General features: G+C 45.8%; 55 protein-coding genes, 1 rRNA gene and 1 riboswitch (1 of these 57 running past the window's edge). Of the genes, 10 read left to right on the top strand and 46 right to left on the bottom strand.

The window, feature by feature from the left end; genetic code table 11:
- Positions 1 to 77, bottom strand: a 16S ribosomal RNA gene (locus AB4Y93_RS25165); the annotation flags it as partial.
- Between the two features lie 381 nt (positions 78 to 458).
- Positions 459 to 1,331, bottom strand: a complete 873-nt coding sequence (locus AB4Y93_RS25170; protein ID WP_441896115.1) for a nucleotidyltransferase-like protein — start codon at positions 1,329 to 1,331, stop codon at positions 459 to 461.
- A 162-nt stretch (positions 1,332 to 1,493) separates the two neighbouring features.
- Between AB4Y93_RS25170 and AB4Y93_RS25175 the strand changes: the two genes are divergently transcribed.
- Positions 1,494 to 1,835: a DUF2614 family zinc ribbon-containing protein gene (locus AB4Y93_RS25175; RefSeq protein ID WP_167282658.1), complete on the top strand. Its 342-nt coding sequence runs from the start codon at positions 1,494 to 1,496 to the stop codon at positions 1,833 to 1,835.
- Between the two features lie 84 nt (positions 1,836 to 1,919).
- Here the strand turns inward: AB4Y93_RS25175 and AB4Y93_RS25180 are convergent, their stop codons facing one another.
- The 26 genes from AB4Y93_RS25180 to AB4Y93_RS25305 all read right to left on the bottom strand — a co-directional run bounded on the left by AB4Y93_RS25180 (position 1,920) and on the right by AB4Y93_RS25305 (position 28,174).
- Positions 1,920 to 3,629 carry a glycosyl hydrolase family 18 protein gene (locus AB4Y93_RS25180; protein WP_441896315.1) on the bottom strand — a complete coding sequence of 570 codons (1,710 nt, stop codon included), beginning with the start codon at positions 3,627 to 3,629 and terminating at the stop codon, positions 1,920 to 1,922.
- Between the two features lie 106 nt (positions 3,630 to 3,735).
- A complete protein-coding gene (gene perR, locus AB4Y93_RS25185) occupies positions 3,736 to 4,173 on the bottom strand; it encodes a peroxide-responsive transcriptional repressor PerR (RefSeq protein WP_441896116.1) in 438 nt (145 codons plus the stop codon).
- A 75-nt stretch (positions 4,174 to 4,248) separates the two neighbouring features.
- Positions 4,249 to 6,069, bottom strand: a complete 1,821-nt coding sequence (locus AB4Y93_RS25190) for a DUF6677 family protein (RefSeq protein ID WP_441896118.1) — start codon at positions 6,067 to 6,069, stop codon at positions 4,249 to 4,251.
- Entirely contained in the window at positions 6,051 to 6,749 is a 699-nt protein-coding gene (locus tag AB4Y93_RS25195) for an MgtC/SapB family protein (RefSeq protein ID WP_341805937.1), read from the bottom strand. The genes AB4Y93_RS25190 and AB4Y93_RS25195 overlap by 19 nt, the downstream gene beginning before the upstream one ends.
- A 137-nt stretch (positions 6,750 to 6,886) precedes the next feature.
- Entirely contained in the window at positions 6,887 to 8,329 is a 1,443-nt protein-coding gene (gene gatB, locus AB4Y93_RS25200; RefSeq protein ID WP_441896120.1) for an Asp-tRNA(Asn)/Glu-tRNA(Gln) amidotransferase subunit GatB, read from the bottom strand.
- A 14-nt stretch (positions 8,330 to 8,343) separates the two neighbouring features.
- The gene (gene gatA, locus AB4Y93_RS25205) at positions 8,344 to 9,804 is read right to left on the bottom strand and encodes an Asp-tRNA(Asn)/Glu-tRNA(Gln) amidotransferase subunit GatA (protein WP_167282624.1); all 1,461 of its coding nucleotides are present in this window, start codon (positions 9,802 to 9,804) and stop codon (positions 8,344 to 8,346) included.
- A gap of 31 nt (positions 9,805 to 9,835) precedes the next feature.
- The gene (gene gatC, locus AB4Y93_RS25210) at positions 9,836 to 10,123 is read right to left on the bottom strand and encodes an Asp-tRNA(Asn)/Glu-tRNA(Gln) amidotransferase subunit GatC (RefSeq protein WP_441896122.1); all 288 of its coding nucleotides are present in this window, start codon (positions 10,121 to 10,123) and stop codon (positions 9,836 to 9,838) included.
- Positions 10,124 to 10,265: 142 nt separating this feature from the next.
- Positions 10,266 to 10,646, bottom strand: coding sequence for an ATPase (locus AB4Y93_RS25215; RefSeq protein WP_441896124.1), 381 nt, complete (start codon positions 10,644 to 10,646; stop codon positions 10,266 to 10,268).
- A gap of 117 nt (positions 10,647 to 10,763) precedes the next feature.
- Entirely contained in the window at positions 10,764 to 12,227 is a 1,464-nt protein-coding gene (locus AB4Y93_RS25220; protein ID WP_441896125.1) for a PH domain-containing protein, read from the bottom strand.
- The gene (locus AB4Y93_RS25225; protein WP_441896127.1) at positions 12,220 to 12,699 is read right to left on the bottom strand and encodes a PH domain-containing protein; all 480 of its coding nucleotides are present in this window, start codon (positions 12,697 to 12,699) and stop codon (positions 12,220 to 12,222) included. Before AB4Y93_RS25225 ends, AB4Y93_RS25220 begins: the two co-directional genes overlap by 8 nt.
- Before the next feature lie 30 nt (positions 12,700 to 12,729).
- On the bottom strand, positions 12,730 to 13,953 hold the full coding sequence (locus AB4Y93_RS25230; protein WP_441896129.1) for a M24 family metallopeptidase: 1,224 nt from the start codon (positions 13,951 to 13,953) through the stop codon (positions 12,730 to 12,732).
- Positions 13,954 to 14,123: 170 nt separating this feature from the next.
- Positions 14,124 to 14,609 carry a hypothetical protein gene (locus AB4Y93_RS25235; protein WP_441896131.1) on the bottom strand — a complete coding sequence of 162 codons (486 nt, stop codon included), beginning with the start codon at positions 14,607 to 14,609 and terminating at the stop codon, positions 14,124 to 14,126.
- Positions 14,610 to 14,634: 25 nt separating this feature from the next.
- A complete protein-coding gene (locus AB4Y93_RS25240) occupies positions 14,635 to 15,060 on the bottom strand; it encodes a hypothetical protein (protein WP_441896133.1) in 426 nt (141 codons plus the stop codon).
- Entirely contained in the window at positions 15,057 to 15,203 is a 147-nt protein-coding gene (locus tag AB4Y93_RS25245; RefSeq protein WP_441896135.1) for a hypothetical protein, read from the bottom strand. The genes AB4Y93_RS25240 and AB4Y93_RS25245 overlap by 4 nt, the downstream gene beginning before the upstream one ends.
- Positions 15,204 to 15,215: 12 nt before the next feature.
- On the bottom strand, positions 15,216 to 15,377 hold the full coding sequence (locus AB4Y93_RS25250) for a hypothetical protein (RefSeq protein ID WP_167282607.1): 162 nt from the start codon (positions 15,375 to 15,377) through the stop codon (positions 15,216 to 15,218).
- Positions 15,378 to 15,427: 50 nt separating this feature from the next.
- Positions 15,428 to 16,300, bottom strand: coding sequence for a hypothetical protein (locus AB4Y93_RS25255; RefSeq protein WP_441896137.1), 873 nt, complete (start codon positions 16,298 to 16,300; stop codon positions 15,428 to 15,430).
- A 305-nt stretch (positions 16,301 to 16,605) separates the two neighbouring features.
- On the bottom strand, positions 16,606 to 17,541 hold the full coding sequence (locus AB4Y93_RS25260) for a type II secretion system F family protein (RefSeq protein ID WP_441896139.1): 936 nt from the start codon (positions 17,539 to 17,541) through the stop codon (positions 16,606 to 16,608).
- Positions 17,534 to 18,901, bottom strand: a complete 1,368-nt coding sequence (locus AB4Y93_RS25265; protein ID WP_441896140.1) for an ATPase, T2SS/T4P/T4SS family — start codon at positions 18,899 to 18,901, stop codon at positions 17,534 to 17,536. Before AB4Y93_RS25265 ends, AB4Y93_RS25260 begins: the two co-directional genes overlap by 8 nt.
- Positions 18,898 to 19,746: a hypothetical protein gene (locus AB4Y93_RS25270; protein WP_441896142.1), complete on the bottom strand. Its 849-nt coding sequence runs from the start codon at positions 19,744 to 19,746 to the stop codon at positions 18,898 to 18,900. The genes AB4Y93_RS25265 and AB4Y93_RS25270 overlap by 4 nt, the downstream gene beginning before the upstream one ends.
- Positions 19,743 to 20,459, bottom strand: coding sequence for a flagellar biosynthesis protein FlgA (locus AB4Y93_RS25275; protein WP_441896144.1), 717 nt, complete (start codon positions 20,457 to 20,459; stop codon positions 19,743 to 19,745). Before AB4Y93_RS25275 ends, AB4Y93_RS25270 begins: the two co-directional genes overlap by 4 nt.
- 256 nt (positions 20,460 to 20,715) lie before the next feature.
- Positions 20,716 to 21,066, bottom strand: coding sequence for a type II toxin-antitoxin system PemK/MazF family toxin (locus AB4Y93_RS25280; RefSeq protein ID WP_015842701.1), 351 nt, complete (start codon positions 21,064 to 21,066; stop codon positions 20,716 to 20,718).
- 3 nt (positions 21,067 to 21,069) lie between these two features.
- The gene (locus tag AB4Y93_RS25285; RefSeq protein WP_041613299.1) at positions 21,070 to 21,351 is read right to left on the bottom strand and encodes a CopG family ribbon-helix-helix protein; all 282 of its coding nucleotides are present in this window, start codon (positions 21,349 to 21,351) and stop codon (positions 21,070 to 21,072) included.
- 214 nt (positions 21,352 to 21,565) lie between these two features.
- Positions 21,566 to 22,750, bottom strand: coding sequence for an alanine racemase (alr, locus tag AB4Y93_RS25290; protein WP_441896147.1), 1,185 nt, complete (start codon positions 22,748 to 22,750; stop codon positions 21,566 to 21,568).
- 164 nt (positions 22,751 to 22,914) lie between these two features.
- Positions 22,915 to 24,150 (bottom strand): LolA family protein, encoded by a 1,236-nt coding sequence (locus tag AB4Y93_RS25295; RefSeq protein ID WP_441896148.1) that lies wholly within the window; start codon positions 24,148 to 24,150, stop codon positions 22,915 to 22,917.
- Positions 24,151 to 24,315: 165 nt separating this feature from the next.
- On the bottom strand, positions 24,316 to 26,760 hold the full coding sequence (locus tag AB4Y93_RS25300) for an asparaginase domain-containing protein (RefSeq protein ID WP_441896150.1): 2,445 nt from the start codon (positions 26,758 to 26,760) through the stop codon (positions 24,316 to 24,318).
- Positions 26,761 to 26,794: 34 nt separating this feature from the next.
- Positions 26,795 to 28,174 (bottom strand): asparaginase, encoded by a 1,380-nt coding sequence (locus AB4Y93_RS25305; protein ID WP_441896152.1) that lies wholly within the window; start codon positions 28,172 to 28,174, stop codon positions 26,795 to 26,797.
- Positions 28,175 to 28,537: 363 nt separating this feature from the next.
- On the opposite strand from AB4Y93_RS25305, the gene AB4Y93_RS25310 reads away from it, so the two are divergent.
- The gene (locus tag AB4Y93_RS25310; protein ID WP_441896154.1) at positions 28,538 to 29,257 is read left to right on the top strand and encodes a YqaA family protein; all 720 of its coding nucleotides are present in this window, start codon (positions 28,538 to 28,540) and stop codon (positions 29,255 to 29,257) included.
- Here AB4Y93_RS25310 and AB4Y93_RS25315 read toward each other — a convergent pair.
- Complete coding sequence (locus tag AB4Y93_RS25315; protein WP_441896156.1) at positions 29,248 to 29,958, bottom strand: hypothetical protein; 711 nt, start codon at positions 29,956 to 29,958, stop codon at positions 29,248 to 29,250. The genes AB4Y93_RS25310 and AB4Y93_RS25315 overlap by 10 nt on opposite strands.
- A 54-nt stretch (positions 29,959 to 30,012) precedes the next feature.
- On the bottom strand, positions 30,013 to 31,434 hold the full coding sequence (pyk, locus tag AB4Y93_RS25320) for a pyruvate kinase (RefSeq protein ID WP_441896157.1): 1,422 nt from the start codon (positions 31,432 to 31,434) through the stop codon (positions 30,013 to 30,015).
- A gap of 137 nt (positions 31,435 to 31,571) precedes the next feature.
- Here pyk and AB4Y93_RS25325 point away from each other — a divergent pair, with 137 nt between their 5' ends.
- Positions 31,572 to 32,351 (top strand): helix-turn-helix domain-containing protein, encoded by a 780-nt coding sequence (locus AB4Y93_RS25325; RefSeq protein WP_441896159.1) that lies wholly within the window; start codon positions 31,572 to 31,574, stop codon positions 32,349 to 32,351.
- Between the two features lie 185 nt (positions 32,352 to 32,536).
- The gene (locus tag AB4Y93_RS25330) at positions 32,537 to 33,199 is read left to right on the top strand and encodes a hypothetical protein (RefSeq protein WP_441896161.1); all 663 of its coding nucleotides are present in this window, start codon (positions 32,537 to 32,539) and stop codon (positions 33,197 to 33,199) included.
- A gap of 56 nt (positions 33,200 to 33,255) precedes the next feature.
- Here AB4Y93_RS25330 and AB4Y93_RS25335 read toward each other — a convergent pair whose 3' ends face one another.
- The 3 genes from AB4Y93_RS25335 to AB4Y93_RS25345 all read right to left on the bottom strand — a co-directional run bounded on the left by AB4Y93_RS25335 (position 33,256) and on the right by AB4Y93_RS25345 (position 37,498).
- Positions 33,256 to 35,739, bottom strand: a complete 2,484-nt coding sequence (locus tag AB4Y93_RS25335; RefSeq protein WP_441896163.1) for an EAL domain-containing protein — start codon at positions 35,737 to 35,739, stop codon at positions 33,256 to 33,258.
- Between the two features lie 226 nt (positions 35,740 to 35,965).
- Positions 35,966 to 36,424 carry a hypothetical protein gene (locus AB4Y93_RS25340; protein WP_441896165.1) on the bottom strand — a complete coding sequence of 153 codons (459 nt, stop codon included), beginning with the start codon at positions 36,422 to 36,424 and terminating at the stop codon, positions 35,966 to 35,968.
- 96 nt (positions 36,425 to 36,520) lie between these two features.
- Positions 36,521 to 37,498: a CobW family GTP-binding protein gene (locus tag AB4Y93_RS25345; RefSeq protein ID WP_441896167.1), complete on the bottom strand. Its 978-nt coding sequence runs from the start codon at positions 37,496 to 37,498 to the stop codon at positions 36,521 to 36,523.
- Between the two features lie 164 nt (positions 37,499 to 37,662).
- Here AB4Y93_RS25345 and AB4Y93_RS25350 point away from each other — a divergent pair, with 164 nt between their 5' ends.
- Positions 37,663 to 38,652 (top strand): diaminopimelate dehydrogenase, encoded by a 990-nt coding sequence (locus AB4Y93_RS25350; RefSeq protein WP_441896169.1) that lies wholly within the window; start codon positions 37,663 to 37,665, stop codon positions 38,650 to 38,652.
- A gap of 87 nt (positions 38,653 to 38,739) precedes the next feature.
- On the opposite strand, the gene yjcZ is transcribed toward AB4Y93_RS25350, so the two are convergent.
- Together yjcZ and AB4Y93_RS25360 are read right to left on the bottom strand one after the other, a co-directional pair.
- Positions 38,740 to 38,874, bottom strand: a complete 135-nt coding sequence (yjcZ, locus tag AB4Y93_RS25355) for a sporulation protein YjcZ (protein ID WP_167282572.1) — start codon at positions 38,872 to 38,874, stop codon at positions 38,740 to 38,742.
- A 150-nt stretch (positions 38,875 to 39,024) separates the two neighbouring features.
- The gene (locus AB4Y93_RS25360; protein ID WP_441896171.1) at positions 39,025 to 39,504 is read right to left on the bottom strand and encodes a GAF domain-containing protein; all 480 of its coding nucleotides are present in this window, start codon (positions 39,502 to 39,504) and stop codon (positions 39,025 to 39,027) included.
- Between the two features lie 103 nt (positions 39,505 to 39,607).
- Here AB4Y93_RS25360 and AB4Y93_RS25365 point away from each other — a divergent pair, with 103 nt between their 5' ends.
- Positions 39,608 to 40,093, top strand: coding sequence for a CAP domain-containing protein (locus AB4Y93_RS25365; protein WP_441896173.1), 486 nt, complete (start codon positions 39,608 to 39,610; stop codon positions 40,091 to 40,093).
- A 144-nt stretch (positions 40,094 to 40,237) separates the two neighbouring features.
- Positions 40,238 to 41,503, top strand: a complete 1,266-nt coding sequence (locus AB4Y93_RS25370) for an alkaline phosphatase (RefSeq protein WP_441896174.1) — start codon at positions 40,238 to 40,240, stop codon at positions 41,501 to 41,503.
- Positions 41,504 to 41,586: 83 nt separating this feature from the next.
- Here the strand turns inward: AB4Y93_RS25370 and AB4Y93_RS25375 are convergent, their stop codons facing one another.
- The 9 genes from AB4Y93_RS25375 to AB4Y93_RS25415 form a co-directional block, all read right to left on the bottom strand.
- Positions 41,587 to 42,309 (bottom strand): amino acid ABC transporter ATP-binding protein, encoded by a 723-nt coding sequence (locus tag AB4Y93_RS25375; protein ID WP_441896176.1) that lies wholly within the window; start codon positions 42,307 to 42,309, stop codon positions 41,587 to 41,589.
- Complete coding sequence (locus AB4Y93_RS25380; protein WP_441896178.1) at positions 42,302 to 42,973, bottom strand: amino acid ABC transporter permease; 672 nt, start codon at positions 42,971 to 42,973, stop codon at positions 42,302 to 42,304. Before AB4Y93_RS25380 ends, AB4Y93_RS25375 begins: the two co-directional genes overlap by 8 nt.
- 72 nt (positions 42,974 to 43,045) lie before the next feature.
- Positions 43,046 to 43,912 carry an ABC transporter substrate-binding protein gene (locus AB4Y93_RS25385; protein WP_441896180.1) on the bottom strand — a complete coding sequence of 289 codons (867 nt, stop codon included), beginning with the start codon at positions 43,910 to 43,912 and terminating at the stop codon, positions 43,046 to 43,048.
- Between the two features lie 157 nt (positions 43,913 to 44,069).
- The gene (locus tag AB4Y93_RS25390; RefSeq protein WP_441896182.1) at positions 44,070 to 45,341 is read right to left on the bottom strand and encodes a nucleobase:cation symporter-2 family protein; all 1,272 of its coding nucleotides are present in this window, start codon (positions 45,339 to 45,341) and stop codon (positions 44,070 to 44,072) included.
- Positions 45,342 to 45,343: 2 nt separating this feature from the next.
- Positions 45,344 to 45,946, bottom strand: coding sequence for a xanthine phosphoribosyltransferase (locus AB4Y93_RS25395; RefSeq protein WP_441896184.1), 603 nt, complete (start codon positions 45,944 to 45,946; stop codon positions 45,344 to 45,346).
- A 156-nt stretch (positions 45,947 to 46,102) separates the two neighbouring features.
- Positions 46,103 to 46,206, bottom strand: a riboswitch (purine riboswitch).
- A gap of 209 nt (positions 46,207 to 46,415) precedes the next feature.
- Positions 46,416 to 48,044: a chaperonin GroEL gene (gene groL / locus AB4Y93_RS25400; RefSeq protein ID WP_441896186.1), complete on the bottom strand. Its 1,629-nt coding sequence runs from the start codon at positions 48,042 to 48,044 to the stop codon at positions 46,416 to 46,418.
- 67 nt (positions 48,045 to 48,111) lie between these two features.
- Positions 48,112 to 48,393, bottom strand: coding sequence for a co-chaperone GroES (gene groES / locus AB4Y93_RS25405; RefSeq protein ID WP_441896188.1), 282 nt, complete (start codon positions 48,391 to 48,393; stop codon positions 48,112 to 48,114).
- Positions 48,394 to 48,612: 219 nt separating this feature from the next.
- Positions 48,613 to 49,203, bottom strand: coding sequence for a TetR/AcrR family transcriptional regulator (locus tag AB4Y93_RS25410; protein ID WP_441896190.1), 591 nt, complete (start codon positions 49,201 to 49,203; stop codon positions 48,613 to 48,615).
- Between the two features lie 25 nt (positions 49,204 to 49,228).
- Positions 49,229 to 50,392, bottom strand: a complete 1,164-nt coding sequence (locus AB4Y93_RS25415) for a YhgE/Pip domain-containing protein (RefSeq protein ID WP_441896192.1) — start codon at positions 50,390 to 50,392, stop codon at positions 49,229 to 49,231.
- 812 nt (positions 50,393 to 51,204) lie between these two features.
- Here AB4Y93_RS25415 and AB4Y93_RS25420 point away from each other — a divergent pair.
- Both AB4Y93_RS25420 and AB4Y93_RS25425 read left to right on the top strand, forming a co-directional pair.
- The gene (locus AB4Y93_RS25420; RefSeq protein WP_441896193.1) at positions 51,205 to 51,858 is read left to right on the top strand and encodes a lysozyme inhibitor LprI family protein; all 654 of its coding nucleotides are present in this window, start codon (positions 51,205 to 51,207) and stop codon (positions 51,856 to 51,858) included.
- Positions 51,859 to 52,233: 375 nt separating this feature from the next.
- On the top strand, positions 52,234 to 53,109 hold the full coding sequence (locus AB4Y93_RS25425) for an alkaline phosphatase family protein (protein WP_441896194.1): 876 nt from the start codon (positions 52,234 to 52,236) through the stop codon (positions 53,107 to 53,109).
- Between the two features lie 237 nt (positions 53,110 to 53,346).
- On the opposite strand, the gene AB4Y93_RS25430 is transcribed toward AB4Y93_RS25425, so the two are convergent.
- Together AB4Y93_RS25430 and AB4Y93_RS25435 are read right to left on the bottom strand one after the other, a co-directional pair.
- Positions 53,347 to 54,423, bottom strand: coding sequence for a glycosyltransferase family 4 protein (locus AB4Y93_RS25430; RefSeq protein WP_441896195.1), 1,077 nt, complete (start codon positions 54,421 to 54,423; stop codon positions 53,347 to 53,349).
- A 363-nt stretch (positions 54,424 to 54,786) separates the two neighbouring features.
- On the bottom strand, positions 54,787 to 55,530 hold the full coding sequence (locus tag AB4Y93_RS25435; RefSeq protein ID WP_441896316.1) for a glycosyltransferase: 744 nt from the start codon (positions 55,528 to 55,530) through the stop codon (positions 54,787 to 54,789).
- 551 nt (positions 55,531 to 56,081) lie between these two features.
- On the opposite strand from AB4Y93_RS25435, the gene AB4Y93_RS25440 reads away from it, so the two are divergent.
- A protein-coding gene (locus AB4Y93_RS25440) for a glycosyl hydrolase (RefSeq protein ID WP_441896318.1) crosses the window boundary here: on the top strand, positions 56,082 to 57,671 show its 5' portion. The gene runs 1,179 nt beyond the window's last position; only the first 1,590 of its 2,769 coding nucleotides appear in the window; it begins with the start codon at positions 56,082 to 56,084; the stop codon falls past the right edge of the window.

The raw sequence follows: 57,671 nt of genomic DNA on the forward strand, positions 1-57,671 counted from the left end.
GAAAAGATCCGCTCGACTTGCATGTATTAGGCACGCCGCCAGCGTTCGTCCTGAGCCAGGATCAAACTCTCCATGAAATGGTGTTTTCATCGCTCGACCGAAACCGATCGACGAAAACTCCTTGGTTGTTTGACTTGCTCAAACTTGTTTTTATCGCTTTTTCCGTTATTTCTAACGGGGCAGTTTTACTCGTTGTTCAGTTTTCAAAGAACAATTTTTCTAGCATTTGTCGACCGTTTTCTCAGCGGCGACTTTTATAATATATCACAGTTGCCTAGTTGATTGCAAGTAGTTTTTTTCGGCTTTCGACAATTTTTTCGGTTGTCGTTTTCGACTTAAAATGCCTTGCTTCAAAAGCAGCGAGTATTAATGTACCACAGGGGTAAAAGATAAGTCAACCCTTCCATCAAAATAAAATACCCGTTAAGAATAACGGGTATTTTACGTACATCTCTTCATTAGATTGCCGTCAGCAGATACCTTAATTCCATAACATCAGGGTCTCCATTATCGGGCATAACTGCTACCTCACGGACGTAAGCACGTTTCACAAGATTCTGTACAACCAGCGATAGATCAATATGCAGCTCGTTAATCGAAGGGTAGTTCTGGAGCTCACATATACTCCAAGGCTCCTGCCGGCTGCTGATCGCATCAAACAATAAAGAGCAGCATGCTTTCATTTTGTTCATAACGGTAAACTCACAAGCAAGCATAACCAGACGCACACGTTGTTCCAAGGACTCAGGGCTTGCCGTCAATTCCTCGTACAGCTTATATACACCCGGATGAACTCTGCGAATTTGCCTCCATACAGTCAACTCGGGATGATGGCCTTCTTCTATTAGAACGATATGAGCCCAATGATGAAGCGCGGCCATGACATTACTGTGTGCATCCAATATGTTGTTATCTTCAATGTCCTGCTTTGCTTGTAAGTAGGTACGCAGGAATCCTGAAAACTCAGCGAAACGTTTTTGCTCTCTCATCATATCCGGAAATAACATCAACTGCTCGCGAATGTTCGTTAAATAATTGTCGCGCTCCATTAATATCTCCCCCCGAACCATCCATTGGATAATGCTGCCCTGCCCTCTGTTGGCAATCCATTGTTCCAAACGATCGGTATCAACCGTCCGAATCATGATCCGTTGACCGTTCAAACAAACATGCTCGGTTGATTCACTGCGCACACTTTCTCTAACAACAAACAATAATACGTCCAACCCCTCAATAAGCGGATTATATGGATACGGATTCTCTATTGCTAACAGTCCAACTAAATCCGGTTGCGAACGATACGCTTCTATAAAATACTGTTTCGTACTCACTTGGGCCTCCATATAGCTAATCCAGTGGGATTAAGCTATAATAATTATCTGTATAGTATTATCTTTTTCGACAAACTGGGGCGGTTTCCTGCTTCCTTTTTAAGAAAACCGTATTCCTTACATATGTCTGTCGTCACAGAGAGGAATGGAATAGTGAATAAGATTTTTTTCAAATCGGCAAAAATCAATGAATTCCGTTTGTGGGGCCTCGTCTTTACTCTGGTTGGCATGGGAGTCATGATCATTGGAACAGGTGGTATCGTTTGGTGGGGACATGCCGGCAAAATATTTGCCGCTATCTTTATGGTCATCGGAATGATTTCCCTCCTAATCAGCTGCGTTGTGTACTTCTGGGCAGGGATGATGTCCACCAGTGCAACGATGCTGGAATGTCCGGAATGTCACCGACCGACAAAAATGCTTGGCAAAACCGACCGTTGTATGTACTGCAAAACCATACTGACGCTTGATCCCGCTCAGGCGACACATGAACCTTCGGTTTAATAAATCATTAGAACAAAAGAAGCTGCCACATCGGGTACTGAACCCTTTGTAGCAGCTTCTTTTATATATGGCGGATAATAACTATTATGGCCTTTTGTTTATCGCTTCATCTATGACGGGCCAGATCGATGCAGTCTGGAAGGAACGATTCCATGTCGCTACGCCGGCTAAATCCAGATCACGCATCAGCTTAACACGGGATTGTATCGAGGTTGCATCTTCAATCCATATGCGATTGAGCACGCCATCCTCTTTATATTCCACGTAATTCTGACCCGAAGCTTGATCAAACTTAGGTTTCAGTTTCTTAGTTGTAATAATATCTTTTACTTTATCCATACCTACTGCTTTGGACTTTACTTCCCCATCTTGCCCTGTCCAAATTCGAGTATATAACGGCATGCTCATTATAATCTTATTAGCAGGGACGCTATCCTCTTCGATAATGCGCTTAACAGCATTTTCCGTCCAGCCAAGAGATGCCACGGAACCTGCTTCCGGACTAGAAGCCCAGTGCTCATCGTATGCCATCACCATCATATAATCGACTGTCCGTCCAAGTGCCGAACGATCAAGAAACAATGACCACAGTTCACTATTAGACTTTGGCGTTACATCAATAGATACAACAAGCCCTTGTTCATGTAGCAGCGGCGTAAGTTCTCTTACAAATTGGACAAGATTAGCTTTATCTGCTGTTCGCACATTCTCGAAATCAATATTGATGCCTTGAAGATGATAAGTTTGGGCGAATGCAAGCAGCTGCTGAATCATCGAAAACCGGGTATCAGCCTTTGCTAATGCTGTTGTTGTCTGCTCAGGCTCAAACCCATTACTGAATAAGGCCCAAATTTGCATCCCTTGTTCATGCGCCCAGCGTACATAAGCTGGATCGATTTTACCCTTTATGGTGCCTTTACCATCCTGCAGCTCAAGCCAGGTTGGACTAACGACATTCACGCCCTTAAGCGTGCCAATGGAAGCCGGATCTGGATTCTTCTCATATACCGCTTCCCAGGTGAGATTGATTTTGCTGCCGATTACCTTCCATGGAATAAAAGCATCTTCCTTCTCCTGTTGAGGTACTTTTTCTATACTCGCTAACTGTACACTGCCTTTTTCCATAAAACCAAGCTGCCCTTGCGGACCTTGAACGAACAGCCACCCTTTGCTCTCTCCCCAAATGCGGATAACTTCACCTTCCGGCACTTTCTCTAAAATCGGGGAATGAATGCTTGTCTTCGTCCGAATCGCACTTCCCTTTGACTTAAGAGCTTTCGCCTGCTGTATAGATTCCCCCGCTTGGAGTAAAATAACGATGCCTGAGTCAGTCTTGTACTCAACTTTCAAACCATAGAGCTCTTCAAGCGGTGTAATAGGCAGATATACGACGTTATCCTTAGTCTGCGCAGCTATATGCAGCTCATAAGGTTTCTGATTAAGCTGCGCTGTTAGAGCGTCTGTCTTTAACCGTAGTACTTTATTTGTTGTGGTTAAAATAATGGAGCCGGTATCCTTCTCATAATAAATAGGCTCGTCCTTACCAAGAACCTGCTGTACAGCCGCAATTGGCAGCATCACTTCATCTTTCTCAATTATGGCACCTTGTTCCATCACTTCACCTTGATAGGTAATCGGGTGTTCCATCGTATAATCTGGCGTCGTTAAATGTTGATTCGGTATAAACTTCATATAAATAAACCAAACGGCCATAGCAGCCGCAATGAATAACAAGAACAGCATCGTATACCATGCTCCTCCGCCCTTGCGACGGCGTGGCGCTCTGGTGTACATCGTCTCCAATTGCTCACTCTCCTTATTGATGTAAAAAAGCGTGCAAATCCGCGAATTACCGCATCTATGCACGCCTTTGTTATCAATCAACTATTAACTAGCTTCATTATGCTCGAACAGCAGCCTCACAGCAGTTAGCACAAACACCATAAATTTCCATTCGATGCCCTTCAACCGTAAAGCCGGTTTTATGAGAAGCAGCTCTCTCCACTTCCAAAAGCGGCGGGTACTCAAAATCGACGATCTGACCGCAGCTCTTGCAAATCGCATGGTAATGGTCGGACAAATCCGCATCAAATCTGCTGGAATCGTCACCGTAGGTTAATTCGCGAACCAAACCCGCTTCGACAAATAACCTCAAGTTATTATATATCGTAGCCACGCTCATACTCGGAAAGTTCGGTGACAGCGCCTTATAAATCTCATCGGCTGTCGGATGTGACATAGAACCCATCAAATAACTCAATATGGCGTGACGTTGCGGGGTCATTCGGACGCCATTCATCTTCAACTGCTCTATTGCTTCGTTAACGCTGGCTCCCATTCCCCTCACGCCCTTCACTTAGTAGATACAACTATTGTACGTTCATTCAAAATGGTTTGTCAATGAAAGCGCTCATCAATTGGTCTCATACCACTGTATGTAAATACTGTTAGTTGCATTCACCTGAATACGGTAATTGCCTGAACCAATTGTTCCCCGAACGGTTTTCTTGCTTATATTCAGTGGTAAATCCGTAGTAATACTGCCGAATGTAACAGAGCCAAATACCGAGTAATCGCCGATATGAGGAACGAACAGCTTGATTTCACCAACCGTGCTGTCAAGATCCCAATCCCCGCCGATCACAGTACTAGCAAGCTCAATATTACCATTTAGGGTGGAAGCTTTTACTTCTCCCGCTGCTTCTTTTATTAAAATCTTACCGTTCTTGGTATCCGCTTGAACACTTCCTGTAATTTGGCTTAAGTCCATAGCGCCATTCCAAGTCTCCGCGGTAAGATTACCCGTTAAGGAAGCTACGGAAACGGCACCATTCTTCGTAGACAACTCCGCATCACCTGTTGCACTCTGAAGCTTGATCCCGCCATTTAATCCATGAATAGTCAGTGGACCGGTTGTTTGCTGGACTCCAATATCACCACTATCGCTCTTAAGCTGTATACCGCCTGGTGCTGATAAACCACTAGCAGTTATTGGTCCATTATTAACATCAACCGTTATTGCCATCTCAGGGACCGAATCTACATTAGGGGTAGGGGTAGAGGTAAGGGTATCGATGCCGTCCACAGGCGGCGTTTCGATGCTATCAATCGGCTCCTCAGGAACAATAGCCTTTTGCGGAACCGTAATAACCATATTCATCCTAGGCTTACGGCTTCCATTCGTACCATAAGGCTCGCCTTTGGCTGTAATTGTCATTGAATCGGCGTCCGAAACTCTTTCCACTGTAGACTTGGCCGCAATTTGATCTGCTTCTTGTTCATCACTGACATCTACCCAAACTTCTGTATCGATGACAATCTGATTACTGCCCCCACCGCGAACCGTTACTTTCCCGTTCGGATTGGATATTTTGAGCTTGGATATAGCCGCAGTATCAAAAGGTACAGTATCCGTCTCCTTCACGAATTTAAAGCCTTTCTCTTCACCATAATCTGGAGAGCCATTCAAATCAACGTATTGATCAAGCCATCTAAACGGCAATTCTGCATATTGGGTCACTGTAAAGGCTACAAGGGAAATAACAAGCGCAATGATGACACCTGCAAAGTCAAAACGCAGTTTTTTCGTACCTTTTCGATAAATAATACTGTAAATAATGATCTCGGCACCAAGTAATATAAAAACAGCGGGCCACCATTTTCCGATTAAGGCAACGTCATTCCGCTCCTGTACCTGATCCCATAACAGCAAACTGCCAATCGAAATAATAAATATTGCGGACGTGAACCGTCCTAATCGAAACATGGACTGAACTCCCTTCACTCGCCAAACTAATAATACGATCGCTAATCCCGCAAGAAATGGGCCAACCGCCAGTTCAGCCAAATCATCCATCCATGGAATGAGAGCCGCAGGAGGATCAATAAGAATAAAGAGCAGCAGGCCAGCAGCCATTATCAGCAGACCGATCAGAGGGGACAATTGCTCCGTCGTATTTTCCTCTGCGATATCCCTCGTCTGAAGAGCATCAAAGACGCTGACAAAGTAATACACCGGCACCGTTATGCCTAGATATACAATAAAAAGCAAATGCCTCGCTGCGTTTGCATCAGCCAGCCGAATAATAGCCGCAAAATCAAGAACTACTCCGGCAATCAGCAGCAGTCCCCTCTGATACCGTCCTGTATATAGATGACCGGCTCCAGGGAGCACAAAAGCGAGTAGCAGTGTAAGAAGTCTGCTCTTTGGCCGATCTAGTCCGAACTCACGCAATGCACGCCCTCCATCTGCTGGATTTGTTCTAATAAAGATAATAAGGATTCATTTTTCGGAAGCTGTACGGTTAAATGAAGCATAAATTGCTGTAATCCATGTTCCCGCTTGCCGCTTTCCTCCAGCATCACCTTACGAATAACAATCTGCTTTTCGGTCAGCAGCGTATTGAGCGTACGAACGATGGTAGACTGCTCATCTGCTTGAACAATTAATTGATGCTCCCGTTTGGTGCTGATATATCTTTTCTCCAGCTTGTTAAATGCCCATAAAATAAGAAGTACCAAAATTGTTGAAACGGCTGCGGCAAAATAAAACCCTGCCCCAACAGCCAGGCCAATCGCCGAGACAACCCATAACGAAGCCGCAGTTGTAAGACCCGTAATTGATTTGCCCGTGAACAAAATCGTCCCCGCTCCCAAAAAGCCAACGCCTGTAATAACAGCTGCAGCCAGCCTGGCCGGATCCACTCGCACATTCGGCTCATTTACAAAAGAAGAAAAACCATATATGGATAAAAGCATCAGCAAACAGGAACCGATACATACCAAAGTGTTCGTTCGAAGTCCTGCTGCATGATTGGATTGCTCACGTTCCAGGCCAATCAGCCCGCCAAGCAGCATGGCAAGCAGCAGCCTCAGCCCCAAATGAAGCTCATTAATATACCAAGGATTTGCAATATCATGACCCAAGTGGCAGCACAACCTTTCATGAACATAATTGTATCATATTAGTATGCTTGTGGACTTGCATTCCATGAAAAGACGCCGCTCATCTCTTAGGATGAGCGGCGTCTGTCTAATGGGCTAATAGGCAATTATGCTTTCAGACGTTCAAGCAGAAGCTTGTTGACAAGCGCTGGATTCGCCTTGCCTTTCGTCTCTTTCATAATTTGGCCAACCAGGAATCCAATCGCTTTATCTTTACCTGCTTTGAAGTCGTCAACAGATTGCGGATTCGCTTGGATAATTTGATCGACAACCGCAACAAGTGCGCCTTCATCGCTGATCTGAACGAGTCCTTGCTCTTCAACGATTTGCTGCGGCAGTTTGCCGGTTTCCAGCATCGATTTGAAGACGGTCTTGGCGATTTTACTGCTAATCGTACCTTTCTCAAGCAGGCCGATCATTTCCCCGAGCCCTTGTCCGGTAATTTTCACTTCGGAGAGCTCCAGGCTATTCGCATTCAAATAACCAAGCAGATCACCCATAATCCAGTTAGATACCGCTTTAGCATCCTTCGTATAGCTCAAGCTTTCCTCGAAGAAATCAGCCAGCTTCTTAGAAGAAGTGATAACTTCCGCATCATAGGATGGTAATCCGAACTCACTTGTGTAACGAGCCTTGCGGGCATCCGGCAGTTCAGGAATCGAAGCACGAACACGGTCTTTCCATTCTTGGCTGATGTTCAGGCGAACAAGATCCGGGTCCGGGAAGTAGCGATAGTCATGCGATTCTTCCTTGCCGCGCATCGAGAAGGTTTTACCTTGCGCATCATCCCAGCGGCGTGTCTCTTGAACAACGACACCACCGTCATTTAAAATGTCCGCTTGACGGATTTGTTCATATTCCAGACCACGTTGAACGCCACGGAAAGAGTTCATGTTCTTCAGCTCAGCCCGTGTACCAAGCTTCTCTTGTCCATAAGGACGAAGACTGATGTTAGCGTCGCAGCGAAGGCTGCCTTCTTCCATCTTCACATCAGACACATCGCAATAAAGCATGATCGCTTTGAGCTTCTCCAGATAAGCTTTCGCTTCCTCCGGTGTACGGATGTCCGGCTCGGATACAATCTCAACAAGAGGTGTACCAACACGGTTGAAGTCAACGAGTGAAGCAAATCCACCATCAACATGCGTCAATTTGCCCGCATCTTCTTCCAGATGGAGGCGAGTGATACCAATACGCTTGGTCTCGCCGTTCACTTCGATATCGATCCACCCGTTCTCACCAATTGGTTGGTCAAATTGTGAAATTTGATACGCTTTGGGTGAATCCGGATAGAAATAGTTTTTGCGGTCGAATTTGCTGATATCTGCAATTTCGCAGTTAAGCGCCATTGCTGCTTTCATCGCATATTCGACTGCTTGTTTGTTCAATACTGGCAAAACGCCGGGGTGCCCGAGACATACCGGACATGTATGGGTATTAGCCGGTGCACCAAAGGCTGTAGAGCAGCCACAGAAAATTTTACTGTTTGTATGCAGCTCCACATGCACTTCCAGACCGACTACTGTTTCATATTGCGTCGCTTCAGACATCGTTATATCTCCCTTCACCCTAGCTGCGGCCGTAATTTATGGAATTCGGTTTGCTGCTCAAACGCATGAGCTGCACGCAGCACGGTCGATTCATCAAATGCTTTACCGATGATCTGCAGGCCAATCGGCATGCCGTCCGCTGTTCCGCAAGGAACACTGATTGCCGGAATACCGGCAAGGCTTACCGGAATGGTACAAATATCGTTCAGATACATCGTCAGCGGATCGCCAACCTGCTCGCCAATCTTGAAGGCCGTTGTTGGAGCCGTTGGGCCGATGATGATATCGTATTGATTGAAGACATTATCGAAGTCCTGCTTAATAAGGGTACGCACCTTCTGTGCTTTCAAATAATACGCATCATAATAACCAGAGCTAAGTGCATACGTACCAAGCATGATACGGCGTTTTACTTCCGGACCAAAGCCTTGGCTGCGCGATTTGCGATACAGATCAATTAGATTATCCGGATTGTCTGCACGAACACCATAACGAACCCCGTCGAAACGGGCCAGGTTAGACGATGCTTCCGAAGAAGCAAGCAGATAGTAAGTCGCAATTGCATATTCCGTATGAGGAAGGGATACTTCCTCCCAAGTTGCTCCCATGCTTTCGAAGGTTTTCAGCGACTGCATGACCGCTTCTTTTACCTTCGGATCGATACCTTCACCCAAATACTCCTTAGGCACACCAATACGGAGGCCTTTCACATCACCTGTCAGAGCACTTGTGTAGTCTGGAATATTCACATTAGCCGATGTCGAATCTTTCTCATCATAGCCGGCAATAGCTTGCAGGACATAAGCGGAATCCTCGACGTTTTTCGTAAGTGGACCAATCTGGTCAAGGGACGATGCGAATGCAACGAGCCCAAAACGCGATACGAGGCCATATGTTGGTTTCAGACCAACAATACCGCAATAAGCAGCAGGCTGACGGATTGAACCGCCCGTATCGGAACCAAGGGAGAAGTAGACTTGTCCAGCAGCAACCGAAGCTGCGGAACCGCCGCTCGAGCCGCCTGGCACATACTCCGTATTCCATGGGTTACGAGTCGGGTAGTAGCTGGAGTTCTCATTGGAACCGCCCATTGCGAATTCGTCCATGTTAAGTTTACCAATTGTAATCGACTGTGCCGACTTCAGCTTGGAAACAGTTGTCGCATCATAAATAGGGTTATAGTTACTCAGGAACTGGCTCGCACAAGTTGTGAGCAGCCCTTCCGTTACAATATTATCTTTCACGCCTGCCGGCAGACCAAACAGAAGACCACGTTCGCCGCCCTCTTGAAGCTGCTTGTCCAGGTCATCCGCCTGACGGCGTGCATTCTCTTCATTTAATGTAAGAAACGCTTTAACGGCTTGATCAGTATCGGCAATACGGCGATAAGAAGCATCCACCAAATCCGAAACCGTCAGTTCTTTATTATTCAGCTTGCTATGTACATCCTGTAGGCGTAAATCAAACAGTGCCAACAGCAGTTCCTCCCTTCGAATACCTCAAGTTCTATTCTAATACAGCCGGTACTTTAATTTGACCGTCTTCTTCATCCGGTGCATTAAGCAGTACTTTCTCGATCGGCAGCGACTCACGAGTCACATCTTCCCGCATTACATTCGTAATCGGCAGAACATGACTTGTCGGCTCGACATTGTCCGTGTTCAGGCTGTCCAGCTTCTCCGCATATTTCAGGATCGCGTTCAGCTGTCCCGTAAATTGTTCTTTCTCTTCGCTTGTCAGTTCAAGCCGAGCCAAATTGGCAACATGCTCAACGTCTTTTATCGTAATGCTCATGGATGCTTCGTCCTCCCTTATAAGCCTCGTACTCATTCCTACTATTATAGCTTAAAATCGTCATTTCACAAAGTGGTACAGCATGTAAAATGAAAACGGAGCCTCTCCCAAGTTAAGGATAAGCTCCGCTCTATGATTGCTGTTATATCCACGCCTTCAGATTAACCTGGCGAATAAAGTCTTCACTCGTTTGGCTTTCGCCGCCCGCAGTTTCCAGCTCCTCAGGCTCTTCTTCGCCTTTCATAATCCGCTTAAACAATTCTTCATTAAAAGTTGCCAGCGCATAATCGATGAGCGCTTCCCGTTCAATTCGGTCAACCTCTTCCTGTATAAGGACCTCCTCCAGCTCAACATCCTCATCTGGAACGAGGAAATTACGATTAGCCGCAGGTACTCTTACCACATAGTCAAACACATTGTCCGCATTGCGGTCGTAAGCAATTATATAACCATACTCCCCAAGAGGGAGATTTTGTTCGAATTGGTCGGCGATTATAACGACTCTTTCCCCTAATTTCAGCATCGTCTTCACTCCTGTCTATCAGCCGCTGTCTATCACTATTATCCTACTAAAAAATAATAGCGGTGTCCAATCATGGAAGATGACCCACCTAAGCGACATTCCATATCTTTCTTTTATTTAATTATCTTTCTTATTTCTGCTATACCAGCGCCAGATCCGCTCCACGTCTGCCCGCTCCAAGCAAAATACACGATACGCCTGCAAGCTGCCAAGCACATGGGCTGAGACCGACAAGAGCTGCCTGCGCTGCTGCCCTCTCGTCCTCCTGATGTTCATCGAAACAATTTGTGGTCTGCGCATGTAGTAAGTAATTCTTGCTAAATTCCGCTTGCGGAGAGTTAACTGGCCATGTTCCAGCCTCATACCAGCAGCTGATAAACAGCTCCTGCACCAAAATGCAGTAACCGGCAGTAAAATAAGCGACCACAGCCCTCTATCATGGAAAAGGCCAATGAGAATGGCACAAACAAAGAACGTAACGAGAAGTGCCTTCCAGATATAATCAAAATAAGCTCTCCGCGGAGCTGTCTCCGTTACCTCGTTCACTGTAAACTGAGGTGCAAAACGGGCCACTGTCTCTTGCAAGGCCGTTATAGGCAGAAAAGGATGCAGCATCAGCCGCTCCGTCTTATCCGAGGAGACCACTTGCAATTGGATCTGTGCGTGACCTATCCATTGGTGAATAAGACCCTCCTGCACAATAACAGCCTGCACTTTTTTAGCATCAAAGTGGTGGATCTTCTTCTCCAGAATGCCATAAGAGATCGCAATTTGCTCATCCCGCTTTTCCGCGGTAAAACCTGCAAACTTGATGAGGTAAAGAACAAGCGAAAGCAGCCATGCTAGTACAAGCGCAGAAGCAGCCATAATTGCAATAAACATATAATCGGGATTAAGACTCGTTGATTTGTTGTAGATCGTTGAATATAAATTCGGAGCCAATTCATTAATAAAGTCATCCGCCAATGAGATCATACCTGCGATAAATGCAGCTACAAGGCCAAAGTTAAGGGATGTCGCAGCAGCTAATAGCAGCTGGCCCGAGCTTAATTTGACATGAGTTGTTGTACTCAAATCTTGAATGGGTGAATGCTTTATGTCGCCAGACTGCTCGGCAGCTTCCGTTTGCAGGTCAGTTGACGTAAGCAGCCTATGCAATTGCTTTGCATCCTGCTCGGACAATGCAGCAAGAATACCTTCGGCCTTCTTATTCCCGCCCGGCGTTTCTATCTTAACCTGTGTTACGCCAAGCAGCCTTTGCAGCAGCGGCTGCTCCAGGTTAACGGAATGGATTCGGCCAAAGTAGATCGTCTTCTCATCCCGAAACAGGATCCCTTTACGAATGACAATTCGATCTTCTTCAAGTGTAAAGGAAAACTTACGCCATCCCCATAACCCGGCAAAAAGCAATAACGTCACTCCAGCCAGAATGCCTAAATAGATGTAGCCATTTAATGAAGACCAGTTAACTCCCTGCAGCAAGGTAATAATAAGCAGCGGCAGCAAGCCTTTCACTGTATTAAACAGCGGAAAAACAATATAAATCGGATGAAGCCTGCGAGCTTTATGCCGCTTAATCATCAGGATCATCTACTTTCGCGAGCAGACCGATTTGTCTTTTCAACCGCTGTGCTTCACTTTGCTTGAGCCCGCTGATCCGATGTGTCGTAGCAGCTGTTACTACAGCCACACTTGCAAGGTCATATTGGCGCATAAGCGGCCCGCTCTCCAGCTCCACATGCTGCACTCGTACCATCGGGACGAGTACATTACGAATAATGATAAGCCCCGACTGGATTTCAAGCTCCTCGTCAAACAGCTCATATTTGAACCTACGGTATTTCACTTGAGGGATCAGACTAATAAATAAAAAGGCCGACAAGCTGACAACAGCCAGCCCGATATAACCCGGTATAAACGTCCAATGCTTCCATGCTGCAAACGTAATATAAGTAATAACAAGAATATAAAGCACAAGATGCGTAAAGAACGAGCTTATGCGATATACCGTGATGTAGTCACGATGAAGTCTCTTGGTTAATACACGATACATTCTACGAAGCCTCCCCAGTCTACCAAGTACTTATGGCAACTTGATCAATCCTTCTTTGGTAAACGTTAAAGCCCGAGGACTTCCTTCTGTAATCAAATAACTGTTCTCAATGCCAACAACACCAGCACCCGGAAAAGTAAACTTCGGCTCAACTGCAATAACCATTCCAGCTTCAAGCGGGATATCGAAGCCTTTCGCAAGCACTGGCCATTCGTCGATCTCCAGTCCAATACCATGCCCCAAAAATTTAGCCTGATCGGCACCAAAGCCCATAAAGTGCGAGGAAAGCCCCTCTGCATCTGCCTGTTCCAGCGACTTCGCGTAAAGCGCCGAGCAAATAGCACCCGCTACCATCCCACTCTCAGCTTCTCTAATAATAGCTTCCGAAACCTCATAGGCATGAACAAGCTTCTCAGGCAGTTCTCCGATAACTGCTGTACGAGTCTGATCAATCACATAGCCATCTATACAACAGCCTATATCCATCAGGATCGGCTCATTACGCTCAATGGCCCTGCGGCTGACGCTCTGCGGTGATGCTGCTCCAAGGCCAAGACCTCCTGCGGGACCATCGAAATAAGTAGGGATAGCCGCGGCCGAACCTGCGATAAACATTCCTGTCGCGATCTCTTGATTATAGCCGCGCATTCGCATCAATCCGATATGTCCTCTTATACGCAGCTCATACTCCACACGTGCCATCCATTTCAGCTCTGTTACACCTGGCTTCAAGAAATTCAACGCTTCGTTAAGTGCCTCGTCTACCGTTATTGCAGCAGCTTCAAACCTGCTGATCTCAAGGGGGGATTTGATCATCCGCTGCCGTCGAATGATCGGCGAGCCGTCAACAAGTGCGCATGGTCCGGAGGCTTGTAGCAGCTCGGATAGCTTGAGATAGGTTTGTGCGGGGAGTACATCGAGGTCTGCAGCGATCTTCACCTTACTGCCTTCTCCACTAAAGATATGCGGAAATACCTTAGCCAGCGTCTCGCCAAATAAGCGGAATGCACCCAGCTCTTTTACCGGGATGCCACTTTCGAGCTTAGCGCGCTCAACGCTTCTTTTCACAAAGAAGACCGGTTCCCCATGCGACGGAAAAAAGGCATATCCGCTTTGCATAGAGCCGGTGTAATAATAAAGATCTATATTTTGCGTGAGAAGAAATCCGTCTACCGCCGAAGCACGCATCGCTTCCTGCAGTTTGTCCGTGCGGTCCCGTACTATTTCCTCAGAAATATCTTTTGTTATATCCATTCGAAGCCCAACTCCTAACTTCCATATTCCCCCTTTATTACATCAATTTTATGGTCAATCGTCAACAGGGAACGAAAGGATTCGTTCCGTATCCTCCTCCTAAAATAAATAATGATAAAAAATAGCGATGCTTCAGCTCTCTGTGATTATTCATACTTCGTAAGCATTGGCTACCTTACCGTTAGCTCCGATACGCCTTTAATATCCCATTCAATTGGTCCCAGCAGTGTAAATGCCCGAGGATAAACGACATGTATGATAAGGACAACTCCGGGCTTTTGAAGGGTTGCTTCATAATCGTATTGATCGTTTCGGTATGTATAAGGAAAGGTATGATCGTTATTAATGATTTCAAATACGAGCACATTCACCCGTTCCCGAACAGGCGAGTATGGCAATGGATTCCCGTCCGCGTCCAGCTGCAGATTCGCCTGCAAATAAGAAGCCGCAGCGGTTTCCGCTGCATCGGGATCTATTCGTAAAATCCCTTCCGCCAATGCTTCTGAGTCAAGCTGCTGGGAAGCAGCATGAGCGGCGCGGTTCAGGGCATGCTTTCCTTGATAGAGAAGCTTCATCGCCATTTCCTCATCCGTCTGCAGAAAATGTACAGATACCCATACGGTCATCATTAATACAATCAACATCAGCTTATACATGGTCTCTCCTCAACTTTGCTTATGCTTATGGCATGAACTCGCTCATCTTCATCCCAAACGTCCTCATACGACTGCCGGGAGACGGTGGAGTTAGTCCGATTAACCGATCGATCTGGAACAAATCCTCGTAAGGATAACTCATCCTTAGCATGATCCCCGTTCCGCGCGGCAGCGGGGAGGCTGCATCTGTCGCCATAAGGCCGTTATCGGCAGTCACCTCAAAATCGACCAGCTCAGGCTGCATCCCAAATGCCTCCAGCCGTTCTCTTGACTGCTCCATCATGGCTGCATCAATATAGCCATAACTCCCGCTTGCACCAACCTCCAGCAAATAATCGGTCTCCTGCTGAAGCACCGCCTGTCTTGCGATTAGTACATGTTTATAGATAGGGGAAAACATCATCCAGCACACCATGGCAGCAAAGAGCACAAATACTAATATATTTCTCATGGGCTCATCTGCCGGATATAGGAGCCGATAGCTGATCCGGAACGCTCCACTTGCCGCTTCGTACCGTCATCGCCGCCGGTAATACCTGTGTACAGCAGAATAACGGTCACTAGAAGCAGCATCGATATAAGTAAACTTCTCAATGCTGCTCCTCCTTAATTTGAGCCAGAGCTTAACATGGAACCAATCTTCGTATTAGCCGAACTGCCTTGTGTTTGGATCTGCTTGCTTGTTCCTGTTGTGTTATCCGCAATAATGTTGTTAAACAAAACGATAACGACAACAAGCAGCATGACAGTCATTAAAATATTGCGCATCTTTATCCACCTCCCTTGTAAAGTCATCTCTTAGAAAACCAAGCTATGAATCAGCCTAAAGATTCGAATAACTTACGCCCTTCCTGCACCCATGGATAAATAAAAATCTGAAAGGTGTACAGAATCGGAATTCCTGCTATTACAAATAAGAAGTATGAAGTAGACTCTTTGCGGCTCTCTTTGGCAAGCTCAATCTTCTCTTTATAATCTTGAATCCGCTCGCGAAGAAGTCTGTAATACTCCGGGCTCTCATGCAGACGCAGGGAATCAATCGTTTCCACAAAGCTCATGCCATCATCCGTTCCAATCCGATGCTTAAACCGTCGAAGCGCCTGCTCGGCATCGTGATACCATTCTGCGAGTAATCGCTGCAGATCACCACGCAAAGTCCGGGTGAACGGGACGCAACGCGTCAGCTTCGAATGAATATGCAGCGTCGACTCCGATAGATAAAGCAGTTGATTACTGATGAGATAAATTTCCTTCGTGATCCGTTGGGCACGAACCCGTCTTACAGAGCGCAGCCAAGGTAAATCCCAGTAGAGGAGAATAAACACCACCAAGAGCAGCGTATAGAAAAGCCAGGCTCCCTGCTGAATGCGAAGTACCGCGTATACTGCAGCGAGGGCAGGCAGGAGAATCAGCAGCCCCCTTCTAACCGCTGTATACCAAGCAGCATCTGCCGTAATACCACAGCCTGCAAGCAGGGTTGCACGTTCGATATACGATTCTTGTTCCCGAGATAAACGAAGCCGCTTAAGCCATTTATCCGGCATTTCGTTCGTTCTCCAATCCAGCGATTCGAGATGAAACCATCTGGGCCGCCGTCTCGGCAATGACCGAAGGATCATATAGGCACCAAAGAAACCAAAAATAAATTCTCCTGCCAAGATAAGAAGATGTATCGCTATTTCCAAATCCATTTCTGCCCTCCTCAAAAGAATTGCGAAGCAATTCTTACTTCGTAAGCATCAGCCTAAAAGAATTGCGAAGCAATTCTTACTTCGTAAGCATCAGCCTAAAAGAATTGTGGAGCAATTCTTGCTTCGTAAGCATTAGCCTAAAAGAATTGCGAAGCAATTCTTACTTCGTAAGCATCAGCTCAAAAGAATTGCGAAGCAATTCTTACTTCGTAGCATTAGCTCAAAAGAATTGCGAAGCAATTCTTACTTCGTAAGCATTAGCTTAAAAGAATTGCGAAGCAATTCTTACTTCAAAAGCATTAGCTCTATATCTTTTTGCGTGACAGCCAAAGCCCCATTAAAAAGGAAGCAAAAATAAGAACAACAGCATTCAGCAGCATATCTCTGCCTTGCGGATCGATCAGGTAGTAGTAATAGGAATTCTCTCTGTTGTAACGGACATTAATCCCGATATAAAAGGCAAGAAAAAGGATCGGTGTAAAATTGGCAATTCGAATCTCAAGCAATTTGTTGCGTTCCTGTTCATTCGCCCGTCTCGCCTTGCGCATATCAACCAGCAGTTCCTTCAAGCTCTCCGCTATGGGCGAGCCTTCAGCTAAGGCCACCCGCATAATATTAATGAAATAATCTCCCCACACATGACCTAGTGCACCAGCAAAAATCCGCAGACTCGCATCATCATCACCACGCACCGATAAGTTACGGTACAGCTGTTCAAACACGGACTGCATTGGCCCAAGCAGCCTCCTTTCTTCCACGGTTCGCTGAAGCGCACCTCTCACCTGTCTGCCGCCCGTCACAAGATAACATTGATAGAACAGCTCAATGGCCGGTAGAAAATCCATCTGAAGCTGCATTTGCCTTTGAACGAGCAACGCCCGCAAGATGGTGTATGGCAGAAAGCCAACAACAGCCCCAAACAACAAGGTTCCTTTAATGCTTTGAAAGAAAAATCCCCCTAATGTAACTCCAGCCAGCAAAAGGAGTATCGAGCCCACGATCAGCCCGGATGGTTTCAGCTTGAGCTGCAGCGTTTCAAGCAGCTCGGATAAATGACGATACAATCTCTCGAACCGCTTCAGTCTCTCTGTAAGCCGGTAGCTTATCCGATTCCTTACGGGATAAGACAGCCTGTCCCTTCGGGCTTGATTATCTGTCCATGCAAGCAAGACGTTGAATACAGCAATAAATAGCAAGCTGAATAATAATAATCCGGCTGCAGCGATTGAAAGCTTAATCAATAACGCCAGCCCCTCTCTTCAGGCGGACCATCGCTTTCGAAGAAGGCTGCTGCGGATAAATCCACTGCCCGCTCCCCTCATCAAATCGTGCCCAATCCCGAACAATAACTTCATTGTTCGACCAGCCCAGTTCACCGATCCGGGCAATCACCCTTCTGCCGCCAAGATAACGCATTTCAATACCAATTTGCGTGACGTACTCGGTGATCCTCTTCGTCAACCGCTCCGGATTCATGCCGCGGCCGTCTAACATGCACATATCTGTGATCGCCTCTGGAACATCCTCAAGCGTATTGGCATGTACCGTTGTCATACTGCCGGAATGCCCCCTTGTGCATGCCCGCACGTATATATTCGCATCCATATCACGAATTTCAGCGTGTACGATACGCTGCGGGGACTGACGGAGAGCCAGCTTAAAGGCTTGTTCCGCCCTATGCTGCAGATCATCCTCATCAGCCTCATATTCGACCGTATTTTTATTTGGAAAATCCCGCCCCAGCATCATCTCGAAGCGCCCTTCTATCGTAATGATCCGTTCCTCATCCGGAAGCTCGGCAATCAGGGCCTTCATGAGATGCGTCTTTCCTGAGTTCGTCGGGCCGATAATAACCAGATTAAAACGAGCATCTAACACATCCATGAGCATGTCCTTCATCGGCAGGCTCATCGTATGGTAAGGCTCCGCGCATAACGTCTGAAGACTAAAGCTTCGAACGGTAAAAAATCGAATCGTAAGCGTTGGCTTGGACGTGAAGCCAAAGCCTGTCATCGTCACACGTGAACCATCTCGCAGCATCACTTCCGCCCACCGTTTCCGTGGATTAATACGGTCATTATTGTAGAGCACAAGATTTTGCTGAATCCGTTCTACATCCCGTTCATGGTCGAATCGATATGCAGAACCACAGGTTTGACCGTCACGCACCTCATAGATCTGGGAGCCTACAACCTGGATTTCTTCCAATCCGTCCTTGTTTGCAAGAACAAGCTCTAGAACATTTAAACCGATAACCTCCGCAAACAAAGCTTCAGCAAGAGTTGCATATGGATGCATGTAACCATCCAGTTGATGAATACGAAGACGAATTAACCGGTCGGCTATAATCGCTAAAACCTGCTCCCGCTCTGATGCAAAACCGAGCACCGCCCGATTCAAGGTCTCGTTGTACTGCCGCCGCTCCTCTTCTGTTAATCCCCTTGGAGCCGCTAGATAGGATCTGATCTCATCAGATAGCCGTCCAAAATCAGCTCCGCGGCTTACCGTATCGCCTCGTTCCAGCGGATCAGAAGAAGATTGGTCCAGCCGCAGCCGGGCGGAATAGTCAGAAGGAGAAAATTTGCTTCCGCTTGTGCTCAAGACCCTACCTCATTTCGATGGGTGAGCAGCTTACGATACCAAGGCTGAATGGCTAATGTAGGCGTAATCCTGCGTATATGATGCCGGTCCATCAGCTGTTCTGCACTCTCCTGCATAGCAAGCTTGCCAGCCGGATCCTCCTTCAGCCATTGTCCATAATGCCCGCTGTCGAGCTGTGCGTAAAAGTTATGACCAAACTTTAATTCTCCAAGCTTTGATGTTCCCATTTCTTTGCAAATCTCTTTCATGCGATAGCCTCCTGTGCTCCATGGCGAGTAAATAACAACCGTGTCGTACTGCTCTGTTGCTATTCCGAATAACGGTGAAATTTGTGAAATCCAACGCTTTCCATCCTCTTGAAAATGTGACAAGGCATCGGTCGTTACCACGATCCGTGTACCCGCTTCCCTTATTGCGCATATGGTAGCGGCATTATCCCAATAAGCTCCTACGTCAATAATGACAATAGAGAAAGTCTGCTCTGCGACCCGGAGCAAATGCTCCATCTCCTCAGGCGAATAAAATTCTGCTTGATCCCTCATCAGATTACCGAACAATACACGCAAATTCGGCATCCCTCTTACCGGTTGTACTGCACGCATCAGCTTCTCTGGTGTTAAGGAGCCGGATTGCAGCTCCGGCCGCAGCTTGTCCAGCGTAATAGCTGGCTCGTTGATGCCTAGGTATCGATGCAGCTTTGCGCTTTTCAAATGCATGCATAAGTAGCCAACCTGCCTTCCACTTGCTTCCGCGATCCGAAAGGCAGCGGCGAATGCTGCAGCGGTTGTGCCTATATTCGGCGTTGTCCCTACAAATGCGATGAGCGGTGCCGATGTTGCGTTCACTGACGATCCTCCTCTTCAAGCTGCAATGATTCCGGGCTGTAAGCGATAACCAGCTTGTGAAGGCCGTCCTTACAATAGCTGTCGATCTGCAGCCACTGTGGCTCTGTCAAATTCAAATTAATATATTCAATCATGCCGTTCGCATCGCGTCTTGACGCATACATTCGTTCTTTATCGCCTTCCGCTAAGGACAGCAAATTAGGATCCTTCATATTGTCGATCTCAACGTTACTGGAGGATTTGACCGAGGCTACGGTCACAAGAGAATCAAGGATTCGCCTTGAGGGCTCATTCTCGCCCGAGAGATACAGGGTGACTTTATCTCCTGCCCGGATGCCATTAGAAATGGAACGTATATAGTCGCGCGGAATTTGAAAAGTCGACTCCGAGTCTGCCGGCAGCAGATGATAGCGGTCAATTTTCCAACCTAGAATCGGCTCATTACTCCCAAGCGGGATTACCGTATCCATTCCTACTGCCTGCTTCAAATCAACGAGCATTTCCTTCGTATAACCTTCTCGGGGGATACGCTTGTAAGCGACATCCTCTTCCGTCAGCCGCTTGCCCGCTTCGACAAACTGCTTCGTAATCACAACTTCTACTGTTTCTTGACGGGTAACCTGCAGCTTCTGCAGTTGAAACAATCCATACACCAGCAAGCCTGACAGCAAAGCGGCTAATAAACCAATACCTGCATTTCTCCTTCTGTTCATCTTCTCTCCCTTCTCTTGTTCACCAGGCGAAAAAAAAAGAACGCAGCAGAAGCCCCCTTAATAGGGCTGATCCGCTTGCGTTCTTCGCTAAGCCGTGCACGTATATGTATTTAACAACTAATTGACCATATAATAGCAATTTATTAAATAGTTGTCTATAGGTTTTTCGAACAATTGTGCAGTATTTCGTTGTTATTCGACTATTTCTTCATAAAAATAAGGACAGCCTAGGCTGTCCTTATTGTCTAACTAGCGATTAAAAATCAATTAATCCAACGCTAATGAGCAAAGCGTCGTCCACTTTTCGCATCGTTTCGTCGTCCAGGTGGGTGATCTTGTCGGTTAAACGCTGCTTGTCAATCGTCCGAATCTGCTCAAGCAGCACGACGGAGTCTCTGTCGAAGCCGTGCGCCGCCGCTTCCATCTCAACGTGCGTAGGCAATTTGGCTTTCTGGATTTGCGCCGTAATGGCCGCGACTATGACCGTCGGACTGAAGCGGTTGCCTATGTCATTCTGAATGACAAGCACTGGCCTTACTCCGCCCTGTTCTGATCCGACGACCGGTGACAAATCCGCAAAAAACACATCTCCGCGTTTTACGATCAACCTCTACACCCCGCTTACGAGACGGCCTAACGTATGATCGGCTTCTTCCTCCGCTTGAAAAGCTTCGGAGGCCATGTTCAAGTTGATCTTCGCCATTTCCAGATACCCACGCTGCATGGACTCGCGGATCTGCCGTTTTTTCCGTTCCACAAGATACAGCTTCATGGCCTGCCGAATAAACTCGCTTCGGTTGGAATTTTCCTTCGCGACGATACCGTCGACCTCCTCCAACAATTGATCCGGCAAGCTGATCATGATCCTCTTGGTGTTCTGCATATTGGCCACCGAACTAGCACCCCCAAAACTTTTCCAAAACCATTAATATTCATTATTACTTAAATACGCTGCCACTATACTTCATCATATCTATGTTCTGCGTATATCAATTATGCTGTATGATGAACTGTATCCCGGAGCATATACAAATTGCTTTAACATATTCGAGATCGACAACAAAAATCCTCTATTTCCGAGAATAGTTGCGATTAGTAATTAATTCCTACTCCAATACGAGCGGATTCGATACCGCTTCGACCTTCCCGTCTCTCACATAGACGCGGGGCACGCGGGCCGCAACCATACAGGTCACTTCATAAGGAATCGTTCCTAGCTGGGAAGCCAGCTCCTCCGCTGTAATCACTTCATCGCCTTGACGCCCCAGAAGAACAACCTCTTCACCCGGCTCAACAGCAGCAGCAGCGGCAGCACCATCCAAGGCAATCATGCACTGATCCATACAGATCGTTCCTAGTACGGGCACCTTCACTCCTCGCACAAGTACATGTGCCTTGCCGTTCAGCATTCGGCTAAAGCCGTCTGCATAACCAATCGGCAGCGTGCCAATCCGTTCTACATCCTTCGTCACATAACGAGAGCCGTAGCTAATACCCCAGCCAGGCGGTGCATCCTTGACCATGACCACTTCTGTCTTAAGCGAAAGCACAGGATCAAGCGTGATCGTCTGCCGGTTCACTTCATCTGAAGGGTATATGCCATACATGCTGATGCCAAGCCTTACCATGTCGCCGCCGTATTCCGGCGTATCCATTCCCGCTGCGCTGTTAGCCGCATGAATAATACGGATAGGCAGCTCATGGCTTCGAATATGTTCGGCAACCGCATAGAAGCGTTCATATTGCTGCTTCGTATAGCTTTTGTCCGCTTCATCGGCTCTGGCATAGTGAGTAAATAACCCCTCAACCTCAAGCTGCGGCACGGAAAGAGCTTTGTCGATAAACGTAACCGCTTCTTCCTTACCGATGATGCCAAGCCGGCCCATACCGGAGTCAATCTTAATATGAACCTTAAGCTTCTTCCCTTCCTCGTGTAAAGGAAGTTTCGCCGCCGCTTCTAATACGTCATCTCGGAATAGGGCGATTGTAATATCTAGATCTCGGGCAAGCGCAAGCGCTTCAGCCGGCACAAAACCGAGTACTAGGATCGGTATCCGAATCCCTGCCTGACGAAGCTGCAGCGCTTCATCCAAAAAAGCTACGCCTAAATAATCAACGCCAAACCGTTCAGCCTCGCGAGCGATTTCCACTGCGCCATGCCCATAGGCGTTTGCCTTGACCGAAGCCATTAATAGGCGCCCATGCGGCATAGCGCTGCGAAATGCTTGCAGATTGCGGTTCAGCGCATTAAGTGAAATTTCTACCCGTGTCGGGCGATAATACAATTCCAAGTCGTTCACCTTCTCCTCGCCCTAGCAGTCGCAACAAACCCGAGCCATTTAAACATCAATAGAAATAATGTTAAACGCTGTCGCTTGGACTGTCAATGAAATGGCGTCCGGAATCGGATAGCACGTCTTGGAAAAAACATATTTTTCATCATCTCTTAACTGTTTTATTTAGTGGGATCCACTTGAACAGATTGAGCAATTCTAATCATCTCAGTCTCTGGAAGCGTTGCACTCGAGAGGCGAAGCTCATTGCCATCTACGATCCAAGTCAATGTCTTCTGATCATCTCCGCCAGTTAATTCAGCGATTGTAAAGCCAAGATCCAGGAATTTGCCTTCTCCTCCATACGTAGCTGCCATGTCTTTCGGCTGTGTTTGAAGGATGGAGAAGTCATATGTGCCTGTATAGCGGGATACAACGCCTGGCAATCCGCCAAATACGATATCCATGCTGTCTCTTAAAGTTACGCCTTCAGGAAGATCTGTTGGCACCATTACTTGAAGTTCGCTTGCTGACTCACCCTGTGGCTGTGCTGCCGTGTCATCAGCATCTTCTTCATCTTCTGTCGTTGCATTTTTGCCATCTTCACCTGTTGCTTTGTCATCCGCCTTGCTGTCTGCTTGGCTGTCACCCTTCGCATCCGTCGATTTGTCCGGTGTTACGGCATCTTTGCTGCCCTCTGCATTTGCATTAGTGCTGCCGTTTATATCTTTCGATTGATCCGGATCGGCAATGGTCGCTTGGTCACTAGTACCTGTGCTTGAAGGTGAGGACTTCATATTTGCTTCTGTCTCGAAAGTTGTTTTGTCAAAGCTTGGTCCAAATTCGAAATTCGAGAAGTCAACCTGCACCATCACAGCTGCATTAGCATCACTAACTTCAACATGAACCGGCTTATAATCGGATTTGTTCAACCAGATTTTTTGTCTGGCGAGCGTGCCATTATTATAGTTAGCCATTACATCAAAGACGTATGATTTATCATCAACCGCAAATTGACGCGAGTTGTCGAGCAGGATGCTTTGAATCAGCGTTTGATAGAGGTACACTTGTCCTTGATTTTGCGGCCAATCGCTTTGGAATCGGAACACTTTGTTCAGACGTGGCGTAAGAACGAATACACCGTCATCATTACGAAGGACAATTTGTGTAATATCCTTCTCTGCATTTGTCAATTTAATGCGGTAATAGTGAGGTTTCTGGTAAGAAACTTCTACGTCATACGTCAGCTCCTGCTGCCCGGTATGAAGCTTCATCGTTCCTGTACCTTGATAGCTCTCCATGTTGCTTACCACTTTGTCGAGTTCCTTGACCACGGACTCGGCGTCCTTCTTTCCGCAGGCGCTAAGTACGAGTGAAAACACTAACAAGATTGCCGCTGCCCATGTCATGCGACGCATTACAATCATCCCCTCTTCACATTGTTTTTCCGACTGGTAACATGTCTATGAGGGAACTTGGACAATTATGCGGACTAGTTTGACAAGCTGGGGCTTGTATGAAGAATAATACATAGAAAAAGCCGCTCTGCTAGGTTATTACTCCTGCAAAGCGGCTCTTCTATATTATTTAGAATCCAGTAGTTTGATAATAACAGTTACTGCTTCAGCCCTTGTTGCCGTCCCTTCCGGAACGAAACGATTGTTCAAACGGCCTTGAATAAGGCCTTTATCCGCTACTGCTTTCACTGCACCTCTTGCCCACACTGGTATCTCTTCGTTATCAGAGAAGCTGGTCACGGCATTCGCCGTTAAAGGAAGCTTCATGGCCTTAGCGATCATTACGACCATTTCAGCGCGGCTGATCCGGCTGCCTGGTTTGAAGGTTCCATCTGGATAACCACTAATAATGCTTGCCTGAACTGCCTGAGCGACCGCAGTTTTCGACCATGAACCGATAGCAGATGTGTCGGTAAAGGCAAGGTCTGTCCCTGATCCTTCTAATTTCAACGCTCTCATCAGCATGACGATAAACTCCTCACGCGTAACAGTGAGCTCAGGTTTAAAGGTGCCATCGGTATAGCCGTTAACAATGCCGGCTGATACCGCTTTGCCAATGGATGCTGCCGCCCAATGTCCTGAGATATCGGAGAATGGAACAAGAGACTTATCTTCATCTACTGCAAATACAGCAAATTTCGTGAAATGATTCGTTTTTACGGAAATCTGGCTTCCGCTTACCGTGCCGCCCATCTCCATCCATTGTTTCTTGGATTCATCATAGTAGAATACCGAAGGCTTCTTCCCTCCCTTCACAAGTGATACATCAAACTTGAAGGTCAATGTAACTGGCACAAGGAAGTTACCAGACTTATTCTTCACGACTTCAAAGATCGACGACAGAAGGACATCATCTGCCTGTATTAAGCCACCCGTCTGCGCTAACTTCTGAATGGTTATAAGCAGCTGCTCACTTGCTGCCCCACTTGGTATTTGAATAGTAAAACTATTGTCATAGACACTAAGCTCCCCAGAACCTCCAGCCGAAACGGTAAGTTCATTGCTATTCGAGGAGCCAGTACCTCCGCTTGATCCTGAACCGGATGAGCTTGTTATAAATTTGCCGGTCAGACCAGCACTCTCATTGCCCTTATCATCAAAGGCTTTGACCGTAAAGGTATACGATGTATTCGAATAAAGCGCCTTAGCCATGTAGCTAGTGACAGAGGATGCAACTTTGACAATCGGTGTCTCTTCCGAGCCTTGGTAAATCGCATAGCCTGCCACTCGAGTTGAATCTGTTGCTTGCGGCCAGCTTAAGTTAATGGTGTCATTGGTTTGCTCATCCGAGGAGAGCACGGCATTTGCCGGCCACACAGGAGGAGTTGGGTCATCCATCACGATATCTTGAGCTCCAACCGTTTCGAACCAATCTTTAATGGTGTTAAAATCATTCGAGAACGCCATGGACAAGAGCAGCATGATGCGGGCATGTTGAGGATTCAAGTTGTCTCCAGCGATGACACCGTTACCTCCACCGCTCATCGTTCCCGATCCCGTCCTTGTTGTTGTGACGAAGATAACACCTTTCTGAATGGCAGCGCTTCGCGCTTGGCTCATCTTTGCAGATATACCTCCCGCTCCCGTGCCAGCGGTTACGATCCCTTTCGCACCGTCTTCTACCAAAGCCCGAATGGCGCCGCCGCCTGCTTCCTGATAACTGTACGCAATCTCGACAATCGGAAGCTTGTCCTTCGATATCGTGTGCAGATCAAACGGCGTAGCCCACTCTGGTGTCCCTGCCTTAAGCGCTCTGGCATTGAGCCGATAGATCCGAACAGCCGGGTCATCGACATACCCAAGCGCTCCAAACATCGGAGTATCAAACGTATCGAGGCGATGTGCATTCGATTTGGTCACTTCACGTGCTGCCTGAATGACATCGTTAAGCATAAGAACAGTGCCGAACCATTTTGTCTTATTGCTCGCCGCTACTTTAATCGCTTGATAAAGATTCGCTGGTCCGTCGGTACCAATGACATCCCATGGTCTCATCGCACCTGTTACAACAACAGGCTTCTCACTACGCACAGTCAGATCAAGGAAATAAGCGATTTCCTCCATTGTATCTGTACCCGTCGTCACAACAACGCCGTCATAAACATCAAGAGCTTGGTCGACAGCCAATGAAAGATCATAAAGATCTTTCATCGAATAGCTGCCAGAACCTTTGTTGCCGAATTGAAAGGTCGATACATCGGCATTCTTATGCGTAGGTAGCTGAGCGACCATATCCGCCATTTTATACGTGCCGGCCGCGTAGTTCTGAAAATTAGTTTTATCGCCGTTTGATGCTGCTCCAGCTATCGTACCCCCAGTAGCCACAACCATAATATTCGGCAGCGGAGAAGCTATGGATTCCGCCGATAATGCCGGTATATCAAATGTTGGCAGCTGTGGAGGAACTTCTTCGGCGGCTCGCGCATAACCCATGAATCCCGAGAGAAGCGCTAGCATTAATAGTGGTGCAAGAAATCTGCGCAATGTTCGATTGTTACTTATGGCCGTCATAACCGGTTACCCTCCCTTCGTATACTACTCTTGCTTAGCGAACCCCAACAGGCTCTTCTACTGGCGTTGTTTCAAGCGGTGCTGGGCTTTCCGGATCAGGTGTTGGATCAGCAGAAGGTTCAACAGTAGGCTCTACAGAAGGAGTCGGTACTTCAACCTCAACTGCTGGCTCTTCAACGACAGGTTCTACTTCGAGTGAAGTTGTCAAAACTGTATTTTCGTCTACAGAAATTTCAACATCTCCTGTACCAAACGATTGGAACCAGGAATGGATTGTAGGCAAATCACTTGTAAAGGCCAACGAAAGAAGAAGCAGCATACGCGCATGTGCCGCGTTGAGGTTATCTCCACCAATAGTGCTGCTTGTACCGCTGTCATACATCGTTCCGGAGCCTGTTCGGGTTGTGGTCACGAAGACAACACCTTGTTGAATGGCTGCAGAGCGAGCTTGGCTCATTTTCGAAGAGATACCTCCAGCTCCCATGCCTGCTGTAACGATACCCTTCGCACCATCTTCTACAAATCCACGGATTGCACCGCCGCCCGCTTCTTGGTAGCTGTAAGCAATTTCGACAATTGGAAGCTTGTCCTTCGCGATCGTCTTCAGATCAAACGGTGTTGCCCATGCTTCTGTACCCGCTTTAATCGCTCTTGCAGGAGCACGGTAAATACGAACAGCAGGGTCATCCACATAACCAAGCGCGCCAAACATCGGTGCATCAAACGTATCCAAACGATGGGCATTTGTTTTGGTCACTTCACGTGCTGCATAAATGACATCATTCAGCATCAGAACGGTTCCAAACCATTTGGTTTTGTTGCTGCCTGCCACTTTAATCGCTTGATACAGGTTAGCCGGAGCATCCGTACCGATAACATCCCAAGGCCTCATCGCCCCCGTCACAACAACAGGTTTTTCGCTGCGTACGGTTAGATCAAGGAAATAAGCAATCTCCTCCATCGTATCCGTCCCCGTTGTAACCACTACACTGTCATAAGTAGCAAGAGCCGTATCAACTGCCAACGAGAGATCGTATAAGTCCTTTATCGAATAGCTGCCTGAGCCTTTATTGCCAAATTGGAAGGTAGATACGTCCGCTGTTTTATGTACTGGCAATTGAGCGACCATATCAGCCATGGTATACGTGCCGGCTGCGTAGTTCTGGAAGTTGGTTTTATCGCCGTTTCTAGCAGCACCTGCGATCGTTCCCCCTGTTGCAATAACGAGTACATTAGGCTTCTCGGATGCTTCAAACTCAGCGGAAACCGGTGGAATGTTAAATGTAGGAAGCGGTACAGGTTCGGCAGCGTTTGCCAAATTTCTCGAAACAACAACTGTTCCTGTAATCATCGACAGCAAAAGAAGTAGTGCAACAAACCTCTTACCTAACGTACTCTTGACAATGTTCGTCATATTTCATCTTCCTCCCTAATCTATCTATCTTTTTCTAACAATTTTAGTCTATTTTATGTCACATATATTAACAAATATAATAACACCCCATTAAAGCGTTAACATCAGCGTATATCTGAGATTAACTTCGTTTTTCTTCCACTATTAAGAAAATTTAGTATATTAACTTGTTAGATAAACTAACATTAATTTAACACCATTAGAACATAGGTATCGTATGCGAAGGAGCAAAGCATCGGTAAGGTCAAAAAAGTACATTTACTTAAATTTCTTTCGTGACCATAAAAAAAGTGAAACCTAAGTCCTAAACTATCGTATAATTAACTACGGCTTTCCATGCGTAGAGAGGTGTGTGCCATTTTCATGCTCCAAGATATTGTAGACTTCCTTATGAAATTTGGCCCCTGGGGTTTGTTTTTTCATTCCATGATTGATGCAATCATCTTTCCAATACCGGCTTTATTCCTCCAGGTTCCACTAAGTCTAGTAAATCCATCTGATGCGTTTTTACTGGCTACCGTAGGATATATCGGTTGTTTGATAGGCACCCCTATCGGCTATTTAATCGGCAAACTTCTGGGCAATTCCATCCTATACAAAATACTTAAAAAAGAATGGATCGAAGCTGCTACAACCATGTTCAAGAAAAACGGAGATACAGCTGTATTGATCGGTTCATTCACGCCAATTCCATTTAAAGTATTCACGATCTTATCTGGTGCTCTGAATTTCCCGCTATGGCGCCTTCTTATGTACGCAGCGGTAGGCAGAGCAGCTAAATTTTATTTAGTTGGTGCACTCATTTACTTTTACGGTCAAGCCGCTGAAAGTATGGTCCATAACGTATCCCTGTATTTATTCGCCATCGCTGTTCCGCTGATCGCTCTGTTCTTATTCTTCCGGAAGAAGCACCGCAAGAAAAAAGCCGTTAAAGCAGCGGCAGCAGAAGCCGCAGCAGCAAGTGCTGCCGAAGAAAACGTACAGGAGCATACTGCAGCCTCAGAGGCTTCAGCCACTATAGAAGAAAGTACAGTAGTCGTCGATGCAGGCATCTCCACAAATAGTTCAGTAAGTCACACATAGTGGACATACAACAAGCCCCTTCCATAATCGGAAGGGGCTTTTATGTACCCTGTAGACAGCAGATTTACAGCATCAAAATGAAAATCTACATTATCACATAATAATGGCTGGAGCCATCCTCGTTCACATAATGCCTGCAAATGTCGGACGGCCGTTCGGTGATTAAGCTCCAAATGCTGTTCGACTTGAGCAGGACTAATTCGCCCTCCACTCTCACAAGCCAACAGCACAATTTCTCGCCTGATTCGACTTGGCATTTCCTTTTTCGTCTGGTATCGGCTTAGCAAAAGCCTCAACAATGTCATACACAGCTCGGGGCGATATGCTACCTCATCATAAGCAAACGAAACAACACGAAATCCAACACCCTGTATAAATGTTTCTCTATTCAATTCTTCCGAATAGCGCCTTCGGTCCATATCTGTAACATGGGGTCCATATCCCTTAATCTCAAATACAAATTTTACATGCCCTGGTAACCACGCCAGATCAGCGAAATACAATTTCCCCCTCCAATCAAGGATTTCATATTCAGGGTGTAATTGTTCTAATGAGCCTATCAGCGGCCACCACACCTGCTGGAGAAAGAGCTTCTCCGCATGTTGATGTCCTCTTTCAAGCCTTCCTTTTCGCTCCGCTTCTTCTCTCCTTATGCCCCTCCAACCAATCACTGTGCGCTGTTTAGAAAATAAAACGCCCATCTAAAACATCGCGAGATGTTTTAGATGGGCGTTCTTCGCCATTATATATAACTATTATAGGCCGTACTGTGCGATTTTCACAAGGTTGGTTGCGCCGGCTTTACCTGTTGGCGTGCCTGCTGTAATGACAACATAGTCGCCTTTTTCCAAGAGGCCTGTACTTCCGCCATTCGTTAAAGCTGATTCGAAAATATCATCTGTCGAATTAGGTCTGCCGCCCTTAACCGGAATAACTCCCCACATGATTGCGAGACGAGGCAGTACTTTTTCATCAGAAGCAACGGCAATGATTGGCGATTTCGGACGGTATTTCGATACCATACGAGCTGTAAAGCCGCTCTCTGTTGGCGTTACAATAGCTTTCGCATCGAGCTCAAGAGAGGAGCTTACTACCGCTTGGCTGATCACTTCCGTAATAGTCGTTGGCTGTGCGCCTCTGCGTTGTTGGAAGCCTTCGAAATAATCCAGCATAGATTCTGCCTTAACAGCGATCGAAGCCATCATGCTGACCGACTGTACTGGATATTTGCCGGCAGCTGTTTCACCCGACAACATAATAGCGTCCGTTCCTTGAAGAACCGCATTTGCCACGTCACTAACTTCCGCGCGGGATGGACGAGGGTTGATCTGCATCGAATCCAGCATTTGCGTCGCAACGACAACAACTTTGCCAGCAGCATTACATTTCGTAATCATCTCGCGTTGAATCATCGGTACATCCCAAGCTGGAACCTCTACACCAAGGTCACCGCGGGCAACCATAATGCCGTCAGATGCTTCAATAATCGAATCCAGATTATTAACACCTTCTTCATTCTCAATCTTGGAGATAATCTGGATATGACCTGCTCCGCTCTCACGAAGCAATTCGCGGATCTGCAAAATATCTTCCGCTCTTCTTACAAAGGAGGGAGCGATAATATCAATTTGCTGCTCAATGCCAAAGAGGATATGACGAATGTCACGCTCAGTTACGCCTGGCAGTGTCGTGCGGATACCCGGCAGGTTAACGCCTTTTCTCGCTTTAATAACGCCGCCGTTCAGAATCGTACACTCGATCTCTGTCCCGTTAACCGCTGCAACTTCCATTTCGATCAAGCCGTCATCCAGCAAAATTTTGTTGCCAGGGTTTACAACTTGCGGCAGTTCCGCATAATTCACATGAATACGCTCGCCATTGCCAATAATCTCTTCCGTCGTCAGAGTGAGCTTCTCGCCAACCTGCAGCAGGTACGAAGCTTCCTCCAGTTTGCCGATCCGAACCTCTGGACCTTTAATATCAAGCAGGATAGCGACAACACTGTTAGTAGCAGCTGCAGCTTCCCGAATTTTCGTAATACGCGCCGCATGATCCTCAAGCTCGCCGTGAGCCATATTCAAACGGGCAACATTCATTCCTGCATTAATCATGTCGATTAATACTTCTTTCGATTCACATGCTGGTCCCATGGTACAAACAATTTTCGTCTTGCGCATAATGTCTTATTCCTCCTGATTGTACGAGTCTGATGAACATGAATAACCTTATTGTAGCTCGTTTCTTCCCAACAGACTATGAAATATAGTACTCTTATAGAAACATAGTACGGTGTTGTAAGGAGGAACTTGGAACAATGCTGCGCCTGACACAAGTGAGACAAGATCGAGGAAGCGAATGGTTCGAAGACAACAATCGGCCGGAAGGCGCGTGTACGCTCGTATTAGTAAGCTACGGCAAAGCGGTTTACTGGATTGACCATGAAAAAGTCATTTTGGAGAAAGGTGATTTCTTATACATTCCAGCCAGTCAATCGTATTATGGCAAATGTGTGCCAACCGTTTTTCATGAAAAATACGTCATTGAATTTACGGTAACGGATTCTCCACTTCCGATTCTGCAAAGCAGTTATTATATGAAATCGCGAATTGGTGCTTATGAATTGATTCTTGAACGAATTAAAACGATGCATAACGAATGGACAGAGAAGCATCTGTATGCGGATATACTTGGCCTTGCCATTCTGTATGAATGTTTGGCGCTTTGGAACCGGGAGCTGGATGAAGGACCTGCTACTCCCGCCGCCCATCAGCAGGTAGAACGAATGAAGAACTATATCATGAATTACTACCCACAGAAAATTTCAAAAGAAGAGCTTGGCGAGCATATTCACAAATCCCCCAATTATGCGGCTACGTTGTTCCGCCGGGTAACCGGGCAAACGATTAGTGAATATGTGCATAAAGCCAGAGTTAAAAAAGCTATATATCTGTTGATTGACTCGACGCTTACCGTAGGGGAAATTGCAGAATCTGTAGGCTACCGTGATCTCTCCTACTTTCAACGAATCTTCAAACGAGAGACAGGAAAGACACCTACTGCCTATATGAAGGATCGGCCAACGCCAATCCCTTAACCTCTCATAGGGCAGTAGTGGAAAATATAACGTGACCGCAACCTTCGAGTCTGTTTTTCGTTTAGCTTATGCTTTCGAAGCAATGAATCATCACACTGGCCTGAATTCATGGCCACTTGGGTGATCATTCATTTTAGGAGGAATAAGATAGAAGCAATCTGGTTTTCTGAAATGGAGTGAAGCTCATGCTGCGTCAATTGAGTATACTTACCGTGCTCCTGCTTCTTAGCGGTTGTTTTGGACTAGGCGGGAATGACAATTCATTGTCTCCAGTACCGGATCCATCACCAACGACTTCACCGTCGGTTGAGCCTTCTTCTTCACCAGCACCTAGCCCTTCAGCCCCTCATGCGGCTACTGCTGAAGAAGCTGCCAAGGCAATCATGACCGCATTACAACAGCAAGATTTAACTACACTCACTTCCTATATCCATCCAGAAAAAGGGCTGCTATTCTCCCCTTATGCTCATATCGAGACGGACATTGCGATTACGTTCCACTCTGGTGAACTTCCAACTCTTGAGGACCCGAAAGCATATGAGTGGGGAAGCTTTGACGGTTCAGGCGAGCCAATATCCTTAAGTTTCAGTGATTACTACAAGAAGTTCATTTATGATCAAAACTTTGCGGAAGCTGATGCTATTGGTCATAATGAAGTGCTTGGTCAAGGGAATACGCTAGTTAATATCCAGGATGTTTTCCAAGGCAGCACCTTCTTCGACTATCACTTCAACGGATTTGATCCCGAGTATAGAGGAATGGATTGGGAAAGCCTCATACTCGTGCTGGAGCAGCAAGACGGAACTTGGTATATAAGTGCGATTGTGCATTCCCAATGGACGATATAACAGCAATCGGCGCTCTTATTATCATCCCGACAATAAGAGCGCCTTTTTTCGCGTCACTATTCACCTGAAGCTTTAACCAATTGAAATAATTCTACGAATCGTTCCGGAGTGACCGGAGGACTAAACAGATAGCCCTGCATCAAATCGCAGTTATGCTCCTTAATAATTTGCAGCTCCTCGGCCGTCTCCACACCTTCCGTAACAACCATCATATTCAGGTTATGGGCGATAACAATAATCGATTTGAATATCATCTGCTTCCGGATATCGGTTACGATGCCGCGAATAAATGATTTATCCAGCTTTAAATAATGAATCGGGATGCTCTGCAAGTAACTGAGCGATGAGTACCCCGTGCCAAAGTCATCTAAGGATAATTGAAGACCAAGCTCTTGAAGCTCATGCAGAATTCGAAGGGTATGCTCTGGATTTTCCATAAATATCGATTCGGTTAATTCCAGCTCGATCTGCTCTGGTCGAACGTCTTCTTCCGTAATAATTGATTGGATGCTTTCAACAATGTTCTTCTGTTGGAACTGCATCATCGACATATTCACACTGACCAGGATAGAGTCCAGACCCATTAGCTCCCACTGCTTAACCTGCCGGCAAGCCGTCCGCAGCACCCATTCCCCCAGCAAAATAATAAAGCCTGTCTTCTCCGCTATCGGAATAAACTCAAGAGGAGATACCATGCCAAACTCTGGATGCTTCCAGCGCAGCAGCGCTTCAACACCATGAATACGACTAGTCCCAATCTCAAGCTTTGGCTGATAATGAAGCATAAATTGGTTGCTCTCCAGCGCCTCGAACATACTGTTCTCCAGTATAAGCTCCTTTGTTGGCACGTTATTCATAAGCGGTGAGTACAGTTTATACGTATTCCGCTGCTTCTTCGCCACATACAGGGCGATATCGGATTCTTTAACAAGCCGATCGCCTGACTCCGGCGTCCATTCCTGCTGCACGCTCATCCCAATGCTAGCCGTCAGATAGAAGACCCGCCCCCTCATCTTAATCGGCTCTGCGATTACACTCAAAATCTGCGCCGCTATAGCAGCTGCTTGTCCCAAATTGCTAATCTCATCAAGCAGTACAACAAATTCATCACCGCCAAAACGATAGACTTGACCGAATTCACCAGTAACCTCAACAATTCGGTTCCCGACTTGCTTCAGCAATAAATCCCCCATCGTATAGTCCAACGTTTCGTTAATAATCTTAAAACGGTCTAAATCGACATAAAGCAGCGCAACATGCTTATCACTGCTTATCTTCGTCTCTATGTACCGCGTATAGCCGTAACGATTAGGGAACCCGGTTACCAGATCATGTGTAGCCTGATGCTGGATCAAATGCTCTGCTTCCTTACGGAAATCCACCATCCGGTTAAAATGATTAGCCATCGTCTCAAACTCATCATTGGTCCTAATATCCAGCTTCTGTCTCTCATTGCCAATCGCAACGGCAGAGGTGACCTGGATAACCTTCTTAATATTTTCAAGTACGATCTTCTTAAGTAGAAGCAGCGCCAGTAAAGACATTAATATAAGGGTAATAGCAGCAATAATAATAGAGTTCCAAAGTGATGAATAATACTCTGTTAACATGTTATTTTTCGGAATGGCCATCTCGAAATACCAGGTAAAGTCTTGAATAGGGATAGGGATAAACATCCGCAGCATTTCCCCTTTTATATAACGATCGGAGGTGTATTGTATCGTTGCGAAATGCTTTTTATAATCGCTGATGGATCCCCCGTTCTTCCACATTTGGTAGGGCTTCATAACAAGATTCGGGTAAGCACCGTTTGCCAAGTAATAGTCATTTGATGTGATAATACTTGCATGGCCATTCAATGGACGGATGTTACGAATTTTGTCCTGTACGGTTTGCAGTGAAATATCACCGCCAACAATACCAAGAAACTGGCCGTTCTCATCCATTATTGGAAGGATAAATGAGGTTACAATAATCTCCGTTCCGTTCAGATCATAGGGATAAGGATCCAGCAGCGTAAACTTTTTCGATTGCTTGGCGACCTGATAATAGTCCCCTTTTTCATTCAACTCACTATAGTCAACGGAAGGAATAGTAATTAGGCCATCATTCGTACGTACCACATAGGGAATAAATCGGCCTGTCACATCATCGTAGCTGCTGGTCAGTTGATGGCTCGCATCCTCGTTATCGAAGGAATTTGGCTCCCATATCGTATAAGCACCTATCAAATCGGGATTATTGCGTACGACCGCTTCCAGCAAATGTACGGCATAGGGGCGATTTTGTACCGAATCCGTACGCATTTGCAGCAGTCCATCCCTTACCATTGTCAGCGAGGACAAACTTCTATTAATGGATTGAGTAATTTCGTCGATATATTGGATAGATTGTTTTTGCGCAAGCAGCTCGCCTTTTTGCAAACTGGTGTCATACAGCTTGGTAAGATAGACAGAAACAACTAAAGAATAAGACAACAGCATAAGAACTCCCAATGCAGTAATCAGTTTCTGTGCAATGCTGAGCCTTAATTTCTTCAAACTCTATCCCCCTCTGCCTCTAGACCTATCTTACGTTTTTCCATTTTATGATATGGTTCTAGTATACTTGACAAAATAAGATAAATTCAACGGAAAACTATCAATTATTATGACAATATAATCATTTCTTCGACAACGTAATGTCGGATTTTGTAACTTTGTACCTGGTCAAAAAGAAAGAGGCAGTTGAAGCGCATTTATGCCTTCAACTGCCTCTTTTGTTTGTTTAGCCCTGCTTCACATCACGCTGCGGCTCTGGCTGCGCTCCACTCTTATGATGCATACGGTGAAGCTTATGAAGCTCCTCACGAAGCTGCTCAGCTGTTTTGCCTTCTGTAGCAATGCCGTTTTCTTTGGCCTTCTCACGCAGATGCTCCAAGAGCTTCGCTTTATGCTCGGTCTTGAACGCTTCCCACTTCGCTTTATCTTTCTGCTTCGCAGCTTCGAGCTCTGTCTTCAGCTGCTCAGCTGACTTGCCTTCTGTCTTAATTCCGAAATAATCGGCCATATAACGGAGCTTCTCAAGTCTATGCGCTTCTCTGTCCTTGCCGTGCATGCCATGATGATGACCATGGTCCTCTACACGTTTATCCTGCGCAGCATCCTCCGGCTGAGCCGCATAGACTGGAGCTGCAAGCAGCAGCATCGATGCTGTGAATGCGCTAATGATCCATTTTCTGTTCATGCTTTGCCACACCTTCCTTATCCAATATCGTGATGCCTACTGGATTATTTTTCCCAAGCATACGTTGGATTAGACATGGCGATGTCGCTTAACAAATTATTCTGTCGATTGTTGATGTTCGAGTTTAAGAAGTTCCTCGAGCACCAACTCCTTGGAGAAATGCTCACCGATAAAAACAGCAACGTCATTCACGTCGCCCTGAGGGGTAATCCGGATAAAGTCGGTTTCCCGATAGGCATATTGGAACAAGAACCGGCTTGCCGTATCCGAGAAGGATACAATCCCTTTTGCGCGATACACATGGTCTGGCAGCTGCTTGAGAAAAGCCTCAAATTTCTCGCTGTCCACCGGCCCATTCATATAATGAGTCATCACCATAACATGCTCATGGGTATGATGATGACCTCTATCATGACTGTGTTCATGCTCCATCTGATCGGATGAGGTTAGTATAATGTCTTCCGCTGTTCCTTCCAGAGCCGCCCAATCATCCACCTTACAACGAATCGTTGGGATCACAGGAGCTACTGCGTTCATTTCTCTTAGCAGCTGCTGCGCCTCTACCAGCTCGTCCGGCTCCAGTTTATCGATTTTATTAAGCAGCAGCTTTGTTGCACATTTTATTTGCTCGCGCATCAGCTTAAACGTTTTGCCCCTTCCACTACGGTTACGCTGCAACAGCTCTGGTCCATCAACTACCGTAATAACGCCTTTCAGCTCGATCTTACAGTATAGAGCCGCTTCTGTTACGCCATCCATAATCTCCATTGGATTGGCAGCCCCTGTAGATTCAATAACGATTACATCAGGGTTATGCTCGTCGATAAGGGTTTTGATCTCCATACTCAGATCGCTTCGAATCGTGCAGCAGATGCAGCCGCTCAGCATTTCCGACATTGGAACATCATCACCGACCATTTGGCCGTCCAAATTGATATCGCCTAATTCATTCATAATGACAGCTGTCTTAAGTCCTCTCGCTTTCCAGTTGTCCAGCAGCCCGGTAAGCAATGTCGTTTTGCCGCTGCCAAGAAAGCCAGACAGCAAATAAATAGGTACTATGGCATCATTCATATTTGTTGTTCCCTTTCATCTTCCGTTCTTCCCTTCATTATAGCGCTCTCGCAGCGCCTGCAACAATATCGTTCTAATAGTGAATTGCCATAGACATATCTCACATGACATGTTAGGATGTTAAGAGTTATCCGCTATTACAAATCCTAGAAGGGAGCTTAACAATGAGCAATCAAAAAATTCAAATTGGCATCGTAGGTTATGGCAATCTTGGAAAAGGTGTACATAAAGCCATTGCGCAAAACAGCGACATGGAGCTGGTTGCTATCTTTACTCGGAGGGAGCCTTCTGATCTGGCAGCAAGCACGGAAGGTGTTCGTTTCGAATCCATCTCCAATGCCGAGTCATATAAAGGTAAAATCGACGTTATGATCTTGTGTGGAGGATCAGCAACCGACCTTCCTGAACAAACCCCATTCCTTGCGAGTATGTTCAATACCGTTGACAGCTTCGATACCCATGCGAAAATTCCGGATTTCTTCGAGGCCGTTAATAAAGCTGCTTCAAGCAATGGTAACCTGAGCGTTATTTCCACTGGCTGGGATCCAGGACTATTCTCGCTGAATCGTCTGCTTGCTGAAGCCATCCTGCCGGAGGGCAAAGATTATACCTTCTGGGGCAAAGGCGTTAGTCAAGGCCATTCGGATGCCATCCGCCGTGTACCAGGCGTAAAAGGCGGCGTGCAATATACGGTCCCTGTTCAAAACGTGATTGACCGTATCCGTTCGGGCGAAACACCTGAATTTACGACTCGTGAAAAGCATTTGCGTGAATGTTATGTCGTTGCGGAGGATGGCGCTGACCAAGAGCAAATTCGCCAAACGATTGTGAATATGCCGAACTATTTCTCTGATTATGATACAACCGTTACCTTCATTACCGAAGAGCAATTGAAATCCGAGCATCAAGGCATGCCACATGGCGGCTTCGTCATTCGCAGCGGTGTAACGGGTGAAGGTACAAAGCAGCTGATAGAATTCGGACTTAAGCTCGAGAGCAATCCAGAATTTACGGCAAGTGTACTTGTTGCTTACGCAAGAGCGGCACAACGCCTGAGCGCAAGCGGCCAATCCGGTGCCAAAACAGTCTTCGATATTCCGTTTGGCCTGCTATCGCCAAAATCGGCTGAAGAGCTGCGTCGCGAGCTTCTGTAAGGACGAGCGACAATAAAAAGGCTGCACGACGCCATTTGGCGAGGTGCAGCCTTTTTCTATTGCCAGCAAGTGTTGATTAATGCTGGATTATAACCAAACGGATCTGATTATGATAACTAGCAGAATAAAGAGGACGAGAATGAATCCGAATGAAGATTGGCCTCCACCGTGCGGATAACCGCCGCCGTAGCCTCCTGCAACTGGACCTACTCCGTAGCTCATTTGTTCATCTCCTTTAAACTAATGTACAGTATCCTATGTTTAAAAACCCAAAGGGTATAGGCAAATACCAAAATTGTGCGTTTGCTCAATTTCCGTTTTACATGCACATAATCCAAGAAGCTGGTCTTGGACCTATTCTATCGGTTACTTTTACAGGTATTCGCCTAAACGCTCAGTAAAAATGGTCAAATACTGCAGGTCTGTTTCGTCGAAACGGCTGAACAGCGGGCTGTCGATATCGAGCAATCCAATAAGTTGACCACCGCTGTACAGCGGTATAACCATCTCCGAATTAGATGCGCTGTCGCAGGCGATATGTCCAGGGAACTGATGAACATCATCAACCAGGATCGCTTCCTTACGCGCAATAGAAGTGCCGCATACTCCTCTTCCGACTGCAATCCGCGTACAAGCAGGTTTCCCTTGGAAAGGACCAAGCACCAGCTCGTCCCCTTCAAGCAAATAAAAACCTACCCAATTAATATCTTCAAGAAACTGCTGCAGCAGTGCTGATGCATTCGCCAGATTGGCGATTCGGCTGCGCTCATCCTCTACTAGTGCCGTCAATTGCTTGATAAGCAGCGTATAATTCTCTTCTCTTGTACCTGTATACAAGCTTCCGTTAAACAATATGATCACTCCTACTCTATCAACCTGACCAACCATCCAAACAAGACTTGATTGTATGAATAGAATATCATATTCCAGCTTGATCGATTAGGGGGATAATTGGGTGACGAAGAAGAAAACGGTGACAAAGCGGAAATCAACAGCAAAGAAGACTTCAACCAATCATAAAACCGAGCTTTTGTTTCCATTGCAGGAAACTACTTTTGCCGATGAAGTTTTTGCCCTTGTAAATGAAGAACGGATACAAGAGGGTTTTCTGCCTCTTATCAGACTTGAGATTCTATTTGAGGTTGCTGAAATAAAAGCATTAGATATGCGGGATAACAATTACTTTGATCATGTTTCCCCTACTTATGGAACTCCCGGACAAATGCTTACTCAATATGGCGTAGAGTGGACTGCTTATGGCGAGAATATTGCTGCCGGGCAGCGAACGCCAGCAGCCGTGATGCAGGCTTGGATGAACAGTCCCGGCCATCACGCTAACATTTTATCTCCAAAATTCACTCATTTAGGAGTCGGCTATGCACCAGGAACGTCGGATAGTCGATATCGGTCCTATTGGGTACAAGAGTTTGTAAGGCTCTAGGCCTGTTTCGGCACAAAAAACACTACTTCACTCCTATTTATGTAAGTAATTTACAAAACCTTCACTTGTCCCATACATTCTCTTAATAGAAGCTCGGTAAGATGCAGTTGTAACAGAGCGATCTAATAGGAGGAGATACTAGCAATGAAAGTCATCGCAGGTTGGAAAACGGCATTAATCGGGACAGCGGCAGCCGCTCTTGTCATAACAAGCTACACAGGGATTCAAGGAAATTACAAGGCTGAGGCAGCTACAACAAAAGCAAAAAATGTTGTTCTCTTCGTTGGCGACGGCATGGGGACGGCTCAACGTGATGCTATTCGTCTTGCAACAGTAGGTGAAACCGGACAACTGGCTATGGATTCGATGCCGTACGTTGGTCTGATCCATACAAGCTCCACAACAGCGATCACAGACTCTGCTGCCTCTGCAACTGCTTATGCCAGCGGTGTGAAAACCTATAATGGCGCAATAGGCGTGGATGCGAATAAGAAAAGCGTTAAAACAATTATGGAATATGCGAAGGATAAAGGCATGTCTACCGGTCTTGTTACAACAAGCCAAATTACAGATGCTACGCCGGCCGCTTTCGCTTCCCATGTTGAAGATCGTTCCAAGCAGAGCGATATCGCCCTACAATATTTGACGAAATCTAAGGTTGACGTGCTGCTCGGCGGCGGCGAAGACTTCTGGTTCCCGGCTGGAAAGGCTGGAGCTTTCAAAGACGAGACACCGGCTGATCCTTCCGAGAAAAGTAAAGGGACACAAGGCGACCTTGTCCAAAAGGCGAAGTCGCTTGGCTATACTTACGTGACAAATAAAACGGATATGTCGAAAGCCAAAGGCAAGCTGCTTGGCCTGTTCGCAAACGAAGAAATGTTCCAGCAAAAACCTGAAGGCCAAGGCGATGTATACAATCCAATTGTATCTTTGCCTGACATGACGAAGAAAGCTCTCGATACTCTTTCTACAAACAAAAAAGGCTTCTTCCTTATGGTTGAAGAAGAAGCAACAGATGAGATGGCTCACAACAATAACGCGAAGCTGACGATCAAAGCTGGTCAAGAGCTGGATAAATCCGTTAAAGTGGCCAAAGATTTCGCTAAGCAGCATCCCGATACACTTGTCCTCGTCCTTGCTGACCATGAAACAGGCGGCTTCTCAGTAGAAGAAGTTGATGCTTCGGATGAGTCCACCGATGGTGTAACCATTTCAGGTGAGGACGGACCATTTGCCATTGCTAACTCCAAAATGAGCTTTATTGTGGACTGGACCACCTCCGGGCACACAGGTGTTGACGTACCGGTCACAGTAACAGGCGCAGGGGCTGAGATTTTCTCCGGTATTTATGAAAATACACAAATCTTCAGCAAGCTAGCACAAGCAATGGGCATTACCGTTAAGAAATAATTCCCCCGGCAATAAAATCCGCGCAATACAAAGAGACTTCCCTTGAGCGTATACGCTCCTGAGAAGTCTCTTTTTCCCGTTGATTATAATACTTTACTGAGGAATTCCTTTGTCCGCGGATGCTGCGGATTGCTGAACACTTCCCGAGGAGCTCCTTGCTCAACTATCAAGCCACCATCGATAAATAATAAGCGGTCTCCTACTTCACGTGCGAAGCCCATCTCATGGGTTACGATGACCATCGTCATCCCCTCTTTCGCAAGGGACTTCATCACATCCAGAACCTCGCCGACCATCTCAGGATCAAGCGCTGATGTAGGCTCGTCAAACAGCATAACGTGAGGGCGCATCGCAAGCGCACGTGCAATGGCTACACGCTGCTTTTGTCCGCCGGATAAGCGATTCGGATAGGCATCCCGCTTCGCTTCAAGGCCAACGCGACGCAGCAGTTCAACACCAATCTTTTCCGCTTCAGCCTTCGACATGTTCTGTACCTTAATTGGGGCAAGCGTCACGTTCTCCAGAACTGTCTTATGCGGGAACAGATTAAACTGCTGGAATACCATGCCCATGCTTTGACGCAGTTCATTGATATTCACTTTACGGTCCGTCAGCAGCTTGCCTTCGTATTCAATCTCTCCGCCAGTAGGCGCCTCGAGCAAATTAAGACATCTGAGGAACGTACTTTTGCCTGAACCACTTGGTCCAATTACAACGACAACTTCGCCTTTGGCGATTTCCGCATCAATACCGTTTAGGATATTGGCTTTGCCAAATGATTTCTTCAGTCCGCTAACTTTAATCACTTGTTTTCAACCTCCGCTCGCCAATGCCAAGCAGCTTGGACATCGTAAAGATCAAGACGAAATAGATAAGCGCCGATATAAGCATAGGCTCAATCGAAATAAATGTCGCTCCTCGAATCGCATTCGCCTGATAAGTCAATTCAGCGAAGCCGATAACGGATAGAACCGAGGATTCTTTTACTACAACAACAAACTCGTTGCCAAGCGCAGGAAGGACATTTTTGAAAGCTTGAGGAAGAATAATCTGACGCATCGCGAGGCTTCTCGACATCCCAAGCGAACGGGCAGCCTCCATTTGACCTTTATCAACCGCTTGAATCCCTGCCCGCATGATCTCTGCAATATAAGCAGCACTGTTGATTGTGAGCGCCAGATAGGCAGCCGTAAAGATCCCGATATCAAATCCCAGAAAGATCGGAAGACCATAATTAAACAAGAATAACTGGACAATAAGAGGTGTTCCACGAATAATCTCTACATATACAGAACCGATAAAGCGAAGCGGCCACAGCCCTGACAAGCGGAGAAGGGATACAAGTGTACCCAGTACAAGTCCGCTAAGGACGGCAAGCAGCGACACTTCTAAGGTCATTCTAATACCTGTCCAATAGTAAGAGCCATAATCATTTAGAAATGAAAAATCCCAATGGTACGCTAGTTCCATGATGTCAACCCTGCCTTTTGTATTTACGTAAAAAGGGAAATAGCGGTTATTCCCCTATTTCCCTAATCATTTCTATTCTTTCTCCGAAACAGCTGTCATTTCCGATACCCATTGATCAATCTTTTTGTCTGCAGTCAGATGATCTAGCGTTTTTTGAATCGCTGCCAAGAGATCAGCTTCACCTTTATTAACAGCAACAGCAGATCCGCTGTTCTCGTATTCAGGTGAAATAGGCGATAAGAATAAATCCGAATTTACATTGGCGTAGCCTTGAGCTACTGGAAGCTCGGCGATCAGAGCATCCACCTTTTGCGATTTCAGTTCAAGAACCAGATCCGTTGTTTTACCCAAAGATTTCAGCTTAGCGCCTTTGATGCCTTGACCGATTTTCTCTTGGGTGGAGCCCATTTGAACACCAATGGCTTTGCCTTCAAGATCAGCCATCGTATTGAATTTATCTTTATCCGCAGCACGTACAAGGACACCTTGCTTCGCTTCGTAATAAATCTTCGAGAAGTCTACTGCTTTCGCACGCTCCTCATCTGGTGTCATACCAGCGATAACGAAGTCGATTTTGCCCAGCTTCAGCTCTGCAAGCAGGTTGCCGAAGTCCATATCTTTAATCTCCAGGTCAACACCCAGATCCTTTGCTACTTCTTTCGCGATCTCGATGTCAAAACCAACGATTTGATCTTTACCATCTACATTCTTATGGAACTCATATGGTGCATATTCCGCGCTTGTTCCAAGTACGATTTTGCCAGCTTTCTTAATGTCAGCCAGCTTACCTGTTGCTTCTGCAGCGCCATTATCTGCGGACGCAGCCGGGCTTTCATTTGAAGAAGTGTTATTAGTGTTGTTTTTGTTACCGCCGCAGGCTGCCAGCGACAACACGACAACTAATGTTAAAATAAAAACTAAGCTTTTTCTTACCTTCATGTTATTCAACTCCTGATGTCTGTTCATTAAAAACTAGTTGATTATAATTCATAATCACGCATAAAGATACAGGTTTTTTCTCCCATTATTTTCAGTTTCATAAGTCATTAGCCCTACTATGGAAGCATTCCCAAATCACGTCATCCTCACTCGAGGATCAAACCTCCGAGTTATTCTTATTGGATAAAAGCAAGTTCAACAGAATGGCTGTAACGGATCCGGTTACGATCCCGTTCTGTAGCAGCATCTTCGCAAAATCCGGGAATTGGTCGAATATTTGTGGGACTGCAGATGACCCGAGACCAACGGCAATGCTGCAGGCTGCGATGAGCAGGTTACGCTCCTTGCGTAAATCTACTTCGGACAAGATCGAGATACCGGATGCTGCAACGGAGCCGAACATGACAATCATTGCTCCGCCAAGCACTGCATTTGGGATAACGGTTGTTATGGCGGCGAGCTTCGGCAGCAGACCGAGTATAACCATAATGCCGCCAGCGGCAAAAATGACGTCACGAGTCTTCACGCGAGTGAGCGTGATCAAGCCAACATTTTGCGAAAAAGCTGTATATGGAAATGCGTTGAATAAGCCGCCCAGCATAATCGCTGCCCCTTCGGAACGCAAACCGTTAATAATCTGCTTCTGTTCAACCTTCTGATCTGTTGCTCGGCCGACAGCTAAGTAGACGCCTGTAGATTCCACCATACTCACAATATTGACGATAATCATGGTAAAGACAGCGGTTAAGCTAAACTGCGGGGTACCAAAGTAGAACGGTTGAACAATGTTGAACCATGAAGCCTCCGATACAGGCGCAAAGCTAACGAGGCCCATCGAGTATGCCACAACCGTACCAACGGCAAGCCCGATCAGAACGGAAATGGATCGTAAGAAACCCTTCGTGAACCGATTCACGAGCAAAATAACGACAAGTGTACCAAATGCCAATAGTAAATTACGCGGCATGCCAAAATCGTCACTGCCTTGACCACCAGCAACATTATTCATCGCTACAGGGATTAAGGAGAGTCCAATAATGGTGACAACCGAACCGGTTACGATAACAGGGAAGAACTTTAACAGCTTCCCGTATAATGGTGCTGCCAATACAACAAATAAGCCAGATAGTATAATCGCTCCATAAGCGGTAGCCAAGTTCGATGCTGAAGCAATCGCAATAATGGGACCTACCGCGGTAAACGTACAACCGAGTATAACCGGCAGTCTGCTGCCAAAGTATTTGGTACCCAGCACCTGCAAGAGCGTGGCAAGACCACACGTGAACAAATCTGCTGCGATTAAATATGCCATCTGCGTACCGTTCAAATGGAGTGCACCGCCGACTATTAATGGTACAACAACCGCACCCGCATACATAGCTAAGACATGCTGAAATCCTAATGTAATTGCTCTCCGTTTGCCCAGCATCCCTATACCTTCTCCTTTACAAGTACTTTAGCAGGTTCCTCGAAATAGATCTCCCCTGGAGCCATTCGGGATATAATAGCAAGCGACTCAACGCTTACATTCATCTGCTCCAGCAAGCCTCGTCCCTCTTGAAACCCTTTTTCGATCACGCAGCCTACGCCGGCGAGTTCAGCACCAGCATCATTCACGATTTGGACTAAACCAACAAGTGCTGCGCCTGTCGCAAGAAAGTCGTCCACAATGAGTACTTTATCATCCGGTCCCAAGTAATTTTTCGAAATCGTCACTTGATAAGTTTCTTGTTTGGTAAAAGAGTGAACAGACGCGGAGTAAACCTGCTCGGACTGGGTAATGGCCTTCTTCTTCTTGGCATAAACAAAAGGAACATTAAGCGCAATGCCAACAGCCATCGCAAATTGTATGCCGCTTGCTTCAATCGTCAGCACCTTCGTAATAGTCTTGTCCGCAAACCGTCTGGCAAATTCCTTACCAATCTCTAATGCGAGCGCCGTGTCCACTTGATGATTCAAGAAGGAGTCCACCTTAAGTACCGTATCGGACAATATTAATCCTTCTTTGCGTATTCGATCTTGCAGCAACTTCATTCTCTTCCGCTCCTCTAGTTGAATAAAAAAGGGACAAGCCCCTTAAGCTAAAGCTTAAGTGTGGCCTGTCCCTACAAAAACCATATTCGTGTACGCTGAACTACATCCGTCCACTTCCCTACTACTTTCAGTACAGAAAGAACATGAAGGTAAAATGTAAAAAAGCGAATCACTCATAGTCGGATAGTTGCAATGGTTATCCGGTAGAAACTTATGGGCCATATTCCCATGATTATATGAGATAAAAAAAAAGCATTTCTAATAATACAAGGAATGACTAATAAATTGCAAAGGTAATTATTTCAAGAAAAAAGAAGCTTTCCATAAGTTCAATGAACTCATGAAAAGCTTCCAATTCACTTACCGTAGGTGCTGATTTCCGCATTGGACGTTCTCCGTCCAATCGGCAATTTAATTTACCGCTAATATGCGGTCGCTCCTCATCCAATTGCTTCGATAAGGAATTAAATTACATCATGCCGCCCATACCGCCCATGCCGCCCATATCAGGCATCGATGGAGCATTTTTCTCAGGTTTGTCAGCAACTACTGCTTCTGTAGTCAAGAACATAGCTGCTACGGAAGCTGCGTTTTGCAGAGCGGAACGAGTTACTTTAGCAGGGTCAACGATACCCGCTTCGAACATGTTCACCCATTCGCCAGTAGCGGCATTGTAACCAACGCCAACTTTTTCGTTTTTCAGACGCTCAACGATTACGGAACCTTCTTGACCTGCGTTCGCAGCGATTGTGCGAAGCGGCTCTTCGAGGGAGCGCAATACGATGTTAACGCCTGTTTGCTCGTCGCCAGTTGTTTGAACAGCTGCAACTGCTTTGTATACGTTAATCAGAGCAGTACCACCACCGGATACGATACCTTCTTCAACCGCTGCGCGAGTCGAGTTCAGGGCGTCTTCGATGCGAAGCTTACGCTCTTTCAGTTCTGTTTCAGTAGCTGCGCCAACTTTGATAACCGCTACGCCGCCAGCCAGTTTAGCCAGACGCTCTTGCAGTTTCTCACGGTCGAACTCAGATGTTGTTTCTTCCAGTTGTACCCGGATTTGGTTAACACGAGCTTGGATGTCAGTAGGGTTGCCGCTGCCGTCCACGATGATCGTGTTTTCTTTTGTAATGCGAACTTGGCGAGCGGAACCGAGTTGGTCCACGGTTGCCGATTTCAGCTCAAGGCCGAGCTCTTCTGTTACTACTTGAGCGCCAGTCAGAGCAGCGATATCAGCCAGCATTGCTTTACGGCGGTCGCCGAAGCCTGGAGCTTTAACGCCTACGCAAGTGAATGTGCCGCGCAGTTTGTTCAGAACGAGGGTAGCTTGCGCTTCGCCTTCGATATCTTCTGCGATGATCAAGAGCTGCTTGCCGGATTGAACAACTTTCTCCAGAACCGGAAGGATCTCTTGAATGTTCGAGATTTTTTTATCTGTGATCAGAATGTATGGATTGTCGAGGACAGCTTCCATTTTATCTGTGTCAGTGATCATGTATGGAGATACATAACCGCGGTCGAATTGCATACCTTCAACCACTTCAAGCTCCGTTACGAAGCCTTTCGATTCTTCAACAGTAATAACGCCGTCATTGCCCACTTTTTCCATTGCTTCTGCAATCAGTTGGCCAACTTCGTCGTCTGCAGACGAGATCGATGCAACTTGTGCGATCGATTGTTTGCCTTCGATTGGTTTCGCGATTGCTTTCAGTTCTTCAACTGCCGCTTTAACCGCTTTTTCGATACCTTTGCGGATAACCATAGGGTTAGCGCCTGCAGTAACGTTTTTCAGACCTTCGCGAATCATCGCTTGAGCCAGAACTGTTGCTGTTGTAGTACCGTCGCCGGCAACATCGTTCGTTTTTGTTGCTACTTCTTTAACCAGTTGAGCACCCATGTTCTCGAATGCATCTTCCAGCTCGATTTCTTTCGCGATGGAAACACCGTCATTCGTGATGAGCGGGCTGCCGAATTTCTTCTCTAGTACCACGTTGCGGCCTTTAGGACCAAGCGTTACTTTAACCGCATTTGCAAGTTGATCAACACCACGCAGCATTGCGCGACGAGCGTCTTCACTAAATTTGATTTCTTTTGCCATTATCGTGTTACCTCCCAAAAAGTATAATAAGTATTTTACGCCTTGCCCTCTATGTTAGAAAACAGGCTTATCCAAAGATCGCGTGAATGTCGCTTTCCTTCATAATCAAATACTCTTTACCTTCGTATTTGATCTCTGTTCCCGCATATTTGGAGAATAGAACGCGGTCGCCTTCTTTAACTTCGAGCGCAATACGTTCGCCGTTTTTCAATGTACCGCTGCCAACTGCCACCACTTTACCTTCTTGTGGTTTTTCTTTAGCCGTATCCGGCAAAACGATGCCGCTTGCAGTCGTTTCTTCTTTTGCGATCGGTTCGATCAATACGCGTTCACCCAAAGGTCTGATCATTGAAAATAGCCTCCTTAAAAATTTTGTCGCTTATTGTTTTTTATTAGCACTCGTAACCTTGAAGTGCTAACAACCATTTTTATCATACTCATTTTCGGATCCAATTTCAAGTGTCTGCGGTCATTTTTGCAGTTATTTAACAACCTCTTATTCGCGCCTTCACCATTATAGCCCTAGCCAAAAGACGGCATACGCGTAAGCCGCGTATGCCGTCTTTAATTACTGCTTTGCCATAATGCCATTCATAATAAAAAATGTCAGCTCTTCGATTGTCTTCTCCAGACTATACGGCTCATCGCTTATTACGAACTGCCAATAGTCCGAGCTGCGATTAAATAACAACACACCTGCAATCGAGAATAAAGCGAAATCAAGCGATCTAATCTCGAAGATGCCTTGATCGCGGCCTACTTCCAGCCAGTGTCGCAGCGACTGCCAAATGGGCATGACATAATATTGAATTTTCTCAATGCGGGAAGTGTTCAGTAATATTTCATGCTGGATAATATGAATAAGCTCAGGATCAGAATAGCGGAACCTGGTTACTTCCCTAATGACCAGCTTGACGCCTTCCATAGGCGGCAAGTTCTTGTCCACTTCGGCAAACTGATTGAATGGAAAAAAATGATCAAACAACGCAGCGAACATATTCTCTTTGCCTCCGAAATGATACGAGATAAGTGCGACATTCGTCCCACCCGCTGCCTCGCAAATTTGCCTTACTGTTGTCCCCTCGAAGCCTTGGCTGGCAAATAGCTTTTTCGCCGCAAGCAATAGACGTGTTTTCACATCGCTCTCATTCGTATTCATTCCTTGAAATCCCCCAGCTAACTATTTATTTTGATGCAATCGTTGCCTCAGACTGCCTGCTTCTGCTTCTGCTTCCCTTCACCGCTACAGCAGCGGCACTAATCAGTATGGCAACCGCCGTTATTAAGAACAGGACTGCTGCCTCCTGACCAACTCCTGGACCGCCAAAGAGCAGATTCATATTCCCTTCCACCGCATAGGTTGCGGGCAGAACAGCACCCAAACCAACATAGAAATCCGACAACAGCTCGCGCGGTACAATCGTTCCAGACGACACCAATTGAGCCGACAGCAGCATAATATTGAACAGCATGCCTGCCATTCCGAACAAGTACAAGAACATTTGCGAGACGAACATAAAGGTAAGCAGGAACAGCATTTCAAATAACCAAAGATGGATAAAGCCCTGCTCAATTTGCCCGCCAAGTGAATACAGCAGCGTCGAGCCTACCAATGATACAACAACTGCTGCAGCTATATTAATGAGACTTCTTGCTGCGAACCGTCTCCAGCGGCTAACGCTTCCCTGGATCGCCATAGCCGACTGCTCAAGGTTCATCCCCATAATCATAGCTCCCACATAGGAAGCAAGTACCATCATCATCGGTACCATCTGATTATTCATGCCATGAATGGCATTCGTCGATTGTATATCCGCAGTAACTCTTTCTGCCAGGCTTTGTCCTGTTGATGCGGCCTGCTCCTCCGGCATCTTAGCTGCCTCTCCAAGCGTTGCTGTGACACCTGCCGCAACAGCTCGCTTGTTAACCTCGGCCGTCACCTGTTCCGCAACCCCACTCATCATACTTTTAATTAAAGCAGGGTTCGACTCATTAATCCAATATTGAATATTGGCGTGTCCGTCCGGAGATGCCGTTTTCAGCGAGAAATCCTCCGGCATATATATGACCATCTGCAGCTTTCGCGCATCGAGCTGTTTCTTCGCCTCTTCAAGATTATCGAGCTGTGACATCTTGAACGGCAGTTCTTTTATAAGACTAGATGCAACCTGCTCTCCAAGCTGCCCATCCTTATTAACAATTGCGATATGCAGTTGAGTTGTACGATCTGTAACCCCGTCATACCCTGTCATCCAAATCAAGGAAAATACAATTTGGAACGTTAAAGCTGTAATGATCCCAACCCATGTAGTCGGACGCTTCATAAATGCCTGTAGTGCCTGTTTCACATTCTCCACTCCTCTATCTCTCTTGTCTGTTAAACACTTGTTTAAAACATCTGTTTAAACAATATCAGGACCTTCGCTCCTTGTCAACGACACTACATGTTAAAGAATAATTCTAACGACAAGAAAATCCCGATTAAGTTTTGAACCAACTGCCAATAGTTGAGAGTCGTCTGCAGCCGGTCATAATGACCGACTGCTGCACTATTCTTATTGAGCTATCGTTCGGCTATTGTCGTGATGTTGCTGAACTAATGTTCCCCTGACAATTGTCTCCCGGTTCGCCATGAGAACGCATGAACACTTCACTGGTCTACCTCCCAGCGTTAAGCTATCATCTCGTCAGCACCAAGAACCAGATCCACCGCTGGGTCGACATTATGTTCCCCGAGCTGCGGCAGGTAACAAGTACCTCATTGGCTCCGGATCGCTAGCTACCCTGCGTCTCTTCCCTACGCCTGCTGATCTTCAAAAACTCACCGTTCGCCAGGTAGTCGACGTTTGGAAGAGCCACCCAAAATGGGCGGCTCTTTTATTGTCCTCTATAGGGCATGTATAGGCTTCTAATTAGACCCCACCCAGTGCCGAATGATTTACATTTTAATGTTGCAGCAGAGTTTACTCTCGTTTGCTCCGTACCAAATTATCTAAGAATTTGTTGTACGCACAAGGTCCTTTTCTTAAAGTTATGGGAGGATAGTTCAAAAATTTTCGCGAATACCCTACATATGGGATTATTTACGAAGTTCGTGAATAAGACGTTATGCGCCATTACCGGAAAATATTAAAAATAATATTTAAGGAGATAATTTTTTATGAAAGGTAAGATACTCTTATTATTTTTTATTACGATAATGTTTTCATCTTGTCAAAATATTAGTCAATCGACTACTTTGAACAGCGAAACTAAATCAATAATGAATTCTGAACTGCCTCCTGATGTAGTGAGTACAGGTACTGGAACAGAATCGAAAGAAATAACTGAAGGTCGATCAGATCCTTCTAACAATGAAGTGTTATCCATGAACATTGGGAACTATGATTTGACTAGAGAATTTTATGATGAAATGCTTCGAAATCCTATAGATCATGATTATAAAGTGGAATTTAATGAATCTCAAAATTCCAAAGAGATTATTACAACATTGGGATGGGGGGCTTTGGAAAGCAAATATACAGAGATTTGGGATAAAGAGTTGAATCAAATATATAAAAAGCTTCTTTCTAAGTTGGATAGAGAACCAAGAGAAGCACTAATTGAATCGCAGAAAGAATGGTTACAGTATCACTTAAGGGAAACAAAATTTGTAGAGAAGACATTTATTAATAATGGTTACCTTGGATCACAAGGATCGGTAAGCCTAGGCACGGTTATACGGGAGAGAATTAGGGAAAGAACAATACAATTATTTGAATATCGATATTTGCTAGATGGTGAAGTTGAGTTTTTATACCAAAGTAAAAAATAGACTTGGAATCTTGATCAAAGGTGCAAGGAATTCCGCACCAAAACTTACCTTTATTTATGGTTCGGTTCACCGACTTTCGCCAAATAACACTAACACTTTTCGAGCAACAGCCAGTTGGCCAGGTTAAACCAATAAATGCCCGGAATCACAATGATTCCGGGCATTTATTTATTGATCGTTTTAGTGATCCCTAAAATTATAACTCAAGGCAACTAATCATTAACGCACGATAACTCCTGGCAACATTCTAATTATTACTCATCAAGTCATTGTGAAATAAATCTTAAAAAAATATTAATTCGCTCTTACTGTACATCATTTCGGAAAAATACAAGTTATGATAGTGATATTGAGATCAAAAAGAGAGGGCCACATATGGAGATAAAAAAAATAATTGGAATGGTTAGCGTAATACTTGTTCTAATGAGTTATACAATGAATCAATTTTTAAAAGAAAATCTTAAAACGGTTCATGCTTCTAGCTCAACAACGCAAACCAGTTTAGCACCAAATCATATCGTCATTGTTGTAGAAGAGAACCACTCCTACAAGGAGATAATTGGAAATAAAAATGCCCCTTATATCAATCAACTTGTAAAAACCGGTGCCAATCTAACTAATCATTATGCGATTGAACACCCTAGCCAGCCGAACTATATCGATCTTTTCTCTGGTTCGAATCAAGGTGTAACCGATGATAAACCATCCCATACTTTTAAAACAGATAATTTAGCTAATGAGCTTGTAAAACACGGCTACACATTTGGTGGTTATTCCGAAGGATTACCAAGTGTAGGATTTACCGGCCCCTATGACCTTAAAACCTTGTATGCTCGAAAACATAACCCTTGGGTTGATTTCACTAACGTTTCTGCAAAAGCAAATATGCCGTTTACCTCTTTCCCAAAGGACTATAGTAAACTTCCAACTGTTTCCTTTGTAGTTCCCAATCTAAAACACGACATTCATGATGGAACAATTAAAGAAGCGGACGATTGGCTTAAGAATAACATGGCAGGTTATATTGAATGGGCAAAAAAACATAACAGCATCTTTATTCTGACCTGGGACGAAGACGATAGGAGTGCTAAGAATAAAATCCCCACTATTATGGTTGGCCAAAAAATTAAGCCTCAAGCCTATATGACGAAAACAAATCATTATAATATGCTACGTACAATCGAAGACTTCTATGGATTGCCGGCTCTTGGAAATAGCAAAAACGTTAAGCCCATTAATCTTAGGATTTAAAAGCATTTACTTTCGGGGTGCGCTATAAGGGTCTACCCTAACATTTTAGGATTAACTGCAGCTATACCATTGGCTTCATGCAGATCAATGCGGATTACCAAACTATTCGTAGGTAAACAATAAAACACTGCATAAGGATTAGTAAAGGCGATTTCCTAAATGATATTCAGATCGTATCCAAGTACACTTGCAATGATGCAGCTGAGCTTCTTTATGGTTTATGAAGTCCTCTTCTTTTTAGGTTAGATGCATGCTTCTATATATAGCCATTAGCTTTAAGGCCATATGTTTCCAGCTAAATCGCTCGACCGCATCTTTTCTTGCTTGTTTACCCAATTTTGAAGCTAGTACTCTGTCACCCGCTAGCTTCCCTATCCACTCGGCATGCGAATATGGACTTTTGTATTTTTTAACGAGATACCCATTCGCTCCATGTCTCACAATTTCTTTAATCCCTCCGATACTGGATGCAACGACGGGAAGTCCGGAGGCCATAGCTTCTACATTGACAAGCCCAAACGCCTCGTGTCGCTGTGAAGGACATACGAAGCAATCTGCGTTCCAGTATAGCTGGTGGATCCTATTATGCGGAATCATTCCAGTAAATCGCGTATTTATACGATATTTTCGTGCTAGTAATTTAAGGCTATTGATATAGTTCGCTTTACCTCCCCCGACGATGATTAATCTTACTTTCGGATATTTTCTTTTCATAACTCCAATTGCTTGGATAATAACCGGTACACCTTTACGGGGAATAATTCGTCCTGCAAACAGAACCTGGAAGGTGTCAGACTTCTTTTTTGTGTAAGTAGGTTTGAACCGGACGGTGTCAACCCCCAGATATACCGTTCTTACTTTAGAGGATTGCGTTGGAAACATGCGGGATAAATTACTTTTTAGCGAGTCACTGTTCGCAATAATCAAATCGGCTTTATCCAAGCTGGTTGCCACAGCTTTAGTATGTGGAACAAAAGTCAGAGAATGAAGGAAAAGTGAAACCGGGGTTAGCGGGAAGGCATTCTTCACTTTGGCCATATAGTGGGGACGATTATCCACTTGTATAATATCATAATACTTTCCTCTGATATAACGCAGGACCGATGCGATGTATTTCTGTGAACTTCCCGTAGGCACTCGAACGATAGTTAAATTTCCATGGTCACTAATATTTGGTAAACTGGGGCTTTGTCTGCTGACAATCGTAACCTTATGATTTACAGCAAGCTGCTTGGCAATTGCCAACATACATATTTCAACCGATCCATTGCCCGGAACCGGTATTTGCTCCGGAGCAACCATAAGAATCTTCACCTAGCCTCGCCCACCTCATTTTAGTCTTTTTCTATATGCTCTCTGTTTATATTTGTCCTGAATATGAGTGATATAATATTACCTGCTACTTAGGAATTCAGGTATGGCTTTTTATTAATCGTTCAAGACAAAGAAAGACAGAAATCAACTCTTCTGTCTTTTATTAAAATGGAGTTGAAATATTTTATTCATTTGATCTTGAATTGACCTCGTTTAAAGCTCAATTAGGTAAAAATTAGCAATTTTAGACCAGTTAATCCGTTATTGTTCCTGTTTTGTAAGACCAATAAAGCTTACGGGTCTTGTTAAAGAGTATTCTGTCATTCTCCTCCAGTTTGTAGCCTTTTGCTCGCAGCCACAAGCTCAAAATACGCGGGTTGTCACCCGACGGAAATTGTTTATTCTCCCGATGAACTTGCTTCCAGCCATCAGATAGCGTTCCGTTGTTTTCCAGGTATGACCGCTTTTTCTCCGTAAATAAACGTAATTGTATGGTGTTGTTGCGTAAATCTTATAGCCTCTGGTTCTACATTTCGCGAGGAAATTAATATCTTCCCCGAGCGAAACGCTTGGCGTAAACCTCACTTTCATCGCCCGTCTGAAAAGAATGGTCCCGCCCGACACTGTCTTTACAAACCTCTGCTTTAATCCTGAAAACCGTAGAATAAGCCTGCTGCTTGTTTGTAAATAGGTATAGCAAGCTTTTTTGCCTACGACATCCGTTCCCGTACGAGCGAGCGCCTGAATCTGTTCTGATAAATAGTAAGGCGAGTAATAATCGTCGTCGTCAAACTTCGCAATCAGCGGTAATTTAGACTTCACAATTCCATGGTTCAAGCAGCGACCCAGTTGGAACCTCTCAGCCATCTGGTAGATGGAAACGTTTTTCATGGCTCGCACTTTTTTCCGGTAATTCGTTAGGTTAATGTTATTGTTATGAAGTACAATGACTAGCTCCTTATTTTTATATCGCTGTCTATTGAAATTGGCTAAAATATTATCGAAAAACTCTGGCCGTTTTGTGCTTACTACAACAGAAACCCCAAGGCCCGAGCGGGGATTTACATTCGTCCTGAGATTCGCCTTCAGGGTCTTTACCGAATTCATCGAGAGATTCGCTGCGCTCCTCTTTGCTGTTTTCACTCCTACATCACCCTGAACGCCAATGGTTCCCCTGTCTTTAGATTACGATTCAACGGATTCAGCCCTTTCCGACGAGATACCCCAGTATATGAAGCTTCTTTAAGTTAAGTGTTGGCGAATGTCCGGTCTTCGGACCGGCGGATTGCTTAAGAAACCCACGACCTATTCTACCTTATATGCATCGGGGTTATTATATCGTTGTACTTCTGACGATTATTGTTTCAATAGCATTAAATATGGATCCATAAATCTATAATTTGCGAATGAATTTCTCCGCAATTATTTGTATTTGCCTCGCCTCTCCACTGATTTATGATGAACATCAAGAGAGAAGGGAGGGACAATAAAGCATGATATCCGACACACTGGATTCGATTGTTTCAAACAAGTTTGAAAGCGTTTACTCGCATGCTGCACCGCTGGAGTATTTGGCGGTAGCATCTTTTTAAGGGGTGGATTACGTGGCAGTTTCGTGGAAAAGACGGTTTTCCAGCTTTCTCAGTTTGGTTCTATTCATGAGTTTCCTATTATCGATGGAGTTAAATCCGGTCTCGGCCGCTTCTACCGACTTGCCCGGCGATACTTCGTTGGTCTTAAGCTACAAGGATGCCGTTCTTAATGGCTACGGCGTACAAAAACGTACAGATCCTCAAGACAATGACACGATTTACGATGGGTATGGCTATGTCTCTTTCTTTTTTAACGAAGACCCAAGCTCCAGCCAGCCTGTTGGAACAGCCACCTTTAAAATAAATACGGCGGAAGCAGGTCTCTATAAACTAAGTCTTGGATATTACATTCCGGAGGGCTATGGCTCCAAGGATACCGGCATCGAAGTCAATGGGAGCGGTGTCGGCAGCATCACTCTGGATGCCCCGCCCGCGGGAAAAGTTACAAACGAGAAGATGGTAAGCAAAATCATGCTGAACGCTGGCGCAAACGAAATTACTTTTAACCGGGGCTGGGGTTATTACGGAATCGAATACGTGAAGATTGAAGCTGCTCTCCCGCCCGTTGCGAGCGACAAAATGGAAGCCGAAGACGGCGTAATGACCGGTGACGTAAGCATTGGCACGACTGACGTGGGTTATTCTGGTACAGGTTATGCATCCTTCAAAAACTCGGGCTCGTTAACGTTAACCTATAACGCAGCCGCTAGCGGTCTTTACGATCTTGCAATCGGTTACAGCTCTCCCAATGGGGACAAAAAAACCCAGTTGGCGGTCAACGGCCAGACAAGCGAAATATCCCTTCCGGCATCTGCTGGTTACACCGAGGTATCCGGCGGTAAAGCCCTGCTCCATGCCGGAAACAATACGATACAGTTTAATCCCGGCTGGGGCTGGTATAGTATCGATTACGTCAAGGTTTCGGCAACCGGTGCCCCGAAACAGCATAGCGTCGAGAACAAGCTGGTCAACCCTCATGCAACCGTGGAGACCAAGGCGCTTATGAACTACCTGGTCGATCATTACGGGAAAAATATTCTTTCCGGTCAACAAACCCTGGAGGATGCGCAGTGGATTAAAGACCAAACCGGTAAATATCCGGCCATCTTCTCTACGGACATGATGGATTATTCCCCTTCCCGTGTTGAACATGGTGCGACCTCTACGGAAGTAGACAAAGCGATTCAATGGGCCAAAGAAGGTGGAATTGTTACCTTCGTATGGCACTGGAATGCCCCTAAAGGGCTGTACGATATGCCGGGTAAAGAATGGTGGAGCGGTTTTTATACAGACGCAACATCATTTAATGTTCAATATGCGCTCGAACATCCTGAGTCGGAGGATTATCAGCTGCTTTTGAGGGACATAGATGCGATTGCCGTACAGTTGAAACGTCTTCAGGACGCGCACATCCCCGTACTTTGGAGGCCGCTGCACGAGGCTGAAGGAGGATGGTTCTGGTGGGGCGCAAAAGGGCCTGAACCCGCAAAACAGTTGTATCGGCTTATGTACGACCGTCTTACCCATTATCATCACCTGAACAACCTGATCTGGGTGTGGAACTCCGAGAGTCCGGATTGGTATCCGGGGGACGATGTCGTCGATATCGTTAGCGTAGACATCTACAACCAGGCAGGCAATTACGGACCAAACATC

Origin of the sequence: Paenibacillus sp. YAF4_2 (assembly GCF_052113225.1) — a bacterium.
GTDB lineage: Bacteria > Bacillota > Bacilli > Paenibacillales > Paenibacillaceae > Pristimantibacillus.

Excerpts from the sequence above, each read along its gene's own strand:
- AB4Y93_RS25180 (WP_441896315.1), bottom strand. The coding sequence starts at position 3,629 with ATGTACACCAGAGCGCCACGCCGTCGCAAGGGCGGAGGAGCATGGTAT.
- perR (WP_441896116.1), bottom strand. The coding sequence starts at position 4,173 with ATGGGAGCCAGCGTTAACGAAGCAATAGAGCAGTTGAAGATGAATGGC.
- gatB (WP_441896120.1), bottom strand. The coding sequence starts at position 8,329 with ATGTCTGAAGCGACGCAATATGAAACAGTAGTCGGTCTGGAAGTGCAT.
- gatC (WP_441896122.1), bottom strand. The coding sequence starts at position 10,123 with ATGAGCATTACGATAAAAGACGTTGAGCATGTTGCCAATTTGGCTCGG.
- AB4Y93_RS25215 (WP_441896124.1), bottom strand. The coding sequence starts at position 10,646 with ATGCTGAAATTAGGGGAAAGAGTCGTTATAATCGCCGACCAATTCGAA.
- AB4Y93_RS25220 (WP_441896125.1), bottom strand. The coding sequence starts at position 12,227 with ATGATTAAGCGGCATAAAGCTCGCAGGCTTCATCCGATTTATATTGTT.
- AB4Y93_RS25225 (WP_441896127.1), bottom strand. The coding sequence starts at position 12,699 with ATGTATCGTGTATTAACCAAGAGACTTCATCGTGACTACATCACGGTA.
- AB4Y93_RS25230 (WP_441896129.1), bottom strand. The coding sequence starts at position 13,953 with ATGGATATAACAAAAGATATTTCTGAGGAAATAGTACGGGACCGCACG.
- AB4Y93_RS25235 (WP_441896131.1), bottom strand. The coding sequence starts at position 14,609 with ATGTATAAGCTGATGTTGATTGTATTAATGATGACCGTATGGGTATCT.
- AB4Y93_RS25240 (WP_441896133.1), bottom strand. The coding sequence starts at position 15,060 with ATGAGAAATATATTAGTATTTGTGCTCTTTGCTGCCATGGTGTGCTGG.
- AB4Y93_RS25250 (WP_167282607.1), bottom strand. The coding sequence starts at position 15,377 with ATGCGCAATATTTTAATGACTGTCATGCTGCTTGTTGTCGTTATCGTT.
- AB4Y93_RS25255 (WP_441896137.1), bottom strand. The coding sequence starts at position 16,300 with ATGGATTTGGAAATAGCGATACATCTTCTTATCTTGGCAGGAGAATTT.
- AB4Y93_RS25275 (WP_441896144.1), bottom strand. The coding sequence starts at position 20,459 with ATGAACAGAAGGAGAAATGCAGGTATTGGTTTATTAGCCGCTTTGCTG.
- AB4Y93_RS25295 (WP_441896148.1), bottom strand. The coding sequence starts at position 24,150 with ATGCGTCGCATGACATGGGCAGCGGCAATCTTGTTAGTGTTTTCACTC.
- AB4Y93_RS25300 (WP_441896150.1), bottom strand. The coding sequence starts at position 26,760 with ATGACGGCCATAAGTAACAATCGAACATTGCGCAGATTTCTTGCACCA.
- AB4Y93_RS25305 (WP_441896152.1), bottom strand. The coding sequence starts at position 28,174 with ATGACGAACATTGTCAAGAGTACGTTAGGTAAGAGGTTTGTTGCACTA.
- AB4Y93_RS25310 (WP_441896154.1), top strand. The coding sequence starts at position 28,538 with ATGCTCCAAGATATTGTAGACTTCCTTATGAAATTTGGCCCCTGGGGT.
- AB4Y93_RS25315 (WP_441896156.1), bottom strand. The coding sequence starts at position 29,958 with ATGGGCGTTTTATTTTCTAAACAGCGCACAGTGATTGGTTGGAGGGGC.
- pyk (WP_441896157.1), bottom strand. The coding sequence starts at position 31,434 with ATGCGCAAGACGAAAATTGTTTGTACCATGGGACCAGCATGTGAATCG.
- AB4Y93_RS25325 (WP_441896159.1), top strand. The coding sequence starts at position 31,572 with ATGCTGCGCCTGACACAAGTGAGACAAGATCGAGGAAGCGAATGGTTC.
- AB4Y93_RS25330 (WP_441896161.1), top strand. The coding sequence starts at position 32,537 with ATGCTGCGTCAATTGAGTATACTTACCGTGCTCCTGCTTCTTAGCGGT.
- AB4Y93_RS25340 (WP_441896165.1), bottom strand. The coding sequence starts at position 36,424 with ATGAACAGAAAATGGATCATTAGCGCATTCACAGCATCGATGCTGCTG.
- AB4Y93_RS25345 (WP_441896167.1), bottom strand. The coding sequence starts at position 37,498 with ATGAATGATGCCATAGTACCTATTTATTTGCTGTCTGGCTTTCTTGGC.
- AB4Y93_RS25350 (WP_441896169.1), top strand. The coding sequence starts at position 37,663 with ATGAGCAATCAAAAAATTCAAATTGGCATCGTAGGTTATGGCAATCTT.
- yjcZ (WP_167282572.1), bottom strand. The coding sequence starts at position 38,874 with ATGAGCTACGGAGTAGGTCCAGTTGCAGGAGGCTACGGCGGCGGTTAT.
- AB4Y93_RS25370 (WP_441896174.1), top strand. The coding sequence starts at position 40,238 with ATGAAAGTCATCGCAGGTTGGAAAACGGCATTAATCGGGACAGCGGCA.
- AB4Y93_RS25380 (WP_441896178.1), bottom strand. The coding sequence starts at position 42,973 with ATGGAACTAGCGTACCATTGGGATTTTTCATTTCTAAATGATTATGGC.
- AB4Y93_RS25385 (WP_441896180.1), bottom strand. The coding sequence starts at position 43,912 with ATGAAGGTAAGAAAAAGCTTAGTTTTTATTTTAACATTAGTTGTCGTG.
- AB4Y93_RS25390 (WP_441896182.1), bottom strand. The coding sequence starts at position 45,341 with ATGCTGGGCAAACGGAGAGCAATTACATTAGGATTTCAGCATGTCTTA.
- AB4Y93_RS25395 (WP_441896184.1), bottom strand. The coding sequence starts at position 45,946 with ATGAAGTTGCTGCAAGATCGAATACGCAAAGAAGGATTAATATTGTCC.
- groL (WP_441896186.1), bottom strand. The coding sequence starts at position 48,044 with ATGGCAAAAGAAATCAAATTTAGTGAAGACGCTCGTCGCGCAATGCTG.
- groES (WP_441896188.1), bottom strand. The coding sequence starts at position 48,393 with ATGATCAGACCTTTGGGTGAACGCGTATTGATCGAACCGATCGCAAAA.
- AB4Y93_RS25410 (WP_441896190.1), bottom strand. The coding sequence starts at position 49,203 with ATGAATACGAATGAGAGCGATGTGAAAACACGTCTATTGCTTGCGGCG.
- AB4Y93_RS25420 (WP_441896193.1), top strand. The coding sequence starts at position 51,205 with ATGAAAGGTAAGATACTCTTATTATTTTTTATTACGATAATGTTTTCA.
- AB4Y93_RS25425 (WP_441896194.1), top strand. The coding sequence starts at position 52,234 with ATGGAGATAAAAAAAATAATTGGAATGGTTAGCGTAATACTTGTTCTA.
- AB4Y93_RS25435 (WP_441896316.1), bottom strand. The coding sequence starts at position 55,530 with ATGAATTCGGTAAAGACCCTGAAGGCGAATCTCAGGACGAATGTAAAT.